Origin of the sequence: Actinomadura roseirufa (genome assembly GCF_900659635.1) — a bacterium.
Lineage (GTDB): Bacteria > Actinomycetota > Actinomycetes > Streptosporangiales > Streptosporangiaceae > Spirillospora > Spirillospora roseirufa.
Genome location: NZ_CAACVB010000039.1, coordinates 1 through 46,618, shown reverse-complemented (window position 1 = coordinate 46,618; position 46,618 = coordinate 1). Strand labels below are relative to the sequence as shown.

Genomic DNA, 46,618 nt, shown 5'->3' with positions numbered 1-46,618 from the left:
CGCGGCGGCGCCGAGCAGGATCCCGGCCAGGCCGGGCAGCGCGTTGTTCGGGAACGGCAGCGGCGACAGCGCGCTCACCTGGTACGGGACGAGGATCAGCGCGACCAGGAAGCCGCCGAGCGCGGCGCCGACGTCGATCCGCCAGACCGGGCCGCCGACGCCGGCGCGGCGCAGCGGCGCGCGGCACGCCACGGCCAGCAGCCACGCCGACAGCACCTGGCCGAGGATCACGATCGGCACGACCTCGATGCCGGAGGTGGCGTAGGTCCCGGCGACCGCCCCGGCGCCGACGCCGAGCACGGTGCCGCCGAGGACGCACACCCCGCCCGGCACGGCCCGCACGGCGAGGCCGGAGGCGAGGAACGCCAGCGCGAGGCCCTGCCCGGCGACGATCGCGACGTGCGCGCCGGTCAGCGACTGCCATCCCGACGACGCCACGAACGCGGGGCTGGCCAGCACGAGCACCTGGAGCGCCAGGAACGGCCCGAACGCCGCGGCTCCCAGCGCGTCCCGCCAGGAGATGCCCGGCGCGGTGACCGGACCGGACGCCAGCTCGCGGTACAGCGCGGCGCCGCCGAGGCCGACGAACGCCAGGCACGCGGCCCACGGGCCGAGGCCCGACCGCCACACCGGGTCCCAGGTGGCGAAGCACAGCCGGACGGCGGTGTCGATCGACAGCCCCGCGACCGTGGCGGTCGCGAAGCCCACGCCCGACAGCCCGCGCGCCCCCTCGTACAGCGCCGCCATGGCGATCATGCCGATCGCGGTGCCGGTGAGCGTCAGCCAGGTCCGCGGCTCGACGGCCTGGGCCAGCAGCCGCACCGCGAACAGCCCGCCGATGCCGGTGAGCAGCAGCCCGCGCGGCCCCGCGGCGCGCCGCACCAGCGGCGCGGCGAACCCGGCGAGGTAGATCACGAGCACGACCATGGCGGCGGGGCCGAGCCCGGCGTCGCCGGCGAAGTCGTCGAGCTGGGGAAGCGAGAAGCGCAGGGTCTGCGCGAGCACCGCGACCGTGATCGCGATCAGCGCGAGCCTGGCGGGGCCCTGCGGGACGATCGACGGCCCGGCCGCCGCCGTGTCGCCGGTCCTGGTGCCTACCTCTGTGCTGGCCAATTGAACGAGTGCTCCCGGGGGACGAGCGGACCTTCGGGTGTCGGGCGGCCGCCGGCGGCACGGCCGCGGGCGCGGCGGGGCGGCGACCACGGCGGCCTATTGTGGCCCACTGCGGCGCCTCGGCCGCCACCGGCCCCGCCGGGGCCCGGTGGGCTCGCCGCAGAGTCCGCCGCAACGGAACTCTACGGCCCGGCGGCCGCCCGCGCGGGCGAAAAACCGATCACGGCCGGAGAACGGTCCCGGGGGACCGTTCTCCGGCCGTGCGCGAACGGGCGGGCGGCGGCCCGCACGGGCCCCGTGAGGGACTCCGTGCGGGCGGCGCGCCAGTGGTGCCCTGCGGCGGGTCAGTGACGGGTCACTGACCGCCCGACAGCTTCTCCCGCAGGGCGGCGAGCGCCTCGTCGGTGGCGAGCGCGCCACCGGTGGACTCGGCCTCGCCGCCACCGCTGTAGGAGGTCTCGCCGCCGGCGGCGGGAGCGGAGTCCGCCTCCGCCTCGGCCTTGCGGGCCTCCTCGATCTGCTTGCGGTGGGCGTCGAAGCGGGCGCGGGCCTCGGCGTACTGCCGCTCCCAGGTCTCGCGCTGCTCGTCGAACCCTTCGAGCCATTCGCCGGTCTCGGCGTCGAAGCCCTCGGGGTACTTGTAGTTGCCCTGGTCGTCGTACTCGGCCGGCATGCCGTACAGCGTCGGGTCGAAGTCCTCTTCCTCGATGCTGACGGCGCCCTCGTTGGCCTGCTTGAGCGACAGGCTGATCCGGCGCCGGTCGAGGTCGATGTCGATGATCTTCACGAAGATCTCGTCGCCGACCTGGACGACCTGCTCGGGGATCTCCACGTGCCGCTCGGCCAGCTCGGAGATGTGCACCAGGCCCTCGATGCCCTCCTCGACGCGGACGAACGCGCCGAACGGCACCAGCTTGGTGACGCGGCCCGGCACGACCTGGCCGATCTGGTGGGTGCGGGCGAACTGCTGCCACGGGTCTTCCTGGGTCGCCTTGAGCGACAGGGAGACGCGCTCGCGCTCCATGTCGACGTCCAGGACCTCGACCGTGACCTCCTGGCCGACCTCGACGACCTCGGACGGGTGGTCGATGTGCTTCCAGGACAGCTCGGAGACGTGCACCAGGCCGTCGACCCCGCCGAGGTCGACGAACGCGCCGAAGTTGACGATCGAGGAGACGACGCCCTTGCGGACCTGGCCCTTCTGCAGGGTGTTGAGGAAGGTCTGGCGGACCTCGCTCTGCGTCTGCTCCAGCCAGGCGCGGCGGGACAGCACCACGTTGTTGCGGTTCTTGTCCAGCTCGATGATCTTGGCCTCGAGCTCGCGGCCCACGTAGGGCTGCAGGTCCCGGACCCGGCGCATCTCCACCAGCGAGGCGGGCAGGAAGCCGCGCAGGCCGATGTCGAGGATGAGGCCGCCCTTGACGACCTCGATGACGGTGCCGGTGACGATGCCGTCCTCGTCCTTGATCTTCTCGATCGTGCCCCAGGCGCGCTCGTACTGGGCGCGCTTCTTGGACAGGATCAGACGGCCTTCCTTGTCCTCCTTCTGGAGGACGAGGGCCTCGACGTGGTCTCCGACGGCGACGACCTCGTTGGGGTCGACGTCGTGCTTGATGGAGAGCTCGCGCGAGGGAATGACGCCCTCGGTCTTGTAGCCGATGTCGAGGAGGACCTCGTCACGATCGACCTTGACGACAGTGCCTTCGACAATGTCGCCGTCGTTGAAGTACTTGATGGTCTCATCGATCGCCGCGAGGAAGGCTTCCTCGGACCCGATGTCGTTGACCGCTACCTGCGGGGTGGTCGAGGTGGCCTCGGTGCTGCTCGTCATGTGTCGGCTGGCTCCGGTACGGACATGGAAGTCGTATGGGTTGTGCGCGGAGGGCCGTTGTCCGCCCTGCCGAAGACCGGAAGGGGGACGCGGACGAAGCCGCGTCGAAGAACCGTACCGATGTCGCCGACCTGACCGAGCGCGAGCCTGCTCCGTCCGAAGCGCGCACAGGCCCACAGCGCAGCGATCAGGATATGGGACCAATCTCTCGTGGTCAATCCGGTACCGCGGGTCCCGTTCAGTACGCCCGCGCCCGAGCCCGGTAGATCTTGGCCAGCCGATCTTCCTCGGCCCTGGGGATCGTCACGATGTTCGGGTCGCCGTCGGAGGTGAACCGCTCGGCCGGATTCGCGTCCAGGTGGTCGAGCCACGCCGTGGAGCAGTACCGCGTGCAGTCATTCTCCTTGATCTTGCCCTCGGACCGCACCCGGTTGATCGCCCATCGGTCGAACCTGACGTCGAACGGCGATTCCGACGGCCTCCACCCGGCCAGGAAGATCCCCTGGAAGCCGTACTCGCCGTCCTTCTTCTGCGCCCACGACCGCTTGCGCGGCGCGGAGCCGAACGGGTAGGCGAGCGTGGTGGCGTGCGCGCCGGTGATCCCGACGATCTCGGCCTCCATCCCGCCGATCTCCTTGCGCACCTCCTTCTCGGACAGGCGCGACAGATCGGGGTGGCTGACGGTGTGGTTGCCCAGTTCGAACCCGTGCCGGGCCAGCCACGTCAGCCCGGCGGCGGCCTCGCTCCCGGCCATCTGGAACAGGTCCCTGTTCAGGTAGAACGTCGCCACCGGCCGGAACCCGGGGTTCTCCCGCGCGACCTGCTCGATGATCGCCACCGCGGTGTCGGGCTTGGGATCGCCCCGCGGGTCCAGCCCGAAGTGCCCGGGAGTGCTGTCGTCGAACGTCAGGACCACGGGGTGCTTGCCGGCGGGGACGTTGAACCACCCCGCGGCGAACTCGGCGGCCGTGACGGGCACGTAACCGCTCTTGGCGAGCCGTGTGAGCTCGTCGTACAGCTCCTTGGACGAGCGGTCCAGCGACTGCTCGGGCCGCTTCATGATCCGGTGGTACATGAGCACCGGCACCTGGCCGAGCTCGTCGGCCTTCGCCGCCGCGGCGGCGGGCGCCGCCGCCGGGACGGGGCCGGTCGGGACGGCGGCGGGGGCGGCGGACACCGAGGGGACGACCGCTCCGGGCGCCCGCGCTCCGGTGTGCCCGCTCACCGCGGCTCGGTCTCCGGCCGGCGTCCGCACGGCCACGCCGGCCCGCGCGGCGACGGTGCTCCTCTCGCGTCCCCGGCGCTCCCCGGGCAGGGTCAGCCCGAGGACCACGGCACAGATGATCACGACTCCCGCGATCTTGTGGAGGAGAGGCACGTTCCGACCGCCGATCGACCCGAAACCAGGACCGGGAACAGCGTACGGCTCCCCGGACATCCACGGACACCTACTCGCGTACCCGCATGATCCCCACTCACCACTCCCGGCGCGTCCTTCATCGGGACCTAATCCGAAAACCGCTGGTAAAGCCCCTGACAGGACCGGTGGAACCTATAAGGGACCCGCCCTGGAACACCCCGCTTCACACCCGGAGAACCGCGCGAGCCCGGAAGCGGGAGCCCTCACCGTCACAGAAACACATCACCGCCCCGGATGAGGCAAACCCGAAGACAAGCCTCACCACGAAGCGACACCGCCCTCACGCACGTCCCCACCCGGAGCCAAGGGCACGGCCGAGCCCTCAAGCTCACCACCAGGCGACGCCACATCCACACGGGACCCGACTCACCCCCAAGCCCTCCGAGCCCGCCCAGCGGGACACCAAGCCCGCAGAGCACCAAGCCCCGAGAAGAAGCGAGCACTCAAACGAGGCACGGCAAGTGAACGGCAAAGCAGCAAAGAACCTTCGCGAAGCAAGCTCACACTCACACAGGACCCGACACAGAACACAAATCGGCCATAAAACCCGCAGCCATCGAGATACCGCCGCACCCACACAGACCCGAGGGAAGGAACAAGCCAGGCAAACAGTGACCACAGTCCCGAACAACGCCGCAAAACCCCCGGCTCACGACCGGAGCGACCACACGCCCCCCCCCCCCCCAAGACAGGCCGAGTCCCCCACCACCCACCCAGGCTCACCACCCGAGCCACCACACGCCCCCGCCCCACCCAAGACAGGCCGAGTCCCCCACCACCCGCCCCCGGCTCACCACCCGAGCCACCACCCGAGCGCGCGACCTGAGCGGCGGGGCGACGCCGAAGGCGAGCCCCGCCGCGAAGATCGCGAAGCGATTCGCGCTCGCACAAGAACGGTCACGGTCCGAGCCGCCAGGCGAGGACCGTGGGCCGGGCTTGAATCTAATGAGCCGCCTCTTGCCAGGTGCGGCCGGTGCCCATGGAGACGTCCAGTGGGGCGCGGAGTTCGTAGGCGCCGGCCATCTGGGCGCTGACCAGGGCCTTGAGGTCGTCGAGTTCGCCGGCGGCGACCTCGAGGACGAGTTCGTCGTGGACCTGCAGGAGCATGCGGGATTCGAGTCCGGCGGCGCGGAGCGCGCGGTCGACGTTGAGGCTGGCGACCTTGATGATGTCGGCGGCCGAGCCCTGGATGGGGGCGTTGAGGGCCATCCGCTCGGCCATCTCGCGGCGCTGGCGGTTGTCGGAGTTGAGGTCGGGCAGGTAGCGGCGGCGGCCGAGGATGGTCTCGGTGTAGCCGTCCTGCCGGGCCTTGGAGACGATGTCGTGCAGGTAGTCGCGGACGCCGCCGAACTGCTGGAAGTACTCCTCCATGAGGCCGCGCGCCTCGTCCGGGGAGATGCGCAGTTGCTGGGACAGCCCGTAGGCCGACAGGCCGTAGGCGAGGCCGTAGTTCATCGCCTTGATGCGGGCGCGCAGCTCGGAGTCGATCTGTTCGGGCGGCAGGCCGAAGACGCGGGAGGCGGTGATGGTGTGGAAGTCGGCTCCGGTGCCGAACGCCTCGAGGAGCGCCGCGTCCTCGGAGAGGTGCGCCATGATCCGCAGCTCGATCTGGGAGTAGTCTGCGGTCAGCAGCGACTCGTAGGTCACGCCGGGGCGGGTGGCGGTGCCCACGACGAACGCCTCGCGGATCTGCCGGCCCTCGGCGGTTCGGATGGGGATGTTCTGCAGGTTGGGGTCGGTGGACGACAGCCGGCCGGTGGCGGCGATCATCTGGTTGTAGGTGGTGTGGATGCGCCCGGCGTCGTCGGCCATCGGGATGAGGGAGTCGACGATGGACTTGAGCTTGGCGACCTCACGCCAGCGGAGGATGTGCTCCAGGACCGGATGGCCGTCCTTCTCCAGGAGGGTGGTCAGGGCCTCGGAGTCGGTGGTGTAGCCGGTCTTGGTGCGCTTGGTCTTGGGGAGGTTCAGCTCGTCGAACAGGACCTGCTGCACCTGCTTGGGCGAGCCGAGGTTGAACTCGTGTCCGACGGCGCCGTGCGCGGCCTGCTCCTGCTCCTTGACCTGGCCGCCGAGCGAGGCCGACATTCCGGCGAGGTGGTCGGCGTCGACGGCGATGCCCGCCCGTTCCATGGCGGCCAGGACGCCGACGAGCGGCAGTTCGACCTCGCGCAGGAGCCGGGTGGCGCCGCGCTTGTCGAGGTCGGCGTCGAGCACCTCGGCGAGCTCGGCGACGGCGCGGGCGCGGACGGCGAGGGCCTCGGCGGCCTCCTCCTCGCCGGATCCGTCGAGGGTGAGCTGGCCGGAGTCCTCGGTCTCGTTGCGCAGCTCGCGGTGCAGGTAGCGCAGGACGAGGTCGGACAGGTCGAACGTGCGCTGGCCCGGCAGGGCGAGGTAGGCGGCGAGGGCGGTGTCGCTGGTGACGCCGTCCAGGGTGATGCCGCGCGCGGCGAGCGCCAGCATGGGGCCCTTGGCCTCGTGGACGGCCTTGGGGCGGCCGGGGTCGGCGAGGTAGGCGGCGAGGGCGCGCTCGTCGTCCTCGATCAGCTCGGCCGGGTCGAGGTGGACGGCGGGCCCCTTCCTGGACGCGAGGGCGACGGCGGTGATCTCGCCGGTGCCGCGCCCCCAGGTGCCGGTGACGGCGATGCCGAGCCGGTCGCGGGCGTTGGCGTCCAGCCAGGCGCCGAGGGCGCCGGGCTCCAGGTCCTCCAGCTCGACCTCGAACCCCTCGTCGGCCTCGGGCTCGGCGGCCGACAGGGAGGAGTACAGCCGCTCGCGGAGCACCCGGAACTGCAGCGAGTCGAACAGGGTGTGGATCTCGTCGCGGTCCCACTGGCCCATGGTGAGCTGCGGCGGGGTCAGCTCCAGGCCGACGGCGGTGTCGAGCTTGTTGATCTGCTGGTTGCGCAGCACCCCGGCGAGGTGCTCGCGCAGGTTGTCGCCGGCCTTGCCCTTGATCTCCTCGACGCGGGCGACGAGGGCGTCGAGGTCGCCGTACTTGACGAGCCACTTGGCGGCGGTCTTCGGGCCGACGCCGGGGACGCCGGGGAGGTTGTCGCTGCTCTCCCCCACCAGCGCGGCCAGTTCGCGGTACCGCGCGGGCGGCACGCCGTACTTGGCCTCGACGGCGGCGGGGTCCATCCGGGCGAGCTCGGAGACGCCCTTGACCGGGTAGAGGACCGTGACGTGGTCGTCGACGAGCTGGAAGGCGTCCCGGTCGCCGGTGACGATGAGCGTCTCGAGGCCGGCCTCGGTGGCCTGGACCGACAGCGTGGCGATGATGTCGTCGGCCTCGAAGCCCGCGACGGACAGCCGCGGGACGCGCAGCGCGTCCAGCACCTCGAAGATCAGGCTGACCTGGCTGCGGAACTCGTCGGGGGTCTTCTGGCGGCCAGCCTTGTACTCCACGTACTGCTCGTGCCGGAACGTCGGCTCGGAGCGGTCGAACGCCACCGCGATGTGGGTGGGCTGCTCGTCGCGCAGCACGTTGATGAGCATGGAGGTGAAGCCGTACACGGCGTTGGTCGGCTGCCCGTCGGTCGTGGAGAAGTTCTCCACGGGCAGCGCGAAGAACGCCCGGTATGCCAGGGAGTGCCCGTCGAGCAGGAGGAGCCGGTCACGCTTGTCAGGGGTCGATGCTGTCGTCGCCACACCAGGACTCTAGTCTGCGCGTACGACAGATTCGCGGAGGTGTAAGTGAGCGACACCGGCGGCGTGAGCTCCGAGGAGACGCGGGAGGCGGTCCTCGCCGAGGTGGAGTCCGGCACGCACGGGACCCTGGCGAAGACCATGGGCATCGAGTTCCTGGAGGCCGGGCCCGAGCGGGTGACCGCGCGCATGCCGGTCGAGGGCAACACCCAGCCGTACGGGCTGCTGCACGGCGGCGCGTCCTGCGTGCTGGCGGAGACGCTCGGGTCGGTGGGGGCCATGCTGCACGCCGGGCCCGGCCGGATCGCCGTCGGCATCGAGATCAACGCCACCCACCACCGGACGGCGACCGAGGGCTGGGTCACCGGCGTCGCGACGCGGGTGCACGGCGGGCGGACGCTCGCCACCTACGAGATCGCGATCACCGACGGGCGGGACCGGCGGGTCTGCACCGCCCGCCTCACCTGCATGCTCAGGGACCGCCCGGACGCGTGACCCGTGTCCTCCTTTGCGATGGATCGCCCCGGGTCTGTAGCGTGCATTGGAACGGCCCGGGATCACCGAGTAGACAACGTACGCGCCCGAGGAAGGTTCGTACGGCCCCAAAGGTGATCCCGGGCCATGATCCGTTCCGGGCGGTAACGGCACGTCCGGCCGGCGTCCGGCACCCGATCGACAACACCGGTGAACGCGTTTCGGTAGTCGCGTTTGCGTTGCGATTCCCTCTGACCCGTTCACCCTCCCCTGGTCAGGCCGTACTTTCCGTACATGCGCCCCAAGCGTCCGCGACCCTCGCGTCTCCAACGTCCACGAGCCGCCCGGGCGGGCGCGGCGCTGCTCCTCGCCGCCGCCCTCCAGGGATGCTCCGGCTCCTCCCCCCACGAGTACCGCGTCCCGGCCGAGAAGGCCCGCGAGGACGAGAGCACGCCCGAGGGGAAGGCGGGACGCAGCGCCGACCTGCAGTTCACCGTGCTCGGCTTCCGTGAGCAGATGGCCGAAGTGATGGGCACCCACACCGCCATGGGCGCGCACGGCACGTTCACCCGGATCCGCCTCCTCGCGGTGAACACCGGCCGTGACATCCAGGTCTTCGACGCCTGGAAGCAGCGGCTGGTCACCGCCGACGGCCGCGTCCTGACCCCGGACGTCAACGCCACCATGATCAAGCGACAGCCGGAGCGGCTGTCGGTGGGCGCCGCGATGCGGGTCGAGTTCGACCTGTGGTTCGACGTGCCGCGCGGTGCGAGGGCGAAGGCCGTCCGGCTCTACGGCTCCCCGCCCGTCGGCGCCGTCAGCGACCCCGCCCCCACCGAGATCCCGCTGCCCTGACCAGGGCGCGCCGGGCGCCGCCCGGCCGCCGGGCCCCGGACGCGCGGCACCCGCCCGCTCGGGTTCGCGCGAACCGGAGCGGGCGGGCACGGGACGGACGGCTACGAGGAGGCGTCCTCCTCCGAGCCCTCGGGCGCGGCGCCGGACGCCGGCGCGTCCGTGACCGTCGCGCCCGGGTCCGGCGCGTCCACCGGGGCGGGAGCGGCAGCGGGCGACGCGGCCGCCTCGCCCAGCTCACCGCCCAGGTAGGCGGCGCGGACCTCCGGGTCGTCCAGCAGCCGCGACGCCGGCGCCGACTTCACCACCCGGCCGGTCTCCAGCACGTACGCGCGGTGCGCGATCTGGAGGGCCTGCTGGGCGTTCTGCTCGACCAGCAGCACGGTCGTGCCGCGCCGGTTGATCTCCTGGATGATGGAGAAGATCTGCTGCACCAGCATGGGCGCGAGGCCCATCGACGGCTCGTCCAGCAGCAGCACCTTCGGCTTGGCCATCAGCGCCCGCCCGATCGCGAGCATCTGCTGCTCGCCGCCGGACATGGTGCCGCCCGCCTGGGTCTTGCGCTCGGCGAGCCGGGGGAACAGCTCGTAGGCCTCGGCGAGCTCCTTGGACGCGTCGTCCTTGCGGCTGAACGCGCCCATCAGGAGGTTCTCCTCCACCGACATGCCGGGGAAGATCCCCCGGCCCTCGGGCGACTGCCCGATGCCGGCGAGGACCCGCTTGTGCCCCGGCATCTTGCTGATGTCGCGGCCGTCGAACTCGATCGATCCCCGGGTCAGCGACCGCAGCCCGGAGATCGTCTTGAGCGTCGTCGTCTTCCCGGCGCCGTTCGCGCCGATCAGCGTGACGATCTCGCCCTCGTCGACCGAGGCCGTGATGCCCTTCAGCGCGGCGATCTTTCCGTAGTGGACGTGGATGTCCCTGATCTCAAGAAGCATCGGCCGGAGCCCCCAGATACGCCTCGATGACCCGCGGGTCGTTCTGCACCTCGGCCGGCAGCCCATCGGCGATCTTCTGCCCGAAGTCCAGGACCCCGATGCGGTCGCTGATGCCCATCACCAGGCTCATGTCGTGCTCGATCAGCAGCACGGTCACGCCCGTGTCGCGGATCGTGCGGATCAGCTCCTGCAGGGCGACCTTCTCCGCCGGGTTCATCCCGGCGGCCGGCTCGTCCAGCAGCAGCAGCTTCGGCTCGGTGGCCAGCGCCCGCGCGATCTCCAGCCGGCGCTGGTCGCCGTACGGCAGGTTCTTCGCGGCCTCCTCGGCGCGGTGCTGGACGCCGACCAGCTCGAGCAGCTCGCGGGCCCGCTCGCGCCCCTTGCGCTCCTCCCGGCGGTGCCACGGCAACCCGAGCGACGCGCCGACGAGGCCCGTCCGGTGGTGGGCGTCGGTGCCCACCAGGACGTTCTCCACCGCCGTCATGTTGTGGAACAGGCGCACGTTCTGGAACGTCCGCGCCACGCCCAGCTTCGTGACGTGGTACCGCTTCTTGCCGTCGATCCGCTGGCCGCGGAACACGACCTGGCCCTCCGTCGGCCGGTACACCCCGGTGGTCACGTTGAACACCGTGGTCTTCCCCGCGCCGTTCGGGCCGATCAACGCGAAGATCTCGCCCTCGCCGATGGTGATCTGGACCTTGTTGAGCGCCACGACGCCGCCGAAGCGCATGACGACCTCGCGCAGCTCCAGCACCGGCGTCCGTTCGTCCGCCCCGCTCACTTGCCCACCTCCGCGGCGGCCTCGGCCTGGCCGGGGCCCGGGACCTCGGCCCCCAGTCCGCCCATTCCGCCCGTGCCCTCGGCCAGCTCCGCCTTGCGCTGCCGGGACGGCCACAACCCCTCCGGCCGGAAGATCATCATCAGCACCAGCACGGCACCGAAGATCAGCATCCGGTAGTCCTGCAGCCCGCGGAACCGCTCCGGCAGCCACGCCACGACGAACGCGCCGAGCATGACGCCCGGGATGTTGCCCGAGCCGCCCAGCACGACGCCCGCCAGGATCAGCGCCGACACCAGGAAGTCGAAGTTCGGCGGCGTGATCGAGGTCTGCTGCGAGGCGAACACGACGCCGCCGCTGCCGCCGATCGCCGCGCCGATGGCGAACGCGGCCAGCTTGAACTTGAAGGTCGGGACGCCCATCAGCTCCGCGGCGTCCTCGTCCTCGCGGATCGAGGCCCACGCGCGGCCGACCCGCGACTTGTCCAGCCGCCGCACGAAGATGATCGCGACGATGATGAACGCGAGCAGCAGGTAGTAGTACGGCCGGGAGTCCAGCAGCCCGTACTTGAGCGGCTGCACCCCGCCGATCTCGAACTCCGACAGCGTCGGCGGGTGCGGGATGCCCTGGACGCCCCGCGGCCCGTTCACGTACGAGCTGTTGTTCGCGGTCTTCTTGACGATCTCACCGAAGCCGAGCGTCACGATCGCGAGGTAGTCGCCGCGCAACCGCAGCGTGGGCGCGCCGAGGATCACCCCCGCCAGCGCCGAGAACGCGATGGCGAGCACGAGCGTCTGCCAGAAGCTCCAGTCGTACTTGGTCGCGAAGATCGCGATCGTGTAGCCGCCGACCGCGTAGAAGGCCACGTACCCGAGGTCCAGCAGCCCGGCCATGCCCACCACGACGTTCAGCCCGAGCGCCAGCAGCACGTAGATCGCGATCTGGCTGCTCAGCATCGAGGGCCAGTCCGCGCCGCTCGGCGCCATGAACGAGCCGATGGACTCGCTCGGCAGCAGCACGCCCACCACGATCAGCAGCAGGTAGACCACCCAGCGCGCCCACCCGGGCGCGCCCGCCCACCAGTGCCGCAGCGCGTCCAGCGACAGGCCCGGGCCGCGCCGGGCCCCTTCCGCGTTCTTGGAGAGGTTCATGCGCGCGCCTGCTGGAGGGACTCACCGAGGATTCCGGTGGGACGGAACATCAGGACGAGGATGAGCACGGAGAAGGCGACGACGTCCCGCCACTCCGATCCGAAGAAGCTCGAGCCGTACATCTCCAGCAGCCCGAGGACGAACCCGCCGACAAGCGCGCCGCGGATGTTGCCGATCCCGCCGAGCACCGCCGCCGTGAACGCCTTGATGCCGAGCAGGAAGCCCACGAAGTAGTTCGTCTGCTCGAAGCGCAGGAAGTACAGCGCCGCGGCGACCCCCGCCATGATGCCGCCCACCAGGAAGGTCATCGACACGATCCGGTCGATGTTGACGCCCATGAGCACCGCGGTCTCCGGGTCCTGGGCGGTGGAGCGGATGCCGCGGCCGAGCTTCGTCCGGTTCACGAACTGGTCGAGCGCGATCATCATGAGGATGGAGCCGAGGAACACGATCAGCTTGTCGTTGGTGATCTGGATCGGCCCGACGTCCACGACGGTCTGCAGCTTCTTGAAGTGCTCGTTGACCGGGAGCTTGCCGCCCTCCTTGGAGGTGCCGAACACCCGATGGATGATCACCGTGCCGAACAGCTGCTGGATGAAGATCGACGCGCCGATGGCCGAGATCAGCGCCGCCAGCCGGGACGCGCCGCGTTTGCGAAGCGGGCGGTAGGCGCCCATCTCCAGCAGCATCGCGCCGCCGCCGGCCACCGCGCCGGCGACCAGCCCCGTCAGCGCCACCACGCCGACCAGCGCGATCCCGCCGACGTCGGAGACGCCCAGGGACCGAACCGTCCACAGTGCCGCGAAGGTGCCGACCATGAAGATGTCGGCGTGGGCGAAGTTGATCAGCCGGAGCACGCCGTAGACCATCGTGTAGCCGAGCGCCAGCAGCGCGTAGATCGCGCCCAGCGACAGCCCGTCGACAGTCGACGGCCAGAATTGATTGATGAAGTCGTCGAGCACCTTTGGTCGCCTTTGATAAACGGAGCGGGAGCGCTGTAGCGCTCCCGCTCCCGCGCCATCAGGGGACCCCGGAGAACCCGGGGGACGGTCGGTCAGGCGTGGTGCGCCCTACGAGACCGTGGCCTGCTTGCTGTTGCCGAGAAGCGGCAGCTTGTTGTCCTTCACCTCGTAGATGAAGATGTCCTGCGTGGCGAGCTCGCCCTTGTCGTCGAACTTGATCTGCTTGCCGACGCCCTGGAAGTCCTCGGTCTTCAGGAACCCGTTGATCTCCTCGGCCTTGGTCTTGCCGGCCTTGATCGCCTCGATGAAGGCCGTCGCCGCGTCGAAGCCCTCGCTGGAGTAGATCGCGACCTCGGAGCCGAACTTCGCCTTGTAGTCGTCGGCGAACTTCTTGGCCTTGGCGTTCGTCTTACCTTCAGCGTCGATCATGCAGCCACAGCTGAGCAGCGCGCCCTGCGCGTTCGCCTGCCCCGCGCCCTCGATCAGGCCGGTGGCGAGCGAGCCGTCGCCCGACATCACCTTGCCCTTGTAGCCGCCCTCGCGAAGCTGCTTGAACAGCCGGCCCGCGACGGCGTAGTAGCCGCCGAAGTACACCGCGTCCGGCTTGAACTGGTTGATCTTGTTGACGGTGGAGGAGTAGTCGTTGCCCTTGTCGTCCACCGCGTCGCTCTGGACCTGCGCGCCCTTGGTCTTGACGGCGTTGCCCACCGAGTCCGCGAGGCCCTTGCCGTACTCCTGGTTGTCCGAGACGGTGAAGACCTTCTTGACCTTCACCGAGCCCGACAGGAACTCGCCCGCGCCGACGCTCTGCACGGCGTCGTCGGCGACCACGCGGTGCCAGTACTTCCAGCCCTTCTCGGCGAGCGCGATGCCCGTCGCCGAGGGGGTCACCGACGGGATCTTGGCCTCGTTGAGGATCGGGTTGACGCTCTGGGACTCGCCCGAGAACGCCGGGCCGATCAGTCCCACGATCTTGTCGCTCTTGACCGCGCCCTGCGCCAGCGTGGTGGCCTGCTCGGCCTTGCCCTGGCTGTCGTAGGTCTTGAGTTTGATCTTGACCTTGGGGTTGGTCGCGTTGTACTGCTCGATGGCCAGCTGCGCGCCCTGCTTGGGCGGGATCACCAGACCCGAGTTCTCACCGGTCAGGTCGCCCATGAACCCGATCGTGACCTCGTCGCCACCGCCCGAGCCGCCGTCGTCGTCGCTGCAGCTGACGGCGCCGAGCGCGAGCGCCGCGCTCACCGCCACCGCGCCGGTGACCCTCATCTTGTTGCGCCGCAAGGTGCCCAACCTTTCCATCCGGATCCGGTAGGGGATCGGGTACGAGTCATGCCCCGACGCCGAATCTCTGGTGGAGATATCGGTCACTCGGGGACCAGCTATGTCGTACACCGTCGACCCCGCCCAGAACAGCACCCCCGGATAGAAGGGTTACTCGTTCGTTACTCCTCCGTGCTCATCCGGCATATGCCATTGCCAGCGGATATTACGGAGAGTTACGGACATGCGACACTCGCGAAGGCGTCCGTGGGCACATGAACGACACGAAGGGTGACCGCCGCCGGGCTCAGCCCGCGGCGGCCCCGTCACCACCAGGCGTTTCTCCGGCCGCACCCGTCACGACGGCCTCGGCGACGGCCCGCATCGTGAGCCGGCGGTCCATGGAGGTCTTCTGGATCCAGCGGAACGCCTCGGCCTCGCTCCAGCCGTGGGCCTCCTGCAGCAGTCCCTTGGCCCGGTCGACGACCTTGCGGGTCTCCAGGCGCTCCTGCAGCCCGGCGACCTCGGCCTCCAGCGCGCGCAGCTCGGTGTAGCGGCTGACCGCCATCTCGATCGCGGGCGCGAGGTCGGTCTTGGAGAACGGCTTGACGAGGTAGGCCATCGCACCCGCCTCGGTGGCCCGCTGGACGAGCTCGCGCTGGGAGAACGCGGTGAGGATGACGACCGGCGCGATCCGCTCGGCCGAGATCCGCTCGGCGGCGGAGATCCCGTCGAGGATCGGCATCTTGACGTCGAGGATCACCAGGTCGGGCCGCAGCTCGACGGCCAGCCGCACGGCCGTCTCGCCGTCGCCCGCCTCGCCCACGACCTCGTAGCCGTCCTCCTGCAGCATCTCCTTCAGGTCCAGCCGGATCAGGGCCTCGTCTTCCGCGATCACAACTCGCCGAGCGCTCTCCACGCGCACGAGCCTACCGGGACCCGCTAACCTGTTACCCGTCGCCCCACCCTCAACCGGGCAGGGCGCACCAGGAGCCGGATGTCCGTTTTATTTGGACAAAGCCCCGATATCCCAATGGCAGAGGAAGCGGTCTCAAACACCGTTTAGTGTGGGTTCGAATCCCACTCGGGGCACTCCTCACCAGCGGCAACGCCCGGCGCTCCCGGCACGTGGACCCGCCACACCGGGCGGGCGAGGTCAGCAGGGGTAGCGGGTGGCCTCGTCCATCGGGGTCATCGCCGCCTCGGCGATGGCCTGGGGCGTGGGCGGCACCTGCTGGCCCGTCGTCAGATCCTCCGGCGGAACGCGCGGCGGAAGGGCGTGCCACCGGGTGCGGCCCCGCGGGCCGTTCGCTCGCGTGTCGTCGTCCATGGTCTCGATCGTGCCGCCCCCGTGGCGCGGGTGTCCAGAGCGAACCCGAAATGAGATCCCCCAGTGATCTTCGCCACGGGCGGGCGCGAAGACGCGCCGGGCGGGGCGCCGCACCCGTGCGGTGCGCCGCCCCGCCCGTCTCGGGCGGTCCGGTTCGGGTCAGCGGCCCGGCTTCCGGAGGCCCATCGTTCAGTGGCCTCGTTCAGTGGCCCATCGCGATGGTGTCGCCGATGTTGTGGACGCGCAGGGCGTTGGTGGAGCCCGCCGTTCCGGGGGGCGAGCCCGCGACGACCACGACGCGGTCGCCCTTCTGGCAGCGGCCGATCTCGACGAGGGCCTGATCGACCTGGCCGACCATGTCGTCGGTGTGGTCGACCTGCGGGACGATGAACGTCTCGACGCCCCACACGTGCGCCAGGCGGCCACGGACGGCGGGCACCGAGGTGAAGGCCAGCAGCGGGATCGGGGACCGGTAGCGCGACAGCCGGCGGGCCGTCTCACCGGACATGGTGAAGGCGACCAGGGCCTCGGCGCCGACGGTGGCACCGACCTCCGCGGCGGCGCGCGCGATGGCCCCGCCGACGGTCTCGGGGATGCGGTCCAGGGTGTGGGTGGCGTGCAGGGCGGCCTGCTCGGCGGTGCTGACGATGCGGCTCATCGTCTGGACCGACTCGATCGGGTACTGGCCGACGCTGGTCTCGCCGGAGAGCATCACCGCGTCGGCGCCCTCGAAGACGGCGTTGGCGACGTCGGAGGTCTCGGCGCGGGTGGGCCGGGGGGCGGAGATCATCGACTCGAGCATCTGGGTGGCGACGATGACGGGGCGGGCCTTCTCGCGGCACAGCTCGATGGCCCGCTTCTGCACGATCGGCACCTCCTCCAGGGGGAGCTCGACGCCGAGGTCGCCGCGGGCGACCATGATGCCGTCGAAGGCGGCGACGATCTCGGGGAGCCGCTCCACCGCCTGCGGCTTCTCGATCTTGCCGATGAGCGGGACGCGGACGCCCTCCTCCTCCATGATCTGGTAGCAGATGTCGGCGTCGGCGGGGGTCCGGACGAAGGAGAGGGCGACCAGGTCGACGCCGAGGCGCAGCGCCCAGCGCAGGTCGGTCTCGTCCTTCTCGGTGAGGGCGGGGACGCTGACGGGGACGCCCGGCAGGTTGAGGCCCTTGTTGTCGGAGACCATTCCGCCGACGGTGACGGTGGTGCGCACGCGGGGGCCGTCGACCCCGGCGACGCGGAGGGCGACGCGGCCGTCGTCGATGAGGACGGTGTCGCCGGGGCTCACGTCGCCGGGCAGGCCCTTGTAGGTCGTGGAGACCTCGCGGCGGCTGCCGGGGACGTCCTCGGTGGTGATGGTGAACTCGTCGCCGAGGGTGAGCCGGACGGGCCCGTCCGGGAAGCGGCCGATGCGGATCTTCGGGCCCTGGAGGTCGGCGAGGATGCCGACGCCCCGCCCGGTGGCCTCGGCCGCGGCACGGATCCGGTGGTAGACCTCCTCGTGGCCGGCGTGCTCGCCGTGGCTCATGTTGAGCCGGGCGACGTCGATGCCGGCCTCCACGAGGGCGCGGATCTCCTCGGCTCCGGAGCAGGCGGGACCGATGGTGCTGACAATCTTCGCTCGACGGGTCACGCGCACAACGGTACTTAGTTACCCGTCGGTACGGATATTCGCCCTGGATACGGTCGCCGAAGGTTCACCGATTGGTCTAGCTCAGAGGTCTAGACCAAATTGGGCGGTTCAGCCCCGGAACGTCTCGATCGTCCGCTGGCAGAACGCCTTGAGATCGTCCGGCCGGCGGGACGTCACGAGCGTGTTCGGCCCCGCCTCGCAGACCCGGACCTCCTCGTCGACCCAGGTCGCGCCCGCGTTCCGCAGGTCGGTGCGCAGGCTCGGCCACGACGTCATCGTACGGCCGCGCACCACGCCCGCCTCGATGAGCGTCCACGGCGCGTGGCAGATCGCCGCCACGGGCTTGCCGGCGTCGAAGAACGCCCTGGCGAAGGCGACCGCCGCGGGATCGGTGCGCAGGAAGTCGGGGTTGGCGACGCCGCCGGGCAGGACGAGCGCGTCGAACTCTCCGTGCCCGCTGACTCCCACGGTCGTGTCGACCGGGAAGGTGTCGGCCTTGTCGAGGTGATCGAAAGCCTGGATCCGGCCCGACTGCGTCGACACGAGACGCGGGTTTCCACCGGCCTGCTCCACGGCCTTCCACGGCTCGGTGAGCTCGACCTGCTCGACGCCCTCGGGCGCACAGAGGAACGCGACCGTTCTGCCCTGCAGTTCATTCGACATGGTGCCTCCCTTTGTCGCGTGTTCCCCGGTTCCCCTGCCCGCGCCAACGGATGGTATGCAGGAGGAATGAATGTGACCGGCTACCAGGAGAAACCCGCGCCCCGCTCCGCCGGGCTCGTGTGCTCATGGACGGCCGGGCTGCCGACGGACACCGAGCCCTACCTCCAGCGCGTCGTCCCCGACGGGTGCGTGGACCTGATCTGGTCGGAGGCGGGGATCCTCGTGGCGGGGCCGGACACCGGGCCGGTCCCCGCCCTCATACGGCCGGGCGAGCGGATGGTCGCGGTGCGGTTCGCGCCGGGCGCCGCGCCGCCGGTGCTCGGCGTGCCCGCGGACGCCGTCCGGGACGCCCGGCTCCCCCTCGCCGACCTGTGGGGCGGCGCGGCGGACCGGCTGGCCGAGACCGTGGCGGCGGCGGGGTCGCCGCGGCGGCAGCAGGCGGCGCTGGTCGCGGCGGTGACCGGCCGCGCGAGGGCCGCGGAACCGGTGGACCCGCTCGTCCCGGCGGTGGTGGCGGGGCTGGCCCGCGGCTCGGTCCGGGACGTGTCCGCCGAGATCGGGATCGGGGAACGGCAGCTGCGGCGCCGGTCGCTGACGGCGTTCGGGTACGGGCCGAAGACCCTCCAGCGAGTGCTGCGCTTCCAGCGGGCGCTGGGGCTGGCGCGGGCGGGGACACCGCTCGCCGACGCGGCGTACGCGGCGGGCTACGCCGACCAGGCGCATCTCGCGCACGAGGTACGGGACCTGGCGGGCGAACCGATCAGCGGGCTGCTTTGAAGGCGATCCCGGCCCAAGGACTCGCCTGGCGGCTCGCCCTTGACCGTGCTCGTGCGAGCGCGAATCGCTTCGCGATCTTCCCGGCGGGGCTCGCCTCCGGCTTCGCCCCGCCGGTCAGAGCGCGCGCTCGCGTGACGGCTGAGGTCGTCTGAGACACCCTCCATCGTCCCGCCGGGAGTACGCGCTCGCACAGGCCGTTGGGCGCCCTTCGACGGGCCTCGCGTCGGTCCCCTGGGCTTTGGTGCGTTCGTGTGGCGGGCTGGGAGCGTTGAGATGGGGCCTATGCCTTGAGGCGGCCGTAGGCCTGGAGGGTCCTCGCGCGTTCGACGGTGAGGTGGCCGGCCCAGTCGTGCTTGGTGATCGGGGTCCAGCTCGGGAAGTTGACGTACCACCCGCCGTCCTCGCCCTGGGCGTCGATCAGGGCGTCGAGGTGGGCGTCGAGGACGTCGCCGGTGAACAGGCGGTGGCCGAAGCCGTGCGGCGCCGGGGCGAAGTCGAGCGGGAAGTGGTGGATCCCCTCGGCGTGCGGGTCCAGGGTGACGTGCGCGGCGAGGGCGTCCCGGAGGCGGGTGAAGACCGCCTCGGCGCGGTCACGGTCGGGGACGTTGTCGAGGAAGATGAGGATGGACAGCGCGTCGTAGGGGCCGGGCTCGGCGGAGACGTTCTCCAGGTGGCTCCAGCAGAAGTCGGTGGCGGGGTCGAGCCAGGAGTGGCGGGATCCCGCGCGGTACAGCAACCCGGCGAGCGCCCCGGTGGGGTTGATCGAGCCGGGAGGGTCGTCGGGGGTCTGCCACCACGGGCCGTGCGGGGTGTCCCTGACCGACGGCAGGACGAAGGGGACTCCCCCGTTCGCTGCCGTGATCGACGCCAGGTGGTCGCCGATGCGCGCCACGGCGGGGTCGCCGTCGCCGCCCGCCTGGTGGAGGATCTCCAGGGCGATCTGGGCGGGGACGGGCTGGCTGGCCTCCCCGCGCAGGTCGGGTTCGAGGGCGTGGCCGTAGCCGCCGTCGGCGTTCTCATAGGCCCGCAGGGCGGCGAGGACGGGCGCGGGCGATCCCCCGCGGAAGTGGAGGTCGAAGCGGCGCCGGTCGATGATGCGGCCGTTGAGGCGCAAGAATTCCTCGGCCCGCTCGAGGCCGGTGATGTTCAGAACCTTCATGGGTCCACGCTAGGGCGGCGGTGAACAGGCGGTCTTGCAGGAAACGGACGTGTCCAAGGCCGGGGTGGGCCCGGCCACCCCAGCGGTGGGTGGCCGGGCCCCCGACGTCCCGCGGGCGGGTGAGCGGGCTTCCCGCGAGCCGCGCGGATCGTGGGCCGTGGGGGCCGCCGCGGCCTCTCGCCGGAACGTAGCCGACGGGTTCGGCGGGACACAAGGGAGACGAGAGCCACGACGGGGCGGCTCGCCGGGCGGGCCCGGGGCGCCGGCGGCGGGTGGCGCCGGAAATAGATCGTTCCGTCCGGGACGTCCTTCATGATCTCCTGTGGCCATGAGCGATCCCCTGCACGAACGCGGCTCCGCCGCCGACCCGCTCGCCCTCGTGGCGCGGGCCGCCGGGCCGTATCTGGACAGCCTCCAGGACCGTCCCGTCCACGACCGGGCCGCCGACCCCCTGCTGGACGATCTCGACGGTCCGCTCCCGGACGTGGGCGAGGGCGCGGCGGCCAGCGTGGAGCGGCTGCTGCGCGTCGGGACGGCGGCGGCGACGCACTCCTCCGGGCCGCGGTTCTTCCACCTCGTGGTGGGCGGCGCGACGCCCGCGGCGATGGCGGGCGACTGGGTCGCCTCCCTGCTGGACCAGCCGGCGGGGCTGTGGGTGTCCTCGCCGCTGGCGGCGCGGGCGGAGACGGTCGTGCTGCGCTGGCTGAAGGAGCTGTTCGCGCTGCCCGCCGAGTTCGGCGGGGTGCTGACGCCCAGCGCGACGTTCGCGCACGTGACCGGTCTGTCGTGCGCGCGGTACTGGTGGGCGGAGCAGCACGGCGTGGACGTGACGTCGCAGGGCCTGGCGGGGCTGCCGCGGATGCCCGTGCTCAGCAGCGGGCTGGTGCACGTCAGCACGCGCAAGGCGCTGCAGATCCTCGGCTGCGGCCGGGACACGCTGCGGACGTTCGCGCGGGACGACACCGGCCGGGTGGACCTCGACTCGATGGACGCGGTGCTGGGCCTGCTGGACGCCCCGGCGGTGATCGTCGCCAATCTCGGCGAGGTGAACACCGGCGGCTCCGACCCGATCGACGAGCTGGCCGACCTCGCGGAACGGCACGGTGCCTGGCTGCACGTCGACGGGGCGTTCGGCATGTTCGCGGCGCTGTCGCCGCGCACGGCGCATCTGGCGCGCGGCGTCGAACGCGCCGACTCGGTCACCGCGGACGGGCACAAGTGGCTGAACGTGCCGTACGAGAGCGGGTTCTCGTTCGTGCGCCGGCCGGAACTGCTGAGCCGGGCGTTCGGGGCGTGGGGCGCGTCGTACCTGCCCGACGCGGACGACGGGCGCGTGAACTACAACATGCTGGGCCCCGAGTCGTCGCGGCGGGCGCGGGCGCTGCCGATCTGGGCGACGCTGCGGGCGTACGGGCGCGAGGGCCACCGGGAGATGGTGGAACGCCATCTGGACGTGTCGGCCCATCTGGGGGCGCTCGTCGAGGATGCGCCCGACCTGGAGCTGCTCGCGCCGGTGGAGCTGTGCGTGGTGTGCTTCCGGTACCGCCCCGAGGGGGTGCCCGAGGAGCGGCTGGACGAGCTGAACGCCCGCCTCGGCGAGGCGCTGCTGGCCGACGGCCGCGTGTACGCGGGGACGTCGCGGTACAGGGGGATGACGGTGTTCCGCCCGGTGCCGATCAACTGGCGGACGACCAAGGCCGACGTGGAGCGCCTGGTGGAGGTCCTGAGGGAGCTGGCGGCGGCTCTCTGATCCGCGGTTCCACCCCGGACGCGACTCCGCCGTGCCCCCGGACGGCACCGGGGGCACGGCGGACGAGCACGGCGGACGAGCACCGCCGGCGGACGGCGCGCGTCAGACCATCGGCCGCGCGGTGGGCGGGATCGGGTACGGCAGCGCCGTCTCCCCGGTGAGGAACGCGTCCACCCCGTGCGCGGCGGCGCGGCCCTCGGCGATCGCCCAGACGATCAGCGACTGGCCGCGGCCCATGTCGCCCGCGGCGAACACGCCGTCCACCGACGTCCGGTAGTCGCGGTCGCGCACGACGTTGCCGCGCGCGTCGAGCTCGACGCCGAGCTCCTCCAGCAGGCCCGCGCGCTCGGGGCCGAGGAACCCCATCGCGAGGGTGACCAGCTCCGCCGGGATCTCCCGCTCGGAGCCCTCGACGGGCGCGAACCCCGTCTGCGGGCCGCCGACCTCGATGAGCCTCAGCGCGCGGACGTTGCCGTCGGCGTCGCCGAGGAACTCGGTCGTCGAGACCGCGTAGACCCGGTCGCCGCCGAGGCCGGCGAGCTCCTCGTGGGCGCTCTCCACCTTGAACAGCATCGGGTAGGTCGGCCACGGCTGGGCGTCCGGGCGCGCCTGCGGCGGCCGCGGCATGATCTCCAGCTGGGTGACCGACGCGGCGCCCTGGCGGATCGCGGTGCCGACGCAGTCGGCACCGGTGTCGCCGCCGCCGATGACCACGACGTGCTTGCCCGCGGCGGAGATCGGCGACTCGGCGAAGTCGCCCTCCTGCACCCGGTTCGCCGGGGGCAGGTACTCCATCGCCTGGTGGACGCCGCCGAGCTCGCGCCCGGGGACGGGCAGGTCGCGCCAGGCCGTGGCGCCGCCGGCGAGCACGACCGCGTCGTGGCCCTCGCGCAGCTCGCCGGCGGTGACGTCCACGCCGACGTTCACCGAGGTCCGGAAGACGGTGCCCTCGGCGCGCATCTGCGCGACGCGCCGCTCCAGGTGCCGCTTCTCCATCTTGAACTCGGGGATGCCGTAGCGCAGCAGGCCGCCGACGCGGTCGGCGCGCTCGTACACCCGCACGTCGTGCCCGGCGCGGGTGAGCTGCTGCGCGGCGGCGAGGCCCGCGGGGCCCGAGCCGACGACCGCGACCCGCTTGCCGGTCTTCACCGCGGGCGGCTGCGGGCGCACCCAGCCCTCCGCGAACGCCCGGTCGATGATCTCGACCTCGACGCGCTTGATGGTCACCGGGTCCTGGTTGATGCCGAGGACGCAGGCGCTCTCGCACGGGGCGGGGCACAGCCTCCCGGTGAACTCCGGGAAGTTGTTGGTGGCGTGCAGCCGCTCGATCGCCTCGTGCCAGTCCTTGCGGTAGACGAGGTCGTTCCACTCGGGGATGAGGTTGCCGAGCGGGCAGCCCTGGTGGCAGAACGGGACGCCGCAGTCCATGCAGCGGCTCGCCTGCCGCTCCAGCCGGTTCCGGCCGAAGTCCTCGTAGACCTCCGACCAGCTCCGGATGCGCACGTCGACCGGGCGCCGCTCGGGGAGCTCGCGCGGGACGGTCAGGAAACCCTTCGGGTCGGCCATGTGGGACTCCCCCTCTCAGCTCTGCGCCGCGGCCATGACGGCCTCGTCGACGTCGCGTCCCTCCGCCTCGGCCCGCGCCATGGCGTCGAGCACGCGGCGGTAGTCACGCGGCATGATCTTGGTGAAGCGGGCGCCGGCGGCCTCCCAGCCGCCGAGCAGCCGGCGGGCCGCCTCCGAGCCGGTCTCGGCCAGATGCCGTTCCACCAGCGACCCGACGAAGGCCAGGTCGTCCTCGTCGAGCGGCTCCAGGTCGACCATCTCGGTGTTGACCCGCTCGGGCACCAGGTCCAGCACGTAGGCGATGCCGCCGGACATGCCGGCCGCGAGGTTGCGGCCGGTCGGGCCGAGGATCACCGCGCGGCCGCCGGTCATGTACTCGCAGGCGTGGTCGCCGGCGCCCTCGACGACGGCGGTCGCGCCGGAGTTGCGGACGCAGAACCGCTCGCCGACGACGCCGCGGGCGAACAGCTCGCCCGAGGTGGCGCCGTACAGGATGACGTTGCCGCCGATGATCTGCTCCTCGGCCGCGAACGCCGCGTCCGCGGGCGGGCGCAGCGTCAGCCGGCCGCCCGACAGGCCCTTGCCGACGTAGTCGTTGGCGTCGCCGATCAGCCGCAGCGTGATCCCGCGCGGCGTGAACGCGCCGAAGGAGTTGCCCGCCGAGCCGGTGAAGGTGACGTCGATCGTGTCGTCGGGCAGGCCCCGCCCGCCCCACTTCTTGGTCACCTCGTGGCCGAGCATGGTGCCGACGGTCCGGTTGACGTTGCGGATCGGCAGCTCCAGCCGTACCGCGTCACCGAACGCGATCGCGCCCTCGGCGAGCTGGATCAGCGTGTTGTCCAGCGCCTTCTCCAGCCCGTGGTCCTGCTCGGCGACCCGGTGCAGGGCCGCGCCCGCCGGACGGTCCGGCGCGTGCAGGATCGGGGCGAGGTCCAGCCCGGACGCCTTCCAGTGCGCGACGGCCTCGCGGGTGTCGAGCGCCTCCACGTGCCCGATCGCCTCGTTCAGCGAGCGGAACCCGAGCGCGGCCAGGTACTCGCGGACCTCCTCGGCGACGAACTCGAAGAAGTTGACGACGAACTCCGGCTTCCCGGTGAAGCGGCGCCGCAGGACGGGGTTCTGCGTCGCCACGCCCACCGGGCAGGTGTCGAGGTGGCAGACCCGCATCATGACGCAGCCCGACACCACCAGCGGCGCGGTGGCGAAGCCGTACTCCTCCGCGCCGAGCAGCGCGGCGACCACCACGTCCCGGCCGGTCTTCATCTGCCCGTCGGTCTGCACCACGATGCGGTCGCGCAGGCCGTTGAGCAGCAGCGTCTGCTGGGTCTCGGCGAGGCCGAGCTCCCAGGGCGCGCCGGCGTGCTTGAGCGAGGTCAGCGGCGAGGCGCCGGTGCCGCCGTCGTGCCCGGAGACGAGCACCACGTCGGCGTGCGCCTTGGACACGCCCGCCGCGACCGTGCCGACCCCGACCTCGGCGACGAGCTTGACGTGCACGCGCGCCGCCGGGTTGGCGTTCTTCAGGTCGTGGATGAGCTGGGCCAGGTCCTCGATCGAGTAGATGTCGTGGTGCGGCGGCGGGGAGATCAGCCCGACGCCCGGGGTGGAGTGCCGGGTCTTGGCGATCCACGGGTACACCTTGTGGCCGGGCAGCTGGCCGCCCTCGCCGGGCTTGGCGCCCTGCGCCATCTTGATCTGGATGTCGTCGGCGTTGGTGAGGTACTCCGAGGTCACCCCGAACCGCCCGGAGGCCACCTGCTTGATCGCGCTGCGCCGCAGGTCGCCGTTCTCGTCGGGGGTGAAGCGCCGCGGGTCCTCTCCGCCCTCGCCGGTGTTGGACTTGCCGCCGAGGCGGTTCATCGCGATCGCGAGGGTCTCGTGCGCCTCCGCCGAGATCGACCCGTAGGACATCGCGCCGGTGGAGAACCGCTTGACGATCTCCGATACCGGCTCGACCTCGTCGATCGGCACCGGCGCGCGGTCGCCCTCGCGGAGCCGGAACAGCCCGCGCAGCGTCATCAGCTCCTCGGCCTGCGCGTCGACCCGGGCCGTGTACTCCTTGAAGATCTCGTAGCGGCGGGTGCGGGTGGCGTGCTGGAGCTTGAACACCGTGTCCGGGTTGAACAGGTGCGGCTCGCCCTCGCGGCGCCACTGGTACTCGCCGCCGACCTCCAGGGTGCGGTGGGCCGCCTCGTTCCCGCTCCGCGGGTAGGCGCGGCGGTGCCGCTCGGCGACCTCGCGGGCCAGCACGTCGAAGCCGACGCCGCCCAGCCGGGAGGTGGTGCCGGTGAAGCACCGGTCGACGACGGCCGAGCCCAGCCCGATCGCCTCGAAGATCTGCGCCCCGGTGTAGGACGCGACCGTGGACACCCCCATCTTCGACATGACCTTGAGCACGCCCTTGCCGTACGCCTTGACCAGGTTCCGGACGGCCTTCGCCGGGTCCGGGCCCTCGATCGCGCCGCCGCGGACGAGGTCCTCGACGGTCTCGATGGCCAGGTACGGGTTGATCGCGGACGCGCCGTACCCGATGAGCAGCGCCATGTGGTGGCACTCGCGGGCCTCGCCGGTCTCGATCACCAGGCCGACCCGGGTGCGGGTCTTCTCCCTGATCAGATGGTGGTGCACGGCGCCGGTGAGCAGCAGCGACGGGATCGCCGCGCGAGCCGAGTCGGCGCCGCGGTCCGACAGCACGATGATCCGCGCGCCGGCCGCGATGGCCCGGCTCACCTCGGAGCTGATCTCGGCGAGCCGCGCCTGCAGGGCCGCGCCGCCGCCCGCGACGTCGTACAGCCCATGCACGACGTGCGCCTGGAGATGCGGCAGCGATCCCTCGTCGTCGATGTGGATGATCTTGGAGAGCTCGTCGTTGTCCAGGATCGGGGTCGGCAGGACCAGCCGCCGGCACGAGTCCGGGCCGGGCTCCAGCAGGTTGCCCTCCGGGCCGAGCGTGGACTGCAGCGAGGTGACCAATTCCTCGCGGATCGCGTCCAGCGGCGGGTTCGTGACCTGCGCGAACAGCTGCTTGAAGTAGTCGAACAGCAGCCGCGGGCGCTGCGAGAGCACCGCGATGGGCGTGTCGGTGCCCATCGAGCCGATCGGCTCGGCGCCCGTCCGCGCCATCGGGCCGAGGATGACCCGCTGCTCCTCCAGCGTGTACCCGAAGGTCTGCTGGCGCCGCACCAGCGTCTCGTGGGTCGGGATCTCCCGCTCGCGCTGCGGCAGCTCCTCGAAGCGCACGAGCCCCTCGTGCAGCCACCGCGCGTACGGGTGCTCGGCGGCCAGCTCCGCCTTGACCTCGTCGTCCTCGACGATCCGCCCGGCGGCGGTGTCCACCAGGAAGATCTTGCCGGGCTGCAGCCGGCCCTTGCGCACGACCCGGTCCGCGGGGATGTCCAGCACGCCGGCCTCGCTGGCCAGCACGACCAGGCCGTCGTCGGTCACCCAGTAGCGGCCGGGGCGCAGCCCGTTGCGGTCCAGGACGGCGCCGACGACCGTGCCGTCGGTGAAGCTGACGCTGGCGGGGCCGTCCCACGCCTCCATGAGCGTGGAGTGGAACTCATAGAACGCGCGGCGGTCGGCGTCCATCTCGGCGTGGTTCTCCCACGCCTCGGGGATCATCATGAGCACCGCGTGCGGCAGCGAGCGGCCGCCGAGGTGCAGCAGCTCCAGGCACTCGTCGAAGGAGGCCGTGTCGCTGGCCTCGATGTCGATCACCGGGTAGATCCGGGACAGGTCGCCGGGGATCAGGTCCGAGCGCAGCAGCGCCTCGCGGGCCCGCATCCAGTTCCGGTTGCCGCGGACCGTGTTGATCTCGCCGTTGTGCGCGATGAACCGGTACGGGTGGGCCAGCTCCCACGCCGGGAACGTGTTGGTGGAGAACCGCGAGTGGACGAGCGCGATCGCGCTGGTGAAGCGGCGGTCGGACAGGTCCGGGAAGAACGGCTCCAGCTGCGGGGTCGTCAGCATGCCCTTGTAGACGATCGTCCGGCTGGACAGGCTCGGGAAGTAGACCCGGACGTCCTGCTCGGCGCGCTCGCGCATGCAGAACACGACGCGGTCCAGTTCCAGGCCGGTGAGCCCGGCGTGCGGGCCGCCCTTGGCGGCCGTGACGAACAACTGCGCGAAGTGCGGCATGACCCGCCGCGCCGCGGGACCCGTGAACTCGGGGTCGACCGGCAGCGCGCGCCAGCCGAGGACCGACAGTCCCTCCTCGACGCACAGGGTCTCGACGCGGGCGACCGCCGCGGCGCGCTCGTCGCCGTCGGCGGGCAGAAAGGCGATCCCCGCCGCGTAGGCGCCCGCCTCCGGCAGCGGGAAGCCGCAGACCTCGCGGAAGAAGGCGTCCGGGATCTGGACCAGGATGCCGACGCCGTCGCCGTCGTCGGGCTCGGCGCCCACGGCGCCGCGGTGGTCCAGGTTCTTCAGGACGGTCAGGGCGTTCTGGACGATGTCGTGACTCTTGCGCCCATGCAGATCGGCGACCATGCCGACGCCGCACGCGTCGTGCTCGTTGGCCGGGTCGTACAGCCCCTGGGAGTGGGGGCGGCCCGAAGGAGCAGCAGCAGGTGTGAGGGCAGCAGCGGCCATCAACCCTCCCGTCGTCGTCTCGTGTCACTGCTTGATGTCAGTGCAGTCCGGGACGACGTTGGCCCTGCTGCGGTGAGATGACATTACATCACTGCCGGGATCGTGCCCGGCTGCACCGGATCGCGAAACTTCTCCGCGCCGATTACCTGTGGGTCATCTCTGAGTGGTTTAGACCAGGATACCGGGCTGTGACCGGCGCACTCCGCCCCGGAACCGGTGAGGATCATCACCGGAACGGGATGTTTAACCGCACCCAAAAGGAAGGTTGGGGGCTATAACACCCCGATATGGCCCGCCTGCGGAGCCGATGCCGAGCGTCCGCTCAGTGGGCGGCGGCGCGGCCGAGGACCGCGGCCGCCTTCCCGCCCTCGATCAGCAGCGACAGCAGCGTCTCGTCCTTCTCGTCACCGCCGCCGTCAAGGCGCTGCGCCCACGCGACCACGGCGTAGTGCCCCTGCGCCAGCCCCCGGGCCATGCCGAAGCCGCGGCCGAACCCGGCCGCCGCGCCCGGGACGTCCAGCGGCCGGACGAAGCCGCCGCCGCGGGCCTGGTCCAGCAGCCCGACGAACCGGTCGGCGTCCGCCGACCCCGCCAGGTTGAACACCACCACGGCCAGCCCGTAGCCGCGCCCCTTGTCGGCGTAGACCCCCCGCGCCGCCTGCGTGCATCCCCCGCGCCGCAGGTCGGCGGCCACCGTCGCGCCCCAGACGGCGGCGGAGCAGTCGCCGTCCAGCCGCTTGTCCCGCAGGGACAACCGCGCGCCCGACTCGGCCACCCGGACCGTCCCGGCCGAGGACGGGAACGCCTCCTCGATCACCAGCGGCCTCGGGTCCGAGGTCCGCGCGGCGATGGCGGCGTACGCCGCCGACGAGGGCGAACTCGAGTAGGACGAGGGAGAGGGGCCGCTCTCGGCCGGGCGGCCCACCGCCGCCGGCGCGCCCTTGGCCGGCGAGCCGTCGCCGCCGCCGTCCAGCGCCGCCACGACCCCCAGCACGATCACCACGACCACGCCGAGCGCGCCGGCGGCCCCGAAGTACAGCCGCGGCCCGGGCGCCCCGGCGCGTCCGCCGCCTCCCGGCCCCTTGGAGCCCCTGGGACGCCGTGCGGGGCGCGGTCCCCGCCGTGGGCCCGGGGAGGGGGGCTCGGCGGCGGCGGGTCCCTCGGGCTCGTAGGGGCCCGTCCCAGTGCCCGCGCCGGAAGGCCCGGCCTCATGATCGTCGTACGGGGCCGCCCGGTGGCCCGCGGCGGGGTACTCGGGGACCTCCGCCCCGTACTGGGCCGTCTCATGACCCGCGGTGGGATACCCCGCGGCGGGATACGCGGCGCCGGGGGCCTCGTAGGCGTCCGGATAGCCGGAGGTCTCGTAACCCTGCTCCGCGTACCCGGGTGCCTGATGGCCCGGGGTCTCGTAGCCGGGGGCTCCGTACCCGGGGTCCGGGTACCCAGGGTCGGCGTATCCAGGGTCGGGATATGCGGCGTCCGGGTATCCGGGGCCGCCGGGAGGGGGTGACCATTGGTCCGCCTCCGGTACGGCGGCCGCCTCGGGCGCCGGGCCGCCGTACCCTGCGGGCGGGTACGGGCCGTCCTCGCGGGCGGGCGGCCGGGGCGGGGCGGGCTCGTCACGGCGGCGCGGAGAGCGCTCGGATCCGCCGGCGCCCCGGGGCGTCCCGAGGCGGCGGGGCCCGCCCGTACGGCCGGAGGCCCTGCGCGGAGCGGGTTTACGGCCGGAGCGGCTCACCTGGGCGCGGCGGGGGCGGCCGTCGCGGCGGCCGGGTTCATCGGGGTCCACGACGGTGCAGGCTACTGCCCGCGGCGCCGGAACGCGCGCGCCCGCGGGCGGGTCACGGCCTCTTCCCGTTCTTGCCGCCGCCGGACAGGTCCACCCGGCCCCACACGAAGTCGGCGGGCTTCTCGATCACGAGGCTCACGTCGATCATCTCGTTGAGCGAGGCGGGCTGGGCGCCACCGGCCCGCTCCACCCACGTGACGACGGCGTAGTGGCCGTACGTGCGGGCGTAGGCGGCGCTGAACCCTGCGCCGAACCGGGGCACCCCGGGCGGGTTGAGCGGCTTGACCCAGCCGGCGCCGGTGGCGCGGTCGAGATCGCGCTGGATCTGCTTCACGCCCTCCTCGCTCACGAGGTTGATCACGATGAACTGGCCCACGTACTTCTTGTCGGAGCTGACGTAGGCGCCGCGCAGGAGCTGCGAGCAGCCGAACTTCGCCAGGTCGCCCTGCAGGCGCGCGCCCCAGCTGGCGCTCTTGCAGTCGGACGTGAGGTTCGAGGCGGCCAGGCGGAACGAGTACTTGCCGGACGTGAGGGTCTTGGCGTCGCCCGACAGCGCCTCCGCCTCGGTGACCGGCCGCTTGTCGGCGTCCCGGGAGGCGATCTTGGCGAAGCCCTCGCCGCCGAAGTCCGGCGTGTAGGCGGTCGGGGCGATCGTCTTCGCGGACCCGCCCTCGTCGTCACCGCCGCCCAGCACCAGCACGGCCGCGACGGCGATCACCGCCGCCGCCACGACGGCCCCGGCGCCGTAGAGCACCTTCGGGGAGGGAAGCCGCCTGCGGGCGGGCTTGCCGGCGTCGGCCGGCCAGAAGTCCTTCCCCTTCGCGGGCGCGGTCTCGGGGGAGCCTGTGTCACGAGCCTCGATCACGCCCCGGAGCTTAGCGGTCCCGCGCTCCGCGCGGGCCCGAACGGGCGTTTCCTCCGGGATCGCTCTTGTACGCCCTAAAGTCCGTTGGTACCGATGAGGGCGCCCACCCCGTAGGTGATCGCGGCGGCGGCGGCGCCGAACGCGAGCTGCCGCAGCCCGCCGTACCACCAGGCGCGGGTCGTGACCCGCGACACCACCGCCCCGGCGAGGAACAGCCCGAGGGCCGCGACGGCGGCGGCGGGCCACAGCGAGGACGCGCCCAGCAGGTAGGGCAGCACCGGCAGCAGCGCCCCGACCGCGAACGACAGGAACGACGAGCCCGCCGCCAGCAGCGGGGAGGGCAGGTCGCCCGGCGCCACGCCGAGCTCCTCCCGGGCGTGCACCTCCAGGGCCTCCTCGGGGTCGCGCGAGAGCTGCCGGGCGACCTCGGCGGCCGTCTCCGGGTCGACGCCGCGCGACTCGAAGACCGCGGCCAGCTCGCGTTCCTCGGCCGCCGGGTGCCGGGCGAGCTCCAGCCGCTCGACCTCGATCTCCGCCAGGGCCAGCTCCGTCTGCGACGCGACCGAGATGTACTCGCCCGCCGCCATCGAGAACGCGCCCGCGGCCAGCCCCGCGAGCCCGGCGAGCAGGACGACCTTCTGGCTCGCCTGCCCGCCCGCGATGCCCGCGATCAGCGCGAAGTTGGACACCAGCCCGTCCATCGCGCCGAACACCGCGGGCCGCAGCCAGCCCCCGTTGACGTCGCGATGCTGGTGGTGCTGCTCGGGGACGGTCCCGGTCCGCCCGCTCGCCGTCTCGCCCGCCCCGGTCAATCCCCGCCTCTACTTCCCGTTCGCGACGGGCTCTCCCTTCCCTGCCCGCCCGGAGGCGTCGGCGGCACCGTCGCGGCCATTGTCCACGTCCGCTTCGACCTGTTCGTCCACCGGGTCCCCCTTATCGTCCGCTTCCGGCTCAGGGGTCTCGGACTTCGCGGGCTCCGCGGGCTCTTCGGGCTCCTCAGAGTCCTCGGACCGCGGCTCGTCCGCCGCCGGCGCGGTCTCCGGCTCCGCTTCGGCCTCCGGCACCGCCTCGGTCTCGGAGGCGGGCTCCGGTTCGGGCTCGGGCTCGGATTCGGGCGCCGGCTCCGGCTCCTGAGCCACCTCGGCCTCCGGCTCCGGCTCGCCGTCGTCCGGCTCCCGGGCCTCCGGTCCGTCCTTCTCTGGTCCGTCCTCGTGCGGCACCGATCCCGCGCCGGCCTCGGGTTCCGGCTCCCGTTCCGGAGCGGGCTCCTCCCGGGCCTCGTCCGCGGGCTCCCCGTCCTCGCCGGCGACGGGGACGGCCGGGACCTGGGGCTCGTCGCCGGACGGCCCGTCCGCGAGCGGGCGGCCGACGTTCTCCTCGCCGGTGCGGCCCCGGGCCGCGTACAGGTAGGCCACCGCGCCGGCGAAGACGATGATCGAGGTCCAGTCGTTGAGCCGCAGGCCGAGGACGTGGTGGGCGTCGTCGATGCGCAGGGCCTCGATCCAGCCCCGCCCGACGGTGTAGGCGGCGACGTAGAGGGCGAAGGCGCGGCCGTGGGTCAGCTTGTAGCGGCGGTCGGCCCAGATGACGAGGACGGCGACGCCGACGCACCACAGCGACTCGTAGAGGAAGGTCGGGTGGTAGGTGGCGACGTCGGCGTACTTGGGGTCGAGGGGGGCGAGGCCGCTGCCGTCCGACAGGCGCGGGCGCTGCTCCCGGTCGATCTCCAGTGCCCAGAAGGTGTGCAGGGGACGCCCGTACAGCTCCTGGTTCCAGTAGTTGCCCCAGCGGCCGATGGCCTGCGCGAGGGCGATCCCGGGGGCCACCGCGTCACCGAGCGCCAGCACGGAGATCCCGCGCCGGCGGCAGCCGATGTAGGCGCCGAGGGCGCCGAGGGCGACCGCGCCCCAGATGCCGAGGCCGCCCTTCCAGATCTCCAGCGCCCGGGCCGGTTCGCCGTCGGAGCCGAAGTAGCGCTGGTAGTCGGTGAGCACGTGGTAGAGGCGCCCGCCGACCAGGCCGAACGGGACGGCCCACACGGCCACGTCGACGATCACGCCGGGGGCGCCGCCCTTGGCGGCCCAGCGCCGCTCGCCGAGCCAGACCGCGACGACGATGCCGATGATGATCATGATGGCGTAGGCGCGGAGCGGGACGGGCCCGAGGTGCCAGACGCCCTGTGAGGGGCTCGGGATGGAGGCGAGCGGCTGCATGGGCGTTGACGTTACCGCCTCCGGGGCCCGCGGAGCGCGCGTCCCGGCCATGGACCCCGGATCGCCGTCACGCGGTCACCGCTCCGAGACCCGCCGGGGCGCTTCCCCGCGGCGGTTCCGGCGGCGTCGTCAGGGAACGGGCCGCAGGGCGGCCTCCCCGCCCCCGCCCGGGGCGGCGTGCCCCTGCCCGGCGCCGGTGCGCGCGGGAGGCCGGGACCCCGGGGCGCCCTTCGCCGCCTTGCCGACGGCCTTGCGCAGGCCGTCGGCGGATCCGAGCGCGTCACCGGTGACGCGCCTGCCGTCCACGGTCAGGAAGGGCGTGGCGCTGACGCCGGCCTTGCCCGCGTGCGCGGTGGCCTGGTCGACCGTCGTGATCCGCTCGTACCGGCCGACGCACCGGGCGAACTCCGCGCCGCCGACGCCGACCTCGCCCGCCCACGCGACCAGCTGCCGGTTGGTGAAGCCGACGTCGCCCTCGTCGGGCTGGTGGGAGTAGATCCGGTCGTGGTAACGGACCCACCGGTCGGCCGGCGCGCAGGCCGCGGCGTTCGCGGCGCGCCGCGAGTTGGACATCAGCGGCTCCTGCTGGAACAGCTGGAACGGCCGGTAGACGACCTTGGCCCTGCCCTCGGCGGCCAGCTGCTTGATCGTGGCGCCCTGGCGCACCTCCAGGGCCAGGCACGCCGGGCACTGGAAGTCCTCGTACAGCTCCAGGACGGGCGAGTCGACGCCCGGCATCGCCATGGCCACCGAACCGTCCGGCTGCCGGACGGCGGGGGCCAGCGGGCCGTGGTAGTCCACGACGACCCGTCCGCCGCCGGTTCCGCCCCGGGTGAGCGCGAGGACGGCCACCGCGACCATCACCGCGGCCCCGGCGACGGCCGCCAGCACCACCACGAGCGCGCGGCGCCGCCGCTGCCGCGCCGCCGCGAGCGTACGGTCGCCCGCGCGCGGCCCGCGCGCGGCGTGCTGCCCTTCGGCCCTGCCCATCGATCCCCCTACAACTGGTCATCGGTCCGCTACGCAGGGTACGAGCGCGCGGGCCGGGAACCAGCGCGCCGCGCCGTTCCAGGACGGAACGGCGCGGCGTGGGGGCCGGAAGAGGTCAGCCGGTCACTTGCCGCCGCCGGCGGCGAGGACGGCCTGGCGGAGGCTGGCGGAGTTGAGCAGCTGGTCCTTGAGGTCGAGCTGCTTGCCGTCGAGGAAGACCGTCGGCGTGCCCTCGATCTTGCGGGTGTCCAGGGCGTACTTGGTCATGCTGTCGACCTGGGGCTTCTTCTGCCCCTCGGTGACGCACTTCTCGAAGTTCGGGTCGGTGACGCCGACGTCCTTGCCCCACTTCACGAGGTCCTTGGGCGCGAAGCCCTTGGAGCCCTCGGCGGGCTGGAACTTGAAGAGCGCGTCGTGGTAGGAGATCCACTGCGGGGCGGGCACGCACAGCGCCGCCTCGGCGGACCGCAGCGAGTTGATCTTGACGGGGTCGCGCTGCTGGCTGAACAGGTGGAGCGGCCGGTAGACGACCTTCACCTTGCCCTCGGCGGCCAGGTCCTGGATGGTCTTGCCGCTGGCCTTCTCCATCTCCTTGCAGATGGGGCACTGGAAGTCCTCGAAGACCTCCAGGACCGGCTTGTTCACCCCCGGCTTGGCCATCACGACGGCGCCGTCGGCCTCCCGGCTCAGCGGGGCGAGCGCGCCCTTGTGCGCCTCGGCGCGGCCGCTCTTGTCCCGCTGGTCCATGATGAGGACCGTCGCCACGACGATCACCGCCACCGCGACGAGCGAGCCGATGACGATGGCGAGCAGCCGCCGCTGCTTCTGCCGCGCGACCTGCCGCCGTCGCTCGGCGGCCAGGCGCTCCCTCGCGGACCGCTCTCGTGCGGCCTTGCTCATGGATTCTCCTATTGCATGGGGGCCGCGCCACTCCCGCGCGACACGGACCCGGGGAAGACTAGTCGACCTGACCGATCCGCCGGAATTCGTCGAACAGGACGAGGAAGAACAGCAGGACGGTGACCCCGTGAACCGCGGTGCACCACAGGCAGATCTTGTGCAGCACGGCCAGCTCGACGGTGACCAGGTAGACGACCATCAGCACGCCCACCGCCGTGGCCGCGACCCGGCCCCAGCGCAGCGGCGGCCACTGCGAGCGCAGCGCCCACGGCGTGATCAGCACGGCCATGGCGACGAAGAAGGCGAGGCCGAGCAGCGGCATCGGGATCCCCACCAGGGTGGCGTACTCGCTGGTCGTGACCGCGTGGCAGTCGACCTTGCCCGACGTCGAGCACAGCAGGGCCTCGTCGTTGTAGTGCGCGATCGTCAGGTAGACCGACACCCCGAGACCCACCAGGGTCAGGAGCCACGCCGCGCCCTGGAACCACGCGGGCGGCGGCGACGGCGCCGCCGTCCCGCCCTTGTCCCGGGCCGTCATCTCTTGCGTCATCGTGATCCTTCCAGGACCGCCTGCTGCGTCGGCGAACACTCACCCTACGGGAGAGCACGCCTACCACAAGCATGAACCGAGTGGCGGTGTTGACGAGTTCCCGGAAGGCCGGAAAATGCCCATGAAAACAAAGAAAACCGACATTTTACGGACACCGTCCATACACCGGTCCCTCGCCGTCCGGCGCGCCGGACGCGCCGTTCGGCGCGTCCGGCCTACCGGTCAGCGGCCTTTCCGGACGCCTTCGGCGAGCTCCTCGGTGAGCGAGCGCACCGCGGCGAGCCCCGCGGCCGGGTCGGGGGCGTCCAGCAGCCGGCGGATGAACGCCGAGCCGACGATGACGCCGTCGGCGAACCCGGCGACCTCGGCGGCCTGGGCGCCGGTGCCGACGCCGAGCCCGAGGCCGACCGGCAGGGCGCCGCCGTCCGCGGCGATGATCTCCCGGGTCCGCTCGACCAGCCGCGGCGCCCCGGTGTCGACGGCGGAGCGGGCCCCGGTGACGCCCATCAGCGAGGCCGCGTAGACGAAGCCGCGGGACGCGCGGGTGATCGTCTCGATGCGCTCGTCGGTGGAGCTGAGCGCGACGAGGAACACCCGGTCGAGGCCGTGGGCGTCGGACGCGGCGAGCCAGTCCCCGCCCTCCTCCGGGGTGAGGTCGGGCGTGATCAGCCCGGCGCCGCCGGCGCCGGCGAGGTCGCGGGCGAAGGCGTCGACGCCGTAGCGGTCGACGGGGTTCCAGTAGGTCATGACCAGCGTCGGCACGCCCGTGGCGGCGACGGCCTCCACGGTGCGGAACACGTCGGCGACGCGCGCGCCGCCGACGAGCGCCTGGTGCACGGCGTCCTGGATGGTGGGGCCGTCCATCATCGGGTCGGTGTAGGGCAGGCCGATCTCGATGACGTCGCAGCCCGCGTCGACCATGACCCGGGCGGCCTCGATCGCGCCGTCGCGGGTGGGGAACCCGGCGGGCAGGTAGCCGACGAGCGCGGCGCGCCCCTCGGCGGCGGCCTTGTCGTAGGCGGTGCGGACGGTCACCGGCCCTCCTCCTCGGGCATCAGGCCGAAGAAGGTGGCGGCCGTGTGCATGTCCTTGTCGCCGCGGCCGGACAGGCACACCACGAGGGTGGCGTCCGGGCCGAGCTCGCGGCCGACCTTCAGCGCGCCGGCCAGCGCGTGCGCCGACTCGATCGCCGGGATGATCCCCTCCGTGCGGCACAGCAGCGCGAACGCGTCCATCGCCTCGGCGTCGGTGATCTCGCGGTACTCGGCGCGGCCGGAGTCGTGCAGCCAGGAGTGCTCGGGGCCGACGCCGGGATAGTCGAGCCCGGCGGAGATCGAGTGGGTCTCCAGGGTCTGGCCCTCGTCATCCTGCAGCAGGTAGGTCCGCATGCCGTGGATGACGCCGAGGGAGCCGCCGACGAGGGTCGCGGCGTGCCGGCCGGTGGCCACGCCGTCGCCGCCCGCCTCGAACCCGTACAGCCGGACGGAGGCGTCGGGGATGAAGGCGTGGAAGGCGCCGATCGCGTTGGACCCGCCGCCGACGCAGGCGATGACGGCGTCGGGCAGCGCGCCGGTCAGCTCCAGGCACTGCCGGCGGGCCTCCACACCGATGATCCGCTGGAAGTCGCGGACCATCGCCGGGAACGGGTGCGGGCCCATCACGGAGCCGATGCAGTAGTGGGTGTCGGCGACGGTGGCGACCCAGTCGCGGAACGCCTCGTTGCAGGCGTCCTTGAGGGTGCGGCTGCCCGTGCGCACCGGGACGACCTCGGCGCCCAGCATGCGCATGCGGGCGACGTTGAGGGCCTGCCGCTCGGTGTCGACCTCGCCCATGTAGACGGTGCAGGTGAGGCCGAGCAGCGCCGCGGCCGTCGCGGTCGCGACGCCGTGCTGGCCCGCGCCCGTCTCGGCGATCACGCGGGACTTGCCCATCCGGCGGGCGAGCAGCGCCTGGCCGAGTACATTGTTGATCTTGTGGGAGCCGGTGTGGTTGAGGTCCTCGCGCTTGAGCAGCACGCGGGCGCCGCCGGCGTGCTCGGCGAAGCGCCGGGCCTCGGTCAGCAGGCTCGGGCGGCCCGCGTAGTTCGCGAGCAGGTCGTCCAGCTCGGAGGTGAAGGCGGGGTCGTCCTTGGCGGTCTCGAACTCGCGGGTGAGCTCGTCCAGCGCCGCCATCAGCGCCTCGGGGGCGAAGCGTCCGCCGAAGGGGCCGAAGTGGCCCGTCGCGTCGGGCACGGCCGAGCCGTGCGCGGTGTCGGTGGTCATGAGGGAAAACGCGTCCTGTCGTGCGGGAGTGTGGGCGATCCGGTCAGTGTGACGTCGGAAAGGCCCGCCATCGCTCGCGCAGCGGCTCGTTCTGCATGGCCGTACCCTACTGGTTGCCTTCCGGTGCCGGTCAGCTGCCCTGCCGCAGCGCGGGGTGCGCGCCGGCGGCGACGAGGTCGGCGACCGCCGACCTCGGGTCCTTGCCGATCACCAGGCTCTCCCCCACCAGCACCGCGTCGGCGCCGTGCGAGGCGTAGGCGAGCAGGTCGTGCGGGCCGCGCACACCGGACTCGGCGATCTTGACGACGTCCTTGGGGATCAGCGGGGCGACCCGCGCGAACACGCCCCGGTCGACCTGGAGGGTGCGCAGGTCGCGCGCGTTCACCCCGATGACCCGGGCGCCCGCCTCGACGGCGCGGGCCACCTCGTCCTCGGTGTGGACCTCGACCAGCGGCAGCAGCCCGATCGACTCGGCCCGCTCCACCAGCGACACCAGCGCGTCCTGCTCCAGGGCCGCGACGATCAGCAGGGCCATGTCGGCGCCGTGGGCCCGCGCCTCCCACAGCTGGTAGGAGGTGACGATGAAGTCCTTGCGCAGCAGGGCCACGTCGACGTTCGCGCGGACCTCGGCGAGGTCGTCCAGGCTGCCCCCGAAGCGGCGCCGCTCGGTCAGCACGCTGATCACCCGGGCGCCGCCGGCCTCGTAGTCGCGGGCCAGCGCCGCCGGGTCGGCGATCGCCGCGAGCGCGCCCTTGGACGGGCTGCTGCGCTTGACCTCGGCGATGACCGACACCCCCTGGCCGCGCAGCGCGGCGAGCGCGTCCCGCGGCGGCGCCGCCTGCGCCGCCCGTTCCTTGAGGGCATCGAGCGGAACCTCCCGCTGCCTCTCCGCGAGATCGGCCCGGACGCCCTCGATGATCTCGTCCAGCACGCTCAAGGTGGTAGGCCCCCTATTTCAGGTCGTTCCGTGCACCGATCGTAGCCGCCCCGGCGGACGTTCCTCGCACCAGGGAGGGCCCTCCGGGCGCCCGCCGGACCCTCCCGCCGGAGCCGCCCGGTGGCGGTCGGCGCACGTCACGGGGCCAGGGCGTGCGCGAACGGCAGGTTGCGGACGACCCAGTAGACGATCAGAAGGCCGATGAAGCCGTAGACCACCTTCGGCCGGAAGAGGGCCGAGCGCATCGGCAGGCCGCGGACGGACCGCGCCACCCACCTCACGTAGAGGTGGGCGAACACCGGCAGCAACATCAGCACCATCGGGTTCAGGCCGAACGCCTCGCCCACGCGCCCGTGCGCGAGCGCGTGGACCATTCGCATCGTCCCGCAGCCCGGGCAGTAGAGGCCGGTGGCGAACAGGAAGGGGCAGGCCGGGTAATGGCCGGGTTCGTTCGGATCCACGAACGCGAGCAGAGCCGATCCGGCGGCGACGGCGGCGAGCACCGCCGCGGGCGCCAGTAGACGCCGCGCGCTCCCCCGCCCGCGCGTCCGCGGCCGCACAGGCACTCCGGTCACGCCCACCACCCTAAGCCGTTCCCACCGCGCCCGGCGGGCACGTCGACCGAGCGAGCACCGGGCTATGCGTCCAGCACGTAGCCGACGCCCCGGACGGTCCGGATGGGGCTGCCGTCGCCGAGCTTGGCGCGCAGCTGGGCGATGTGCACGTCGACGGTGCGGCTTCCGGCGCCCGCCCCGGGGCCCCAGGCGGCGTCGAGGAGCTGCTCGCGGGTGAACACCCGGCCCGTATTGCCCATCAGGAATTCCAGCAGGTCGAACTCGGTGGCCGTCAGGGACACCCGCCTGTCTCCGACGGACGCGGACCGGTCGCCCGGGTCGAGCACGACGGCTCCCGCGCGCAGCAGGCCGGTCGTCTCCGGCGGCCCGCCGCGGCGCAGGGCCTCGCCCACCGCGCCGACCAACACCCGGGGGCCGAACGGGCGGCTCACGCGGTGCCGGCCGAGGACGCGGGCGACCGCCGGGTCGGCGGTGCCGGTGACGGCGACGACCGGTGCGGGCGCGGCCGCGGCGGCGACCCGGCGGTACAGGTCTGCGGGCAGCGCGGAGGTGGACAGGTCGAGGACGACCACGTCGGGACGGACGCGCTCGGCGGTGCGGGGCGCCCGCGCGGGGTCGGCCTCGAACTCCACGGCGAAGCCCTCCCGGGCGAGGTAGCGGCGCTCGAGCTCGGCGACGGCCGGGTCGTGCTCGACGACGAGGACGACCCCGCCGCCGTCGGCGGTCACCGGCGGCCGTCCCGGCGGGCCGTCGGATCCTCTCCCCTGTCGAGCGACCTCCACATCGCGGCGGCGTCGACCGCGGCGGGCTCGGCGGGCTCGTCCGGGGCGGGTTCGTCCCGCTCCGCGGCGTGGGGGGCCGCCCCGTCCTCGCGCGGCCCGTCCTCGCCGTGGGGCGAGGGAACGGCGCCGGCGGCCTTCGCGCCGGGCGCGGCCCGGTCGTAGCGGGAGGACAGGCCCGGCCAGCGGGTACCGCGGGCGAGCACGACGAGCCCCGCGACGGCGAGGACGACCCCGCCGGTCACCGAGACGATCCACCATAGGTTCACGTCGAGCCTCGGATGGGCGTCGAGGCCGAGCAGGGTGCTGTGGTCCGCGACCGCGGTCAGCACGTTCGAGCGCTGCACCGCCGTCGTCGAGGCGTAGACGACGCCGGCGCCGAACGCGGCGATGAGGGCGCCCACGGCGGCGCGGACCCGGCCGGCGGTGGCGAACAGCGCGGCGAGCCCGGCGAGGCCCGCGAGTCCGAGGGCGCCGGGGGCGGCGCCGAGGTCGCGGCCGCTCAGGCCCTTGGCGACGGGGGTGATGGAGTCCCCGGCGCGCACGGTGACCCAGGTTCGGCCGGCGGCGAGCAGCGCGAGCCCGGCCCCGGCGGCGCACAGCAGCGCCGCCAGGCCGCGTTCACGCCCGGGGGTCATGAGCCGGTGTCAGGGCGTTCCCCGACGGCGGCGTCGAGCACGTCGGCGTCCCAGCAGGTGCGGTCCCCGGTGTGGCAGGCCCCGCCGATCTGGTCGACCTTGACGAGGATGGCGTCGGCGTCGCAGTCCAGGGCCACCGACTTCACCCACTGCTGGTGCCCGGAGCTCTCGCCCTTCACCCAGTACTCCTGGCGGCTGCGCGACCAGTAGGTGCAGCGGCCGGTGGTGAGGGTGCGGTGCAGGGCCTCGTCGTCCATCCACCCGAGCATGAGCACCTCGCCGGTGTCGTACTGCTGGGCGATGGCGGGCAGGAGGCCGTCGGCGTTCCGCTTGAGGCGGTCGGCGATCTTGGGGTCCAGGTTGGACGATCGAACGGACATGGGCTCCATTGTGCAGGGTGCGGGCCCAAGGGCGGCACCACCCCCGTGGGCGAGTCCATGCCGAGGCCGCGCGGAGCCACCGCGGCGCCTGCGGGACGACGCGCCGCGCGAGCCCTGGGACGGGGACGGGGACGGGGACGGGGACGGGGACGGGGACGGGCGCAACGAAAGGACCCGGCCCCCCTTGGGAGAAGAGGAGCCGGGCCCTGACGTACGACTACGGGTGTTACAGGGGGACGACCTGGTCGGCCTGGGGACCCCGGTTACCCTGCGTCACCTCGAACTGGACGCGCTGATTCTCGTCCAGCGTGCGGTATCCGGAGGTCTGGATAGCCGAGTAGTGCACGAAGACGTCCGGCCCTCCGCCGTCCACGGCGATGAAGCCGAAGCCCTTCTCGGCGTTGAACCACTTCACGGTGCCCTGCTGGGGCATGTCTTTCTCCTTGCGGCAAAACACGGGCCCACACCTCGCGGGCCCGGCGCGGTCGCTGCGGAACGCTCTCGCCCACCGGTACGGTCCCGGAAAAGCCAAAACGCCCGCTGCCATCAGTCCGCGGGCGTCTGGACAAACGATCGAGAACCACGACTGCAACCGACGGCCCCACCGTATCACCGCTTCCGCGTAAAGCGGAGGAGCTACAAGCCTTCCGATTCTCCTCTCGGCGAACCCTGCCGTTACCTGCCCGTTAAAGACTCCAACCGGTCTCGGTCAGGGTCTTGACAGAGTCCGTGGGCCCCGTCAGCCGGACCCTCGCGACGTCCCTCCGCCCCGTCGCCCACAGCACGAGTTCGCCCACGGGGCCGTGCACGCGCACGGGACCGCGCGGTCCGCCGCGCCCGCCCCGGCCGCCGCCCGAGACGCGCAGGGACCTGCCGTCCGGCTGGACGAGCGTTACCTCAACGTGAACTTTCCTTAGGACAAAGCGGGCAATTCTTATCCTGCGCCAGAGAAGTTCCTCGAGTTCACGGGAGGTGTCGCGCGGCTCCCAGTCCGAGCGCGCGCGCAGGATGTCCTCGTGGTGAACAAAGAACTCCACGGCGTTGGCGTTTTTGTCCACACCGGGAAGCGCGTACGGCGAGAACTTCGGCGGACCCCGCCGAAACCGTTCCACCAGCCCGTCGAAGGCGGCCGAGCGCGCCGTACGGCGCCGTACGCGCTCAGAGTAGAAGGCGAGCGGGGGCACGAGCATTCCCGGCGGGACGTCCGGCCGGGACTCGCGGACGACCAGATGGGCGGCCAGGTCGCGGGCGCTCCAGCCGGCGCAGCGGGTCGCCGCGCCGGGGCCCGCGGCGGCGAGGGCGGCGGCCAGAAGCGCCCGCTCGCGCCGCACCGGGCCGGGGACGGCGGGCCGGGAGCGGGCGGCGCCGCCCGCGGGCGTGCTCATGGGGTGATCGTAGGGGCCCGGACGCCGGCCGGGAATAAGCGTCGGGGCGACATGGTAGGCAATATCCGGGCCCGTATACCCCCACAGCGCCGAACGACAGGGGGCAATTCCCCCGGGCTCCGCCGTGATCGAGGAGTCGCCGTGCCACCTGCGTCCAGACGTCCCGTCCCGCATGTACTGCGGGACGGCTTCCGTGTACTGAGAGTCGCCGTCAGGGCGGAGCCGAGGGTCTTCACGATCTCGGTGGCCGCCAGCGCCGTGTACGCCGCGATGACGGTGACGACCGCGCAGGTGCTGGGGTGGGTGACGCAGGACGTCGTGCTCCCGGCGTTCCGCTCCGGGCACACCACCGCGGGCGCGCTCGCAGGCGCCGCCGCCGCCGTCACGGGCGTGGCGCTTCTCAAAGCGCTCGGGGTCGCGGGCCGCCGGTTCTACGCGGGCGTGATGCAGTACCGGCTTCAGGCCCGATACCGCCGCGCCGTGACCCGGCAGTACCTGCGGCTGCCGCTGGCCTGGCACCACCGGCACCCGACCGGGCAGCTGCTGTCGAACGCCAACGCCGACGTGGAGGCGGTGTGGGCGCCGATCGCGCCGCTGCCGATGGCCGTCGGCGTGGTGTTCATGCTGCTGATCTCCGCGGTGTCGATCATGCTGACCGACCTCGCGGTGGCCGGCGTCGGCTTCCTGATCTTCCCGGCGGTCGCGCTGCTCAACGTGGCCTACCAGCGGCGCCTGGCGCCGGTCGCGACGCGGGCGCAGCGGCTGCGCGCCGAGGTCAGCGAGGTCGCGCACGAGAGCTTCGAGGGCGGCCTGGTGGTCAAGACCCTCGGCCGCGAGTGGGCGGAGACCGAGCGGTTCGAGGAGCGGGCCCTGGCGCTGCGCGACGCGAACGTGGCGGTCGGCCGGATCCGCGGGCTGTTCGACCCGATCCTGGAGGCGCTGCCGAACCTGGGGGTCCTCGCCGTCCTGCTGATCGGGTCGCTGCGGCTGGAGGCGGGCGCGATGACGGCGGGCGACCTCGTGCACGTCGCCTACCTGTTCACGCTGCTGGCCTGGCCGATCCGCGCGCTGGGCTGGGTCCTGGCCGAGGTGCCGCGCAGCGTCGTCGGCTGGGAGCGGGTCCGGGGCGTCCTGGACGCCTCGGGCTCGCTCCCGTTCGGGGACGCCGCGCTCGGCGAGGACAAGGCCGCCGCGCTGGAGGTCCGGGACGTCCGGTTCGCCTATCAGGACTCCGAGAGCACGGGCGACGGCACGGGCGGGAACGCGGGCGGCGGCGCCCGCACGGTGCTGCGCGACGTGTCGTTCACCGCGACGCCGGGCCGCACGGTCGCGGTGGTGGGCCCGACCGGGTCCGGCAAGTCCACGCTGACCTCGCTGCTCGTCCGCCTGGTCGACCCGGCGGACGGGTCGGTGCTGCTGGACGGAGTGGATCTGCGGGACGTCCGGCGGGGCGGCGTGGCCGCGACCGCCGCGCTGGTCCCGCAGCAGACGTTCCTGTTCGACGACACCGTCCGCGGGAACGTGACAATGGGGCTCGACGTGCCGGACGAGCGCGTCTGGGAGGCGCTGCGCCTCGCGCAGGCGGACGGGTTCGTGGCGGGGCTCGCGGACGGGCTCGACACCCGCGTGGGCGAGCGCGGGGCGACGCTGTCGGGCGGGCAGCGCCAGCGGCTCGCGCTGGCGCGCGCGCTGGTGCGGCGCCCGCGGCTGCTGGTCCTGGACGACGCCACGTCCAGCGTCGACCCGCAGGTGGAGGCGAGGATCCTGCACAGCCTGCGGGAGGCCCAGTCGGCGGGCGAGGGCGGCGGGGCGACCGTCGTCGTCGTCGCCTACCGCAAGGCGACGATCGCGCTGGCCGACGAGGTCGTTCTCCTGGAGCGCGGCCGTGTGACCGGGCGCGGCACGCACGCCGAGCTGCTGCGCTCCTCGGAGGGCTACCGCGAGCTCGTCAACGCCTATGAGCGGGCCGAGGCGGAGCAGGAGACCGTCCAGGACCGGGACGGCGACGCGGCCGAGGACGAGAGCGCCGGCGGGATCGCCGGCGGTGAGGAGGCCGTGGCGTGACGGCGCTGAGCGAGAGAGCGGCCGACGAGGGCGCGCTGAGCACGCTGCGGCGGGGGCTGCGGCTGACCCCGGAGTTCCGGACGGGGCTGGCGGGGACGCTGGCGCTGGCCCTGGCGTCGACGGCGGGGCGCGTGGTGGTGCCCATCGCCGTCCAGCAGACGATCGACCGGGGGCTGGGGCGGCCGGGCGGTCCCGACATCGGGTTCATCAGGGCGGCGGTGCTGCTGTGCGCCCTCGCGGTGCTGCTGACGGCGGTGTGCGCCTACGCGATGAACGTGCGCCTCTACAGGACGTCCGAGGCCGGCCTGGCGGGCCTGCGGGTGCGGGCGTTCCGGCACGTCCACGACCTGTCGATGCTCACCCAGAGCGGGGAGCGGCGGGGCTCGCTGGTGTCGCGGGTGACCGGGGACGTCGACCAGATCAGCCAGTTCATGCAGGCCGGCGGGCTGATGTTCATCGTGTCGATCGGGCAGCTGGTCGTGGCCAGCGTGCTGATGCTGGTGTACTCGTGGCAGCTGGCCCTGCTGGTGTGGGCCGCGTTCCTGCCGCTGGCGTTCGCGCTGCGCCGCTTCCAGCGGATCGTGTCGGCGGCCTACACGCGCGTCCGCGAGCGCATGGGCGACCTGCTGGCCGCGGTCAGCGAGTCGGTGGTGGGCGCGCCGGTGATCCGCGCGTACGCGGCCGAGGAGCGCACCGGAGGCCGGGTGGACGCGACGGTCGAGGCGCACCGCGCCACCCAGATCCGGTCGCAGGCGCTGGTGGCGATGACGTTCCCCACCAGCGAGCTGGTCGCGGCGTTCGCCACGGCCGCGGTCGTGGTGGCCGGGGTGCTGCTGGGCGTCGGCGGGCACCTGTCGGCGGGCCGGCTGATCGCCTTCCTGTTCCTGGTCACGCTGTTCGTCAGCCCGATGCAGACGGCCACCGAGGTCCTCAACGAGGCGCAGAACGCGATCGCCGGGTGGCGGCGGGTCCTGGGCGTGCTCGACACCGTCCCGGACGTCGCGGACCCGGGCGAGGACGGCGTGACGCTGCCGCGCGGCCCGATCGAGGTGCGCTTCGAGTCGGTCGGGTTCGCCTACCCCGGCGGCCCGCCCGTCCTGCACGAGGTGAACGCCGAGATCGCGCCCCGCGGCCGGATCGCGATCGTGGGCCAGACCGGCTCGGGCAAGACCACCTTCGCCAAGATCCTCACGCGGCTCATGGACCCGACCGCGGGACGGGTCCTCGTGGACGGCGTCCCGCTCGGCCGGGTGCGGTTCTCGTCACTGCGCGAGCGGATCGTGATGGTGCCGCAGGACGGCTTCCTCTTCGACGCCTCCCTCGCGGACAACATCAGGTACGGGCGTCCCGGCGCCTCCGACGAGGACCTCGCCGCCGCGCTGGCGGAGCTGGGCCTCGCCGACTGGCTCGACGGGCTCCCCCGGGGCCTGGACACGCCCGTCGGGCAGCGCGGGGAGTCGCTGTCGGCCGGGGAGCGCCAGCTCGTCGCGCTGGCCCGCGCCTACATCGCCGACCCCGACCTGCTCGTGCTGGACGAGGCGACCTCGGCCGTCGACCCGGCGACCGAGGTGCGGATCCAGCGCGCCCTCGACGGCGTGACCCGCGGCCGGACGGCGATCTCCATCGCGCACCGGCTCTCCACCGCCGAGGCGGCGGACGAGGTGATCGTCTTCGAGGCGGGCCGGATCGTCCAGCGCGGCCCGCACGCCGAGCTGGTCGCGCGGCCGGGGGTGTACGCCGGCCTGCACGCCTCCTGGGCGGCCCAGCGAGCCCTCTGACCTCATGAAGGACATGACTACCTGCGGTAAAGCACTTGCCCGATATCTGGTCCAGTGCGCATTCTGCTGGGGTGAGCAACGAGGTCGTGTTGGAATCAGCGGGCACGCTGCACGGACAGCTGCAGCGGGGGTTGGGCAGGGCGGCGCGGCGCGCGGCCGACGAGCCGGGCGCGGGCGAGTACGTCTATGACTGCGTCCGCCGGGATCCGCGCTGGGATCGCCAGTGCGAGGACCGGGGGCTGTACTACGCCAGGTTGATGGTCGATCTCGAGATGCCGGTCGGGCCGGTCGCCGAGCACCTGTTCGCCCCGGCCGGCTCCGGCGCCGGCGGCGGCGACCGGGAGGACGCCGACGAGGGCCGTGTGCAGCTCGCCCTCGCGGTCCTCGCCGGCCTCGTGCGGCTGAGCCGGCGCGAGGCGGCGGGGCCGCTGCGGCGGTACGCCGAGGAGGGCGCGCACTGGTCGCTGGCGCTGGACGAGCTGATCGCCCTGGACGACCCGTCCCTCACGGCCGGGCTGGACGAGCTGGTCACCGCCCGTTGTGACGAGGCCGAGCTGACGATGCTGCTGCCGGGCGGGTACAGCCGGGTGGTGGAGACGTGGGCGGCGCGGCAGCCGCGGAT

General features: G+C 72.7%; 37 protein-coding genes, 1 tRNA gene and 2 pseudogenes. 8 read left to right on the top strand and 32 right to left on the bottom strand.

Annotated elements, in window-relative coordinates; translation table 11 throughout:
• The 4 genes and pseudogenes from E1291_RS11770 to polA all read right to left on the bottom strand — a co-directional run.
• Positions 1–1,113 (bottom strand): annotated as a pseudogene (locus E1291_RS11770) (endonuclease/exonuclease/phosphatase family protein); the annotation flags it as partial.
• A gap of 355 nt (positions 1,114–1,468) precedes the next feature.
• Positions 1,469–2,944, bottom strand: a complete 1,476-nt coding sequence (rpsA, locus tag E1291_RS11765; protein ID WP_131737792.1) for a 30S ribosomal protein S1 — start codon at positions 2,942–2,944, stop codon at positions 1,469–1,471.
• 238 nt (positions 2,945–3,182) lie between these two features.
• Positions 3,183–4,322, bottom strand: coding sequence for a polysaccharide deacetylase family protein (locus E1291_RS11760; RefSeq protein WP_131737791.1), 1,140 nt, complete (start codon positions 4,320–4,322; stop codon positions 3,183–3,185).
• A 984-nt stretch (positions 4,323–5,306) separates the two neighbouring features.
• Positions 5,307–8,015, bottom strand: a complete 2,709-nt coding sequence (polA, locus tag E1291_RS11755; RefSeq protein WP_131737790.1) for a DNA polymerase I — start codon at positions 8,013–8,015, stop codon at positions 5,307–5,309.
• 138 nt (positions 8,016–8,153) lie between these two features.
• Between polA and E1291_RS11750 the strand changes: the two genes are divergently transcribed.
• Together E1291_RS11750 and E1291_RS11745 are read left to right on the top strand one after the other, a co-directional pair.
• The gene (locus E1291_RS11750) at positions 8,154–8,507 is read left to right on the top strand and encodes a PaaI family thioesterase (RefSeq protein WP_207400690.1); all 354 of its coding nucleotides are present in this window, start codon (positions 8,154–8,156) and stop codon (positions 8,505–8,507) included.
• A 273-nt stretch (positions 8,508–8,780) separates the two neighbouring features.
• The gene (locus E1291_RS11745; protein WP_131737789.1) at positions 8,781–9,341 is read left to right on the top strand and encodes a DUF4352 domain-containing protein; all 561 of its coding nucleotides are present in this window, start codon (positions 8,781–8,783) and stop codon (positions 9,339–9,341) included.
• Positions 9,342–9,442: 101 nt separating this feature from the next.
• On the opposite strand, the gene E1291_RS11740 is transcribed toward E1291_RS11745, so the two are convergent.
• The 6 genes from E1291_RS11740 to E1291_RS11715 all read right to left on the bottom strand — a co-directional run bounded on the left by E1291_RS11740 (position 9,443) and on the right by E1291_RS11715 (position 15,352).
• The gene (locus tag E1291_RS11740) at positions 9,443–10,276 is read right to left on the bottom strand and encodes an ABC transporter ATP-binding protein (protein ID WP_131737788.1); all 834 of its coding nucleotides are present in this window, start codon (positions 10,274–10,276) and stop codon (positions 9,443–9,445) included.
• Positions 10,266–11,057 carry an ABC transporter ATP-binding protein gene (locus E1291_RS11735; RefSeq protein WP_442316389.1) on the bottom strand — a complete coding sequence of 264 codons (792 nt, stop codon included), beginning with the start codon at positions 11,055–11,057 and terminating at the stop codon, positions 10,266–10,268. The genes E1291_RS11740 and E1291_RS11735 overlap by 11 nt, the downstream gene beginning before the upstream one ends.
• Positions 11,054–12,205, bottom strand: a complete 1,152-nt coding sequence (locus E1291_RS11730; RefSeq protein WP_131737787.1) for a branched-chain amino acid ABC transporter permease — start codon at positions 12,203–12,205, stop codon at positions 11,054–11,056. Before E1291_RS11730 ends, E1291_RS11735 begins: the two co-directional genes overlap by 4 nt.
• Positions 12,202–13,167, bottom strand: a complete 966-nt coding sequence (locus E1291_RS11725) for a branched-chain amino acid ABC transporter permease (RefSeq protein ID WP_131737786.1) — start codon at positions 13,165–13,167, stop codon at positions 12,202–12,204. The genes E1291_RS11730 and E1291_RS11725 overlap by 4 nt, the downstream gene beginning before the upstream one ends.
• Before the next feature lie 108 nt (positions 13,168–13,275).
• Positions 13,276–14,448, bottom strand: coding sequence for a branched-chain amino acid ABC transporter substrate-binding protein (locus E1291_RS11720; RefSeq protein WP_242614089.1), 1,173 nt, complete (start codon positions 14,446–14,448; stop codon positions 13,276–13,278).
• A gap of 286 nt (positions 14,449–14,734) precedes the next feature.
• Positions 14,735–15,352 carry an ANTAR domain-containing response regulator gene (locus E1291_RS11715; RefSeq protein WP_278045250.1) on the bottom strand — a complete coding sequence of 206 codons (618 nt, stop codon included), beginning with the start codon at positions 15,350–15,352 and terminating at the stop codon, positions 14,735–14,737.
• 94 nt (positions 15,353–15,446) lie between these two features.
• Here E1291_RS11715 and E1291_RS11710 point away from each other — a divergent pair.
• Positions 15,447–15,519 (top strand) — tRNA-Leu (locus tag E1291_RS11710).
• Positions 15,520–15,583: 64 nt separating this feature from the next.
• Here E1291_RS11710 and E1291_RS41925 read toward each other — a convergent pair.
• From E1291_RS41925 to E1291_RS11700, 3 genes are all read right to left on the bottom strand, one after another.
• On the bottom strand, positions 15,584–15,757 hold the full coding sequence (locus tag E1291_RS41925) for a hypothetical protein (RefSeq protein ID WP_165495077.1): 174 nt from the start codon (positions 15,755–15,757) through the stop codon (positions 15,584–15,586).
• A gap of 202 nt (positions 15,758–15,959) precedes the next feature.
• On the bottom strand, positions 15,960–17,390 hold the full coding sequence (gene pyk / locus E1291_RS11705; protein ID WP_131737785.1) for a pyruvate kinase: 1,431 nt from the start codon (positions 17,388–17,390) through the stop codon (positions 15,960–15,962).
• A 108-nt stretch (positions 17,391–17,498) separates the two neighbouring features.
• Positions 17,499–18,053, bottom strand: coding sequence for a type 1 glutamine amidotransferase domain-containing protein (locus E1291_RS11700; RefSeq protein ID WP_131737784.1), 555 nt, complete (start codon positions 18,051–18,053; stop codon positions 17,499–17,501).
• Positions 18,054–18,119: 66 nt separating this feature from the next.
• Here E1291_RS11700 and E1291_RS11695 point away from each other — a divergent pair, with 66 nt between their 5' ends.
• Positions 18,120–18,830, top strand: a complete 711-nt coding sequence (locus tag E1291_RS11695) for a DUF6597 domain-containing transcriptional factor (RefSeq protein ID WP_131737783.1) — start codon at positions 18,120–18,122, stop codon at positions 18,828–18,830.
• Between the two features lie 280 nt (positions 18,831–19,110).
• Here E1291_RS11695 and E1291_RS11690 read toward each other — a convergent pair whose 3' ends face one another.
• Positions 19,111–19,989, bottom strand: coding sequence for a hypothetical protein (locus E1291_RS11690; RefSeq protein ID WP_131737782.1), 879 nt, complete (start codon positions 19,987–19,989; stop codon positions 19,111–19,113).
• 328 nt (positions 19,990–20,317) lie between these two features.
• Here E1291_RS11690 and E1291_RS11685 point away from each other — a divergent pair, with 328 nt between their 5' ends.
• Positions 20,318–21,739 (top strand): pyridoxal phosphate-dependent decarboxylase family protein, encoded by a 1,422-nt coding sequence (locus E1291_RS11685; RefSeq protein ID WP_131737781.1) that lies wholly within the window; start codon positions 20,318–20,320, stop codon positions 21,737–21,739.
• 102 nt (positions 21,740–21,841) lie between these two features.
• Here the strand turns inward: E1291_RS11685 and E1291_RS11680 are convergent, their stop codons facing one another.
• From E1291_RS11680 to E1291_RS11595, 18 genes are all read right to left on the bottom strand, one after another.
• Positions 21,842–23,305 (bottom strand): glutamate synthase subunit beta, encoded by a 1,464-nt coding sequence (locus E1291_RS11680; protein ID WP_131737780.1) that lies wholly within the window; start codon positions 23,303–23,305, stop codon positions 21,842–21,844.
• 15 nt (positions 23,306–23,320) lie between these two features.
• Positions 23,321–27,892, bottom strand: a complete 4,572-nt coding sequence (gltB, locus tag E1291_RS11675) for a glutamate synthase large subunit (protein WP_131737779.1) — start codon at positions 27,890–27,892, stop codon at positions 23,321–23,323.
• A 322-nt stretch (positions 27,893–28,214) separates the two neighbouring features.
• Positions 28,215–29,681, bottom strand: a complete 1,467-nt coding sequence (locus E1291_RS11670) for a hypothetical protein (protein WP_131737778.1) — start codon at positions 29,679–29,681, stop codon at positions 28,215–28,217.
• Between the two features lie 52 nt (positions 29,682–29,733).
• Positions 29,734–30,546 (bottom strand): hypothetical protein, encoded by an 813-nt coding sequence (locus tag E1291_RS11665; protein ID WP_165495076.1) that lies wholly within the window; start codon positions 30,544–30,546, stop codon positions 29,734–29,736.
• A gap of 74 nt (positions 30,547–30,620) precedes the next feature.
• Positions 30,621–31,358, bottom strand: coding sequence for a VIT1/CCC1 transporter family protein (locus E1291_RS11660; RefSeq protein ID WP_242614088.1), 738 nt, complete (start codon positions 31,356–31,358; stop codon positions 30,621–30,623).
• Between the two features lie 9 nt (positions 31,359–31,367).
• Positions 31,368–32,759 (bottom strand): prolipoprotein diacylglyceryl transferase, encoded by a 1,392-nt coding sequence (gene lgt, locus E1291_RS11655; RefSeq protein WP_131737776.1) that lies wholly within the window; start codon positions 32,757–32,759, stop codon positions 31,368–31,370.
• A 129-nt stretch (positions 32,760–32,888) separates the two neighbouring features.
• Positions 32,889–33,749, bottom strand: coding sequence for a DsbA family protein (locus E1291_RS11650; RefSeq protein WP_131737775.1), 861 nt, complete (start codon positions 33,747–33,749; stop codon positions 32,889–32,891).
• A 123-nt stretch (positions 33,750–33,872) separates the two neighbouring features.
• Entirely contained in the window at positions 33,873–34,649 is a 777-nt protein-coding gene (locus E1291_RS11645) for a DsbA family protein (protein ID WP_131737774.1), read from the bottom strand.
• Between the two features lie 58 nt (positions 34,650–34,707).
• Positions 34,708–35,199: a vitamin K epoxide reductase family protein gene (locus tag E1291_RS11640; RefSeq protein ID WP_131737773.1), complete on the bottom strand. Its 492-nt coding sequence runs from the start codon at positions 35,197–35,199 to the stop codon at positions 34,708–34,710.
• A 222-nt stretch (positions 35,200–35,421) separates the two neighbouring features.
• Positions 35,422–36,234: a tryptophan synthase subunit alpha gene (gene trpA, locus E1291_RS11635; protein WP_131737772.1), complete on the bottom strand. Its 813-nt coding sequence runs from the start codon at positions 36,232–36,234 to the stop codon at positions 35,422–35,424.
• On the bottom strand, positions 36,231–37,460 hold the full coding sequence (gene trpB / locus E1291_RS11630) for a tryptophan synthase subunit beta (protein WP_131737771.1): 1,230 nt from the start codon (positions 37,458–37,460) through the stop codon (positions 36,231–36,233). Before trpB ends, trpA begins: the two co-directional genes overlap by 4 nt.
• A gap of 130 nt (positions 37,461–37,590) precedes the next feature.
• Positions 37,591–38,397, bottom strand: coding sequence for an indole-3-glycerol phosphate synthase TrpC (gene trpC, locus E1291_RS11625; protein ID WP_131737770.1), 807 nt, complete (start codon positions 38,395–38,397; stop codon positions 37,591–37,593).
• Positions 38,398–38,534: 137 nt separating this feature from the next.
• A complete protein-coding gene (locus E1291_RS11620; RefSeq protein WP_242614087.1) occupies positions 38,535–38,972 on the bottom strand; it encodes a DUF2752 domain-containing protein in 438 nt (145 codons plus the stop codon).
• Between the two features lie 62 nt (positions 38,973–39,034).
• Positions 39,035–39,700: a response regulator transcription factor gene (locus E1291_RS11615; protein ID WP_131737769.1), complete on the bottom strand. Its 666-nt coding sequence runs from the start codon at positions 39,698–39,700 to the stop codon at positions 39,035–39,037.
• On the bottom strand, positions 39,697–40,389 hold the full coding sequence (locus E1291_RS43210) for a Trp biosynthesis-associated membrane protein (protein ID WP_131737768.1): 693 nt from the start codon (positions 40,387–40,389) through the stop codon (positions 39,697–39,699). The genes E1291_RS11615 and E1291_RS43210 overlap by 4 nt, the downstream gene beginning before the upstream one ends.
• Entirely contained in the window at positions 40,386–40,769 is a 384-nt protein-coding gene (gene hisI, locus E1291_RS11605) for a phosphoribosyl-AMP cyclohydrolase (protein WP_131737767.1), read from the bottom strand. Before hisI ends, E1291_RS43210 begins: the two co-directional genes overlap by 4 nt.
• Positions 40,770–40,995: 226 nt before the next feature.
• Positions 40,996–41,202, bottom strand: a complete 207-nt coding sequence (locus E1291_RS11600; RefSeq protein ID WP_026405868.1) for a cold-shock protein — start codon at positions 41,200–41,202, stop codon at positions 40,996–40,998.
• Positions 41,203–41,455: 253 nt separating this feature from the next.
• The gene (locus tag E1291_RS11595) at positions 41,456–42,154 is read right to left on the bottom strand and encodes a TIGR03085 family metal-binding protein (protein WP_131737766.1); all 699 of its coding nucleotides are present in this window, start codon (positions 42,152–42,154) and stop codon (positions 41,456–41,458) included.
• A 141-nt stretch (positions 42,155–42,295) separates the two neighbouring features.
• Between E1291_RS11595 and E1291_RS11590 the strand changes: the two genes are divergently transcribed.
• The 3 genes and pseudogenes from E1291_RS11590 to E1291_RS11580 form a co-directional block, all read left to right on the top strand.
• Entirely contained in the window at positions 42,296–44,218 is a 1,923-nt protein-coding gene (locus tag E1291_RS11590) for an ABC transporter ATP-binding protein (protein WP_242614086.1), read from the top strand.
• Complete coding sequence (locus E1291_RS11585) at positions 44,215–45,996, top strand: ABC transporter ATP-binding protein (RefSeq protein WP_131737764.1); 1,782 nt, start codon at positions 44,215–44,217, stop codon at positions 45,994–45,996. The genes E1291_RS11590 and E1291_RS11585 overlap by 4 nt, the downstream gene beginning before the upstream one ends.
• A 71-nt stretch (positions 45,997–46,067) precedes the next feature.
• Positions 46,068–46,618 (top strand): annotated as a pseudogene (locus E1291_RS11580) (hypothetical protein); the annotation flags it as partial.

Excerpts from the sequence above, each read along its gene's own strand:
- lgt (WP_131737776.1), bottom strand. The coding sequence starts at position 32,759 with ATGCAGCCGCTCGCCTCCATCCCGAGCCCCTCACAGGGCGTCTGGCAC.
- E1291_RS11685 (WP_131737781.1), top strand. The coding sequence starts at position 20,318 with ATGAGCGATCCCCTGCACGAACGCGGCTCCGCCGCCGACCCGCTCGCC.
- E1291_RS11650 (WP_131737775.1), bottom strand. The coding sequence starts at position 33,749 with ATGGGCAGGGCCGAAGGGCAGCACGCCGCGCGCGGGCCGCGCGCGGGC.
- E1291_RS11680 (WP_131737780.1), bottom strand. The coding sequence starts at position 23,305 with ATGGCCGACCCGAAGGGTTTCCTGACCGTCCCGCGCGAGCTCCCCGAG.
- E1291_RS11750 (WP_207400690.1), top strand. The coding sequence starts at position 8,154 with ATGGGCATCGAGTTCCTGGAGGCCGGGCCCGAGCGGGTGACCGCGCGC.
- E1291_RS43210 (WP_131737768.1), bottom strand. The coding sequence starts at position 40,389 with ATGACCCCCGGGCGTGAACGCGGCCTGGCGGCGCTGCTGTGCGCCGCC.
- E1291_RS11690 (WP_131737782.1), bottom strand. The coding sequence starts at position 19,989 with ATGAAGGTTCTGAACATCACCGGCCTCGAGCGGGCCGAGGAATTCTTG.
- E1291_RS11740 (WP_131737788.1), bottom strand. The coding sequence starts at position 10,276 with ATGCTTCTTGAGATCAGGGACATCCACGTCCACTACGGAAAGATCGCC.
- trpB (WP_131737771.1), bottom strand. The coding sequence starts at position 37,460 with ATGACCACCGACACCGCGCACGGCTCGGCCGTGCCCGACGCGACGGGC.
- hisI (WP_131737767.1), bottom strand. The coding sequence starts at position 40,769 with ATGTCCGTTCGATCGTCCAACCTGGACCCCAAGATCGCCGACCGCCTC.
- gltB (WP_131737779.1), bottom strand. The coding sequence starts at position 27,892 with ATGGCCGCTGCTGCCCTCACACCTGCTGCTGCTCCTTCGGGCCGCCCC.
- E1291_RS11645 (WP_131737774.1), bottom strand. The coding sequence starts at position 34,649 with ATGAGCAAGGCCGCACGAGAGCGGTCCGCGAGGGAGCGCCTGGCCGCC.
- E1291_RS11700 (WP_131737784.1), bottom strand. The coding sequence starts at position 18,053 with ATGTCGAATGAACTGCAGGGCAGAACGGTCGCGTTCCTCTGTGCGCCC.
- rpsA (WP_131737792.1), bottom strand. The coding sequence starts at position 2,944 with ATGACGAGCAGCACCGAGGCCACCTCGACCACCCCGCAGGTAGCGGTC.
- E1291_RS41925 (WP_165495077.1), bottom strand. The coding sequence starts at position 15,757 with ATGGACGACGACACGCGAGCGAACGGCCCGCGGGGCCGCACCCGGTGG.
- E1291_RS11595 (WP_131737766.1), bottom strand. The coding sequence starts at position 42,154 with ATGAGCACGCCCGCGGGCGGCGCCGCCCGCTCCCGGCCCGCCGTCCCC.
- E1291_RS11695 (WP_131737783.1), top strand. The coding sequence starts at position 18,120 with ATGAATGTGACCGGCTACCAGGAGAAACCCGCGCCCCGCTCCGCCGGG.
- E1291_RS11745 (WP_131737789.1), top strand. The coding sequence starts at position 8,781 with ATGCGCCCCAAGCGTCCGCGACCCTCGCGTCTCCAACGTCCACGAGCC.
- E1291_RS11600 (WP_026405868.1), bottom strand. The coding sequence starts at position 41,202 with ATGCCCCAGCAGGGCACCGTGAAGTGGTTCAACGCCGAGAAGGGCTTC.
- E1291_RS11730 (WP_131737787.1), bottom strand. The coding sequence starts at position 12,205 with ATGAACCTCTCCAAGAACGCGGAAGGGGCCCGGCGCGGCCCGGGCCTG.
- E1291_RS11640 (WP_131737773.1), bottom strand. The coding sequence starts at position 35,199 with ATGACGCAAGAGATGACGGCCCGGGACAAGGGCGGGACGGCGGCGCCG.